At 33.6% G+C, this 57671-nt stretch carries 44 protein-coding genes and 1 pseudogene (1 of these 45 running past the window's edge); 9 read left to right on the top strand and 36 right to left on the bottom strand.

The genetic code is table 11. From position 1 onward, the window contains the following. From F596_RS0105450 to F596_RS12295, 3 genes are all read right to left on the bottom strand, one after another. Positions 1-134: the 5' end (the start) of a PepSY-associated TM helix domain-containing protein gene (locus F596_RS0105450; protein WP_019036157.1), read on the bottom strand. It extends 1336 nt beyond the left edge of the window; only the first 134 of its 1470 coding nucleotides appear in the window; the start codon lies at positions 132-134; its stop codon lies beyond the left edge, outside the window. A gap of 430 nt (positions 135-564) precedes the next feature. Next, positions 565-1167 (bottom strand): OmpH/Skp family outer membrane protein, encoded by a 603-nt coding sequence (locus F596_RS0105445; protein WP_019036156.1) that lies wholly within the window; start codon positions 1165-1167, stop codon positions 565-567. A gap of 43 nt (positions 1168-1210) precedes the next feature. After that, a complete protein-coding gene (locus F596_RS12295) occupies positions 1211-1405 on the bottom strand; it encodes a hypothetical protein (RefSeq protein WP_008450970.1) in 195 nt (64 codons plus the stop codon). A gap of 76 nt (positions 1406-1481) precedes the next feature. On the opposite strand from F596_RS12295, the gene F596_RS0105435 reads away from it, so the two are divergent. Together F596_RS0105435 and htpG are read left to right on the top strand one after the other, a co-directional pair. Then, positions 1482-2933 carry an aminoacyl-histidine dipeptidase gene (locus tag F596_RS0105435; RefSeq protein ID WP_019036154.1) on the top strand — a complete coding sequence of 484 codons (1452 nt, stop codon included), beginning with the start codon at positions 1482-1484 and terminating at the stop codon, positions 2931-2933. Between the two features lie 184 nt (positions 2934-3117). Next, positions 3118-5172 carry a molecular chaperone HtpG gene (gene htpG / locus F596_RS0105430; protein WP_019036153.1) on the top strand — a complete coding sequence of 685 codons (2055 nt, stop codon included), beginning with the start codon at positions 3118-3120 and terminating at the stop codon, positions 5170-5172. Positions 5173-5283: 111 nt separating this feature from the next. Here htpG and F596_RS0105425 read toward each other — a convergent pair whose 3' ends face one another. The 9 genes from F596_RS0105425 to F596_RS0105385 form a co-directional block, all read right to left on the bottom strand. After that, entirely contained in the window at positions 5284-8094 is a 2811-nt protein-coding gene (locus F596_RS0105425) for a M16 family metallopeptidase (protein WP_019036152.1), read from the bottom strand. Between the two features lie 63 nt (positions 8095-8157). After that, on the bottom strand, positions 8158-9390 hold the full coding sequence (locus F596_RS0105420; protein WP_019036151.1) for a DUF4876 domain-containing protein: 1233 nt from the start codon (positions 9388-9390) through the stop codon (positions 8158-8160). Between the two features lie 29 nt (positions 9391-9419). Beyond that, positions 9420-10889: a DUF6850 family outer membrane beta-barrel protein gene (locus F596_RS0105415; protein WP_238292689.1), complete on the bottom strand. Its 1470-nt coding sequence runs from the start codon at positions 10887-10889 to the stop codon at positions 9420-9422. A gap of 39 nt (positions 10890-10928) precedes the next feature. Next, on the bottom strand, positions 10929-11312 hold the full coding sequence (locus F596_RS0105410; protein ID WP_019036149.1) for a hypothetical protein: 384 nt from the start codon (positions 11310-11312) through the stop codon (positions 10929-10931). Continuing rightward, entirely contained in the window at positions 11309-14038 is a 2730-nt protein-coding gene (locus F596_RS0105405) for a carboxypeptidase-like regulatory domain-containing protein (protein ID WP_019036148.1), read from the bottom strand. The genes F596_RS0105410 and F596_RS0105405 overlap by 4 nt, the downstream gene beginning before the upstream one ends. A gap of 206 nt (positions 14039-14244) precedes the next feature. After that, positions 14245-15267 (bottom strand): methionyl-tRNA formyltransferase, encoded by a 1023-nt coding sequence (gene fmt / locus F596_RS0105400; protein ID WP_019036147.1) that lies wholly within the window; start codon positions 15265-15267, stop codon positions 14245-14247. Positions 15268-15312: 45 nt separating this feature from the next. Then, positions 15313-17127 (bottom strand): chloride channel protein, encoded by a 1815-nt coding sequence (locus F596_RS0105395; protein ID WP_008450952.1) that lies wholly within the window; start codon positions 17125-17127, stop codon positions 15313-15315. Positions 17128-17148: 21 nt separating this feature from the next. Beyond that, positions 17149-17718 carry an L-threonylcarbamoyladenylate synthase gene (locus F596_RS0105390; protein WP_019036146.1) on the bottom strand — a complete coding sequence of 190 codons (570 nt, stop codon included), beginning with the start codon at positions 17716-17718 and terminating at the stop codon, positions 17149-17151. 172 nt (positions 17719-17890) lie between these two features. Further along, entirely contained in the window at positions 17891-18868 is a 978-nt protein-coding gene (locus tag F596_RS0105385) for an ROK family protein (protein WP_019036145.1), read from the bottom strand. A 135-nt stretch (positions 18869-19003) separates the two neighbouring features. On the opposite strand from F596_RS0105385, the gene F596_RS0105380 reads away from it, so the two are divergent. The 4 genes from F596_RS0105380 (at position 19004) to F596_RS0105365 (ending at position 22872) form a co-directional block, all read left to right on the top strand. Then, positions 19004-19678, top strand: a complete 675-nt coding sequence (locus F596_RS0105380) for a LysE family translocator (protein WP_019036144.1) — start codon at positions 19004-19006, stop codon at positions 19676-19678. A 28-nt stretch (positions 19679-19706) separates the two neighbouring features. Then, a complete protein-coding gene (locus tag F596_RS0105375) occupies positions 19707-20318 on the top strand; it encodes a DUF4924 family protein (protein ID WP_008450975.1) in 612 nt (203 codons plus the stop codon). Positions 20319-20331: 13 nt separating this feature from the next. Beyond that, entirely contained in the window at positions 20332-21201 is an 870-nt protein-coding gene (rfbD, locus tag F596_RS0105370) for a dTDP-4-dehydrorhamnose reductase (protein WP_019036143.1), read from the top strand. 102 nt (positions 21202-21303) lie between these two features. Continuing rightward, positions 21304-22872: a peptide chain release factor 3 gene (locus F596_RS0105365; RefSeq protein ID WP_008450924.1), complete on the top strand. Its 1569-nt coding sequence runs from the start codon at positions 21304-21306 to the stop codon at positions 22870-22872. 489 nt (positions 22873-23361) lie between these two features. On the opposite strand, the gene F596_RS0105360 is transcribed toward F596_RS0105365, so the two are convergent. The 9 genes from F596_RS0105360 to F596_RS10875 all read right to left on the bottom strand — a co-directional run bounded on the left by F596_RS0105360 (position 23362) and on the right by F596_RS10875 (position 39432). Beyond that, complete coding sequence (locus tag F596_RS0105360) at positions 23362-25395, bottom strand: M13 family metallopeptidase (protein WP_019036142.1); 2034 nt, start codon at positions 25393-25395, stop codon at positions 23362-23364. Between the two features lie 46 nt (positions 25396-25441). Further along, a complete protein-coding gene (locus F596_RS0105355) occupies positions 25442-27442 on the bottom strand; it encodes an ABC-F family ATP-binding cassette domain-containing protein (protein ID WP_019036141.1) in 2001 nt (666 codons plus the stop codon). Positions 27443-28162: 720 nt separating this feature from the next. Further along, positions 28163-29827, bottom strand: coding sequence for an alpha-amylase family protein (locus tag F596_RS0105350; RefSeq protein ID WP_019036140.1), 1665 nt, complete (start codon positions 29825-29827; stop codon positions 28163-28165). A 151-nt stretch (positions 29828-29978) separates the two neighbouring features. Then, a complete protein-coding gene (gene fabD, locus F596_RS0105345) occupies positions 29979-30863 on the bottom strand; it encodes an ACP S-malonyltransferase (protein ID WP_008449859.1) in 885 nt (294 codons plus the stop codon). A gap of 207 nt (positions 30864-31070) precedes the next feature. Next, on the bottom strand, positions 31071-32240 hold the full coding sequence (locus tag F596_RS0105340) for a replication initiation protein (protein ID WP_019036139.1): 1170 nt from the start codon (positions 32238-32240) through the stop codon (positions 31071-31073). Between the two features lie 90 nt (positions 32241-32330). Then, a complete protein-coding gene (locus F596_RS0105335) occupies positions 32331-33002 on the bottom strand; it encodes a YggS family pyridoxal phosphate-dependent enzyme (RefSeq protein ID WP_019036138.1) in 672 nt (223 codons plus the stop codon). A gap of 34 nt (positions 33003-33036) precedes the next feature. Next, positions 33037-33504, bottom strand: a complete 468-nt coding sequence (locus tag F596_RS0105330; RefSeq protein ID WP_019036137.1) for a DUF4494 domain-containing protein — start codon at positions 33502-33504, stop codon at positions 33037-33039. Between the two features lie 490 nt (positions 33505-33994). Then, the gene (locus F596_RS0105325) at positions 33995-37933 is read right to left on the bottom strand and encodes a DEAD/DEAH box helicase family protein (RefSeq protein ID WP_019036136.1); all 3939 of its coding nucleotides are present in this window, start codon (positions 37931-37933) and stop codon (positions 33995-33997) included. Then, the gene (locus tag F596_RS10875; RefSeq protein WP_019036135.1) at positions 37933-39432 is read right to left on the bottom strand and encodes a DNA cytosine methyltransferase; all 1500 of its coding nucleotides are present in this window, start codon (positions 39430-39432) and stop codon (positions 37933-37935) included. Before F596_RS10875 ends, F596_RS0105325 begins: the two co-directional genes overlap by 1 nt. A 450-nt stretch (positions 39433-39882) precedes the next feature. On the opposite strand from F596_RS10875, the gene F596_RS0105315 reads away from it, so the two are divergent. Next, positions 39883-41544 (top strand): AMP-binding protein, encoded by a 1662-nt coding sequence (locus F596_RS0105315; RefSeq protein ID WP_019036134.1) that lies wholly within the window; start codon positions 39883-39885, stop codon positions 41542-41544. Between the two features lie 387 nt (positions 41545-41931). Here the strand turns inward: F596_RS0105315 and F596_RS0105310 are convergent, their stop codons facing one another. After that, positions 41932-42114 carry a PG1828 family lipoprotein gene (locus F596_RS0105310; RefSeq protein ID WP_008448907.1) on the bottom strand — a complete coding sequence of 61 codons (183 nt, stop codon included), beginning with the start codon at positions 42112-42114 and terminating at the stop codon, positions 41932-41934. Positions 42115-42437: 323 nt separating this feature from the next. Between F596_RS0105310 and mtaB the strand changes: the two genes are divergently transcribed. Both mtaB and F596_RS0105300 read left to right on the top strand, forming a co-directional pair. Then, on the top strand, positions 42438-43796 hold the full coding sequence (gene mtaB, locus F596_RS0105305; protein ID WP_019036133.1) for a tRNA (N(6)-L-threonylcarbamoyladenosine(37)-C(2))-methylthiotransferase MtaB: 1359 nt from the start codon (positions 42438-42440) through the stop codon (positions 43794-43796). Beyond that, on the top strand, positions 43793-44851 hold the full coding sequence (locus F596_RS0105300; protein WP_008448906.1) for a glycosyltransferase family 2 protein: 1059 nt from the start codon (positions 43793-43795) through the stop codon (positions 44849-44851). The genes mtaB and F596_RS0105300 overlap by 4 nt, the downstream gene beginning before the upstream one ends. 91 nt (positions 44852-44942) lie before the next feature. Here F596_RS0105300 and F596_RS0105295 read toward each other — a convergent pair whose 3' ends face one another. The 14 genes and pseudogenes from F596_RS0105295 to F596_RS10860 all read right to left on the bottom strand — a co-directional run. After that, entirely contained in the window at positions 44943-45812 is an 870-nt protein-coding gene (locus F596_RS0105295; protein WP_008450199.1) for an urea transporter, read from the bottom strand. Positions 45813-45927: 115 nt separating this feature from the next. Further along, positions 45928-46425: a gliding motility lipoprotein GldH gene (locus F596_RS0105290; RefSeq protein WP_008450113.1), complete on the bottom strand. Its 498-nt coding sequence runs from the start codon at positions 46423-46425 to the stop codon at positions 45928-45930. After that, complete coding sequence (locus F596_RS0105285) at positions 46415-47698, bottom strand: PSP1 domain-containing protein (protein WP_019036132.1); 1284 nt, start codon at positions 47696-47698, stop codon at positions 46415-46417. Before F596_RS0105285 ends, F596_RS0105290 begins: the two co-directional genes overlap by 11 nt. A gap of 49 nt (positions 47699-47747) precedes the next feature. After that, the gene (locus F596_RS0105280; protein WP_019036131.1) at positions 47748-48893 is read right to left on the bottom strand and encodes a DNA polymerase III subunit; all 1146 of its coding nucleotides are present in this window, start codon (positions 48891-48893) and stop codon (positions 47748-47750) included. A 124-nt stretch (positions 48894-49017) separates the two neighbouring features. Beyond that, on the bottom strand, positions 49018-50274 hold the full coding sequence (locus F596_RS0105275; RefSeq protein WP_019036130.1) for a nucleotide sugar dehydrogenase: 1257 nt from the start codon (positions 50272-50274) through the stop codon (positions 49018-49020). 299 nt (positions 50275-50573) lie between these two features. Beyond that, positions 50574-51185: a serine acetyltransferase gene (locus F596_RS0105270; protein ID WP_019036129.1), complete on the bottom strand. Its 612-nt coding sequence runs from the start codon at positions 51183-51185 to the stop codon at positions 50574-50576. Then, complete coding sequence (locus F596_RS0105265) at positions 51185-52144, bottom strand: ATP-grasp fold amidoligase family protein (RefSeq protein WP_019036128.1); 960 nt, start codon at positions 52142-52144, stop codon at positions 51185-51187. The genes F596_RS0105270 and F596_RS0105265 overlap by 1 nt, the downstream gene beginning before the upstream one ends. A gap of 17 nt (positions 52145-52161) precedes the next feature. Next, positions 52162-53319: a TDP-N-acetylfucosamine:lipid II N-acetylfucosaminyltransferase family protein gene (locus tag F596_RS0105260; RefSeq protein WP_019036127.1), complete on the bottom strand. Its 1158-nt coding sequence runs from the start codon at positions 53317-53319 to the stop codon at positions 52162-52164. Beyond that, positions 53319-54752, bottom strand: a complete 1434-nt coding sequence (locus tag F596_RS0105255) for a lipopolysaccharide biosynthesis protein (RefSeq protein WP_019036126.1) — start codon at positions 54750-54752, stop codon at positions 53319-53321. Before F596_RS0105255 ends, F596_RS0105260 begins: the two co-directional genes overlap by 1 nt. A gap of 191 nt (positions 54753-54943) precedes the next feature. Continuing rightward, positions 54944-55351: a hypothetical protein gene (locus tag F596_RS11315; RefSeq protein ID WP_019036125.1), complete on the bottom strand. Its 408-nt coding sequence runs from the start codon at positions 55349-55351 to the stop codon at positions 54944-54946. A 132-nt stretch (positions 55352-55483) separates the two neighbouring features. Beyond that, entirely contained in the window at positions 55484-56137 is a 654-nt protein-coding gene (locus tag F596_RS11310; RefSeq protein ID WP_026302364.1) for an ATP-grasp domain-containing protein, read from the bottom strand. 37 nt (positions 56138-56174) lie between these two features. After that, positions 56175-56324 carry a hypothetical protein gene (locus F596_RS11825; protein ID WP_154648177.1) on the bottom strand — a complete coding sequence of 50 codons (150 nt, stop codon included), beginning with the start codon at positions 56322-56324 and terminating at the stop codon, positions 56175-56177. A gap of 15 nt (positions 56325-56339) precedes the next feature. Then, positions 56340-57338 carry an ATP-grasp domain-containing protein gene (locus tag F596_RS10865; protein ID WP_019036124.1) on the bottom strand — a complete coding sequence of 333 codons (999 nt, stop codon included), beginning with the start codon at positions 57336-57338 and terminating at the stop codon, positions 56340-56342. 60 nt (positions 57339-57398) lie between these two features. Beyond that, positions 57399-57671, bottom strand: a pseudogene (locus tag F596_RS10860) (IS982 family transposase); the annotation flags it as partial.

The following is a 57671-nucleotide window of genomic DNA, read 5'->3' as shown; positions in this document are numbered from 1 at the left end:
GCTCTACTTATACTATAATTTTTTATTAACGAAGAATGGTTAAGAAATATACCCGAAAGACAAAACATAATAAGGAAAAAGCCTAATATTAGACCTAACCATTTATGCCATTTTCGCCAAGTTGATTTCTTCATACTATTTATTTAATAAGTATAAGGATAATAGTAAACATTTATTAAGTAACACAAAAGACATTATAACATCGGAAACTTAATCTTTAGAATATTATAAACATAATACATATTCATAGGAAAGGCATAATAAGTTTCTATAATAAAAAAAACTTCATCATCAGCTATAGTACCCCTTCTTTATTAATATAATAAAAAGAAACACTAAATCTTATATCTTAAAAGAAAGAATAATTCAATTGCAGCACTCTCACAAATAACCTTTAAATGATTTTATAGCCACAACAAAAATAAAATTATAGCCTTTAACAAAGTATTTATTCTATCTATTTAATAACAGCCTTTACAATAAACCTAAATATTTTTATTATTATATCCTCGAAACTTAATCTTTAAATATTTTTAGATAAAAGCATAATGCCTTATTTCCACCTTATTTACTCAATCCTTTATATTCTTGATTTAATCCTTTTATTATATCATTAGTTATATTATAAGCAGGATCAACATAAAGAAGATTATCTCCACTCTTTGCAAAAACAATAGAATATTTTCTGTTTTTATTGAATACTCTTAAATAGTTATGTACACTATCAGATAAAGCTTTATTATATTTAGCAACTTCGCTTTGATACTCAGCCCCCAAACGTTGCTGTAAGGCTTCAGCATCTTGAGCTTGCTTCTGAATAGAAGCTTGTATCTGTTGTGCTTGCGCTTGAGTATACTTATTAGCCTGCAGATTTTGTTGAAAATTGGCAGCTGCTGCTTGCAATGCTTTTTGCTTATTAGCTAATGTTCTCTGTATATTAGCTTCTTTGGCCTTAATCATCTTTTTTACATCTTTCCAATAATTATACTGACTCATAATAGAATCTATTTCTACATAAGCAAATTTTTGTGTAGATGATGTTACTGATGTTGTTTTTGTAGAAGTATTATCAGATGCAGTATCATTCAACTTTGGTTGGTTATTACAAGCTGTAAATGCTAATGCTGTAAATGAGCAAAAAGCAATATTTCTAAAACCTTTTTTCATTGTTATTTCTTATTTGATTTTCAATAATAATATTCTATAAATTTTAAAATGCTCTATTAGTATGACGTGCCTCTTTATCTTGATCTAACACACAATGTATTCCTTTTTTTTGAAGGTATTCGTTATCATGAATATGTTGCGATTTAAAAGAATCTCTCTTTTTAATCAACACCCGAATACTCAATAATACCATTGATATAGCAATAATTAACAGAGTATATAATAATGTTATTAACATTTTGGCTATCTTTGCAATATATTTAGCGACAAAGTTAATACAAATCAGTAACATTACAAAATAAAGACTAATAAAAATGACAAATCAAGAATTAAAGCCAGCAAACGTATTCGAACAGTTTGCTAAGATTAATCAAATTCCTCGACCATCTAAACATGAGGAAAAAATAAGAACTTATCTTAAGAATTTTGCGAAAGAACATAATCTACCTTTTAAAGAAGATGAAACAGGTAATGTTCTAATATGTAAGCCAGCTACTGCTGGTATGGAAACAGCTCCTACTGTAATACTTCAAAGCCATATGGATATGGTTTGTGATAAGCTTGTTGATGTTGATTTCAATTTTGAAACAGATCCTATCCAAACTTATATAGATGGAGATTGGCTAAAAGCAAAGGGCACTACTCTCGGGGCAGACGACGGTATAGGTTGTGCCATGGAATTAGCTTTACTCGATTCTGACGATATTAAACATGGCCCTATAGAGTGTTTATTTACCGTAGATGAAGAGACAGGACTAACTGGTGCCTTTGGGTTACAAGCAGGTTTTATGTCTGGCGATTACTTAATTAATCTTGATTCTGAAGATGAAGGGGAAATGTTTGTAAGTTGTGCTGGTGGAATTAACACACAAGCAATTTTTAAATTTACTCGTGAAAAAGCTCCTTCTGGATACTTCTTTTTTGAAGCTACTTTAAAGGGTTTAACAGGTGGACATTCTGGAGATGATATTAATAAAAAGCGTGCTAATGCTATAAAAATATTCTCTCGTTTCTTATATCTTTTACAAGACAAGATGGATCTACGCTTAGCACAATGGAACTCTGGCAAGATGCATAATGCTATTCCACGAGATGGTAAGATAATTTTTGCTATTCCTGCAGATAAAAAAGATGAAGTGAAAGCAGAATGGAATATTTTCACAGCAGCTGTAGAAGATGAATTCCACGTAACAGATACTACCATGAAATGGTCTTTAACAAGTACCACTGAACAAAAAGTTATGCCAAAAGACATTTCTCGTGGTATAATCCTTTCTTTACAAGCTGTTGATAATGGTCCTTTAACAACATGCCAAGATGAAGATTTAAAAGATTTGGTAGAAACGTCTAGTAATATAGCTTCTATCCAATCTGAAGAAGGACAAGTTGTCATTGTTTCCTCACAACGTTCTAGCGTTATGAGTAATCTTACAAATATGGCTAACAGTATAAAAGCTTGTTTTGAGCTGGCAGGTGCTGATATAATTCAGAACGATGGTTACCCTGCTTGGAAAATGAATCCTAATTCTAAACTTACAAAGGTTGCTGTTGAACAATATGAGAAGCTATTTGGAAAAAAACCTGTAGTAAAAGGTATTCATGCTGGTTTAGAATGTGGACTATTCTCTGAAAAATATCCTGATTTAGATATGGTTAGTTTCGGTCCTACATTACGATATGTTCATACACCAGAAGAGCGTTTACTTATTCCTACGGTTCAAATGGTTTGGGATCACTTGCTCGCTGTGTTACAAAACATTAAATAATTATTTTTCTATCTGTTATTCATAGCATTATAATTATATTTAATAAAAAATCTAACTAACTAAGCTCATTTAGCATTACACCTTATTATAGGCTATATACTAAATGAGCTTTTTCTTTTAATATTTTGGCACAATATTTGTATTTAGAATTACATAATATAAAAATAACATAAAACATAAAAATATGCAGAAAGGAAATATCGGGGTTACCACAGAGAACATTTTCCCTGTTATTAAAAAGTTCTTATATTCAGATCATGAAATATTTCTTCGCGAAATAGTTTCAAATGCTGTTGATGCTACACAAAAATTAAAGACTTTAGCAGCAACTGGCGACTTTAAAGGAGAACAAGGCGATCTTACTGTACATGTAAAACTTGATGAAACAGCAGGCACTTTAACTATAAGCGACCATGGTATAGGCATGACAGCTGAAGAAATAGATAAGTATATTAATCAGATAGCTTTCTCTGGTGTAAATGATTTCTTAGAACAATATAAAGATAAAGCAGAAGCTATAATTGGACACTTTGGATTAGGTTTCTACTCTACATTTATGGTTTCTAAAAAGGTTGAAATAGTTACAAAAAGCTATAAAGAAGGTTCTAAAGCAGTAAAATGGAGTTGTGATGGCAGCCCTGAATTTAGTATAGAAGAAATAGAAAAAACTGACCGCGGTAGTGACGTTATTCTTTATATAGATGATGATTGTAAGGAATTCTTGCAAAAAGCTAAAATAGAAGAATTACTTAATAAATACTGCAAGTTCATGGCAATACCAATAGCTTTCGGTAAAAAGACAGAATGGAAAGATGGTAAAACAATTGAAACTAATGAGGATAATATCATAAACAAAGTAGAACCTCTTTGGACAAAAGCACCTTCTACCTTGAAAGATGAAGATTATCAAAAGTTCTATCGAACTCTACATCCTATGAATGACGATCCCTTGTTTTGGATCCATTTAAATGTAGATTACCCTTTCAACCTAACAGGCATTCTTTATTTCCCTAAGATAAAGAATAATATAGAATTGCAGCGTAATAAGATCCAGCTTTATTGTAATCAAGTATTTGTTACAGACCAAGTGGAAGGTATTGTACCAGAATTCCTCACATTACTACACGGCGTAATAGATTCTCCAGACATTCCTCTAAATGTTAGCCGTTCTTATCTACAAAGTGATGCTAATGTAAAGAAAATTTCTACTTATATTACGAAAAAAGTTGCCGATCGTTTAAATAGTATTTTTAAAGATAACCGTAAAGAGTACGAACAAAAGTGGGACGACCTTAAATTATTTATAAATTATGGTATGTTATCACAATCAGATTTCTATGAACGTGCAAAAGACTTTACCCTTATAAAAGATACAGAAGGTAAGTATTTTTCTCTTAACGAATACAAAACTCTTATTAAAGATAACCAAACTGATAAAGATGGGCAAGTAGTATATCTTTACACTAATAATAAAGAAGAGCAATTTTCTTATATAGAAGCTGCTAAGCAAAAAGGCTATAGTGTTATCTTAGCAGATGGACAAATAGATGTTCCTACTCTATCTATGTTAGAGCAAAAAATGGAGAAGAGTCGTTTTGTGCGCGTAGACTCTGATATAATAGATAGAATTATTCCTAAAGGAGATGATAAAAAAGAAAACCTTTCAAAAGAGGATAATAACAAGTTGTCAAATGCATTCAGCTCACAGATACCTGTAAATGAAAAACGTAGTTTTTCTGTAGAAGTACAAGCTATGGGTAATAGCTGTATGCCTATTTTAATTACTCAAAATGAGTATATGAGGCGTATGAAAGAAATGAGCCAATTCCAACAAGGAATGGCTTTCTATGGACAAATGCCAGACTCTTACAATATTGTGTTAAATATCGATCATACTCTTATAAAACAGATTTTATCTGATATCTCTGCTAAAACAGATAATGAGCTAAAACCTATCAATAGTGAAATAAAGGGACAAAAAGCTCGCGAAGCAGCTTTACAACAAGCTCAAAAAGATAAAAAAGCAGAAGATATTCCAGAAAAAGAAAAAGAAGATTTGCAAAATACAAGAAAGAATATCACAGAATTAACCGAAAAGCAAAAACAGATTATAGCTAATGCTGCAAAAGATAATTCTGCCATTCATCAGCTTATAGATCTTGCTCTATTACAAAATGGTATGCTTCAGGGCAAAGATCTAGACAACTTTATAAAACGATCGGTAAGTATGATTAAATAAACATTACATTTACTTTTATATTTTAACTCCCTATTCTCTTAATTATAAAGGAAATAGGGAGTTAATTTTTATACCTATCTTTATGTATAAAAGTTTGCTTTTATTTCTTTTCTATTCAGATATCATTGTAATTTCTATTCTACGATCAGACTTCAATATATCTTTTGCTATTAATTGTATATCCTGCAAGGTAATATTATTTACTATCTTCTTATAATCAGTAAAGAAATCTATATTATGACGCAAACGGTTATAAATTACATAATCCCAATAATCATTGGTCTGTATAGATTGGTTATATGCTTTAATTAAATATGCTTTTACTTTAGACAAACTTTCTTTTAAAGGTCCTTTTTTAGCTATATTTTCTATTTGTTTATATATTATGGGTATCAACATTTCGTATTTTTTTGGATCTGTACGAAAACTTATCTTAAGAAGTCCACGTGGCTTCGAAGTATTATCTAATCTACTTTGCACTCTCACTCCATAAGTTCCACCTTTCTCTTCACGTACAGAATCAGTATAAGCTATTGTAAGTACACGCTTTAACACATCAAGAGCAACATCTGTTCTAACATTAAAAGGCTCATTAAAAGTGTAAAAAACATTTACTAAAGCAGAAGGAGTATTCATTTTCTTCATAAATATATGCGTTTCATTTACATTACGCACTTGAGGATAACTATCTTTAGCCACACTGTGTTCCCTTTTGCTTGGTAACGTAGCAATGTATTTACAAAGCAACGGACGCAACTTTTCCATGCTTACATTTCCCACCAAAACCATCTTAAAAGCAGAAGCATCACTAAAACGTTCAGTGTAAATTTTCCATATTCTATTATATGAAATACGGTCAAGATCTTTCCTTTTCATAGGTTGTACTCGTGGATTATTTCCATAAAGAATAGCCGAAACTGAATCATTATAAGCTACTTGTGGATTAGCCTCACGATTCTTTAAAAAAGATCGCATAGTCTCTATACTGCTTCTAAATTGCTTTAAATCTTTACGAGGGGATGTAAAATAAAGATAAGTTAGTTGCATCATAGTTTCAAAATCGTTTACCGACGATCTTCCATTAATAGCCTGCGTCTCAACGCCAACATTAGGAGATACTCTAACATTTTTCCCATTAAGTATTCTATCCAATTTTACCTTATCAAAGTTAGCTACTCCTGCATTAACGATAGCACTTGAAAGCATCGGAAAATTAATAGCATCTGAGTCGGGATATAAAGATGTACCACCTTCACCATAAAAACGCATACTTATGTCATCATTTGCGAAAGAAGTTTTCTTTATATAAACTTCCACCCCATTACTTAATATAAGTTTCTTTACTCCAAATTTATCCCAATCTATTTCTTTTATTATCTTTCCTTTCTTAGGTAAAAAACTTATAAGCTTTTCATGCAATGGCTTTTCTTTATAAGGCTTATATCTCCTCGATTGAGCATCAAGTACATATTTTTCAAATGTTTCTTTATCTGCAATAGGAAAATCTTTTTTTAATGGGGCATAAATAGTAAGTACCTGATTTTTATTTGATATAAGTTCGGCTACTTCCTTATTAACCTCTGATAAAGTTATCTGTGCATTAAAAGTTTGTATAAGCTTATAATAATACTCTATGGACATGATAGGATCGTTATCTAAAAAATTTTGCAAAGCCTTTTTTACAAAAGTACGATTACGCTGTTCCTTCCGCTCTGCATACCTATGTTCTACAGATTTAAGCAAAGTAGTTTTTGCACGTTGCAGCTCGCTCATTGTAAATCCGTTTTGCCGTGCACGCTCCACTTCTCCTATAACAGCATCGAATGATCCTTTTACGTTTTCTTGTAAACACCCGAAAGACACTGAAAACGCATCTTTTGTTTTTGATATAAAAAAGCTCCCATCATTTACAGAAGCACTATGGAAAGGAGGCTTATATTGTTTTCTTATATCACTTAATCTGTTATTAAGCATTTTTATAATCAAAGAACTTAAATATTTTTTACGTTGCGTTAATATAAGATCCTTTTCACTGTCAGGAGTTGCTTCTTGTTTCATATAAAGAGTAACAAGCATTATAGGCTGTTCGCTATCTTTATCAATGGCAACTATCATTTTTTTATTATCTGGTACTGGATAATATATCCTTTTTGCAGGATTTTCTGGCTTTTGAATATCAGAAAAGACACTATGTATCTTTTGCTCCATCTTATCCACATCAATATCTCCTACAATAATAATAGCCTGTAAATCTGGTCTATACCATTTTAGATAATAATCTCGTAAGTCTTTGTAAGGAAAATTATCTATAATATCCATTGAGCCTATAGGGAGGCAATCTTCATATTTTGTTCCTTTATATATAGTAGGCATAACACGTTCCATCATACGTTGAATAGCCATTCCTGCTCGGCGCGTACGCCATTCTTCATGAATAACACCACGCTCTTTATCTATTTCATTATCTTCAAGCAATAAAAAATGGCTCCAATCATGCAGAATTAACAAAGTAGAGTCTATAATTCCTTCACGCATAATAGGTACAGCTGAAATATTGTAAACTGTTTGGTCTACGCTTGTATAAGCATTAAGATTCGCACCAAATTTCACGCCAATGGTTTCACACCATGGCACAATGCCAAGTGATTTTCCCTTTCCCTGAAAATTTTTCGTACCATTAAAAGCCATATGCTCTAAAAAATGTGCCAATCCTCGCTGTCGAGGCTCCTCAAGAATGGATCCTACACGCTGTGCTATGAAAAATTCGGCTAATCCTTTTTCCTTTGCATTATATTTTAAATAATAAGTAAGCCCATTGCTTAATTTCCCTATTCTATAAGACTTATCTGCCTCTACTTTTTGCGAAGACACGGATAATGGCAATAATGTAGAGAAAAATAAGGTTAAAAAAAACTTTATCATAATATGTTTTATTTATAAACTACCCTCCTCTAACTATATTTTTTAGAGGAGGAGTTACATTTTCTATTTTACAGTTGGTGTAGCTTTAGGAATAAAATCTTCAGTTGAGTTATTAGTATCTACATACTTACCATTCTTCTTTTTACGTACTACAGCAGTACCTATTCCGCTCTTATCTTTTTTATTATCATTACAATAAGTATAGCCGCTATCCATAGAAACAGGTATAATATTCCAATCATGAGGATTATCCTTCATATCTACATTAACAGCATCAATAACCCAAAGAGAAGGAACGAAATAAGCCTGTTGCGTCATCAGCTTACCATTGAATTCATTATGATATTGAGCTGCATACTTATAATTTTTTAAAAAGTCGTCCTTTGAGCCTTGTATTTTAGCTATTGCATACGCTTTAACACCGCTCATATTTAACATTAAAATAGATGCTGAATAGGTAAACAAGCGCTCAAGATCCTTTACATTATCATTCTGCTCATCTTTATAAGTATTGGTAGAAACATCATAAAACTCAAAGTTTGCATTACTTAAATCGAAAGAATTTGGATTTACAGCTTTATGATTTTTAGCATTTAAAGCCAATAATAATGTTTCACCCGGTTTTACAGGAACATCTTTACCATTACCCGGTATCATATATATAGCTTGAGCTGCGAAACCTTCATTTCTATAATCTTTAATATATTCATGTTTGTTTCCATTTGTATAAATAGATTCCATTATAACTAAGCTATCAGCATACATTACTTTATCTGTATTGTTAGCTATTTTAATATATTGATCGGCAAAATAAGGTTTACCTGCTTTAGTTTGTGTGCCACGGAAAAATATTTCAGATATAACAAAACCTTCTTTCCCTGTGTACCCATTTAATAAAAGGCTTATCTCATTAGCACTATTTCCTGCTATTTCTACGTTTTCGTTTACACTGTTTACCTCCATAAACGCCTCTTTTCCATTTGCCTCATAGGTTAATTTTCCTGAAGCTTTAACAGAATAAGAACCTACTGGTATTTCTTTAAGCTCTGCTGTATAACCTTTTTCAGTCTTACTAAAATCTTTTATACTATAAACTTCTTTTGTCTGCTTGTTTGTAAGCAAAACAACTGTGTTTGTTAGTTCTTTCACCTGAATGTTAATAGGTGTTTCAAGATTAATTTTTACAGATGTTTTAGATACTGTTTCAGGTTCGTGGTCTGTAGAACAAGATACTAAAAAGAAACATAAATTAAGCAGCAACGTAATACTAAATAAAACTTTCTTTGTCATTTTCATTTTCTTTGAATTATTATTAATTTATTATTTTAAAACAGCAAACCTAATGTTAGACTTGTTGTTACACCTTTCACATGTTCAGAATTAGATATTATACCGCCATAAATATCAGCAAACACACCATAGCGAGATTTTTTTAACTTGTAATCGATACGCATATTGGCTTTTAACTCTGCCGTGTTACTCTTCAATTGAGCATAGTTATAGTTTATATACTTAACAAAAGACTTTTCTATATCTGTATATGGCATATCTATTTTGTTGTTACTTTTTCTAAAATAAATAGTCGTAACTCCACAATCTAACAACCATTGCTTTGCAAAAGAATATATATAATTTATTGAAAGCTCGCTAAAGAAATGGGAAACACCTATTTCCCTATACGGATATATATATTTGGAGTTATTATCAACAAAACCCACTTTACCTCCAAAAGTCCACTCACTTTGCGTTCTCACAATATATTTAGCCCCAAGATAAACTGTTCGTATATAATGCTTATACATTGTAAGATTAGCTATTATGGGATAGTCGCCCAATTTTGCATCGCCAGCTATATGCTCTATACCATGCTTTTGTAAATCTTTATAATATCCATATATAGAAAACATATTTCTTGCTTTTTTAAAATTATATCCTATTATTATTACTGCTTTGTTATTGTTAAGTGTTGTCAATGGTAATGAGTTATACTCATCAGATATTTCATTGTAACTTTGCTTTGAATAGCTTATTTTACTAAAAAATCCTTTTCCTGAAACTGGTGTTACTGAAAATAAGAAAGCAACACCTTTCCCCTTGTAACTAATATTTGTATTAGTCCCTGAAAAGCGTTTATAATATGTTCCTAATCCTGTCATGATATATTCTGGCACCCCTCCCAATTCATTATAAAAGTCTACGCCAGTAGTTTGTTTGTAGATATTTACTAAAGTTACTACTCCTATACTATAATTATTTAATAAATAAGAAGCTCCCAGCTTAATACTTAAATCTGAAACAATCCCCCTCATACGTGGATCTTGCCTTCTCCATTCTTGTTCTGCACGAAATTGTAATTCTGTTCCAATTCTCCAGTTCCCTGATCTTCTGGCATACCCTCCTAAGAAATTATATCTTTCACGTTCTGTATCCCCTCCTACAGAATCGGCAAGTATATATGGTGCAAGCAAATTATAGTCGGCAGTAGAATTCCAGCTTACATTTAACCTATGCCCGGCAACATACGAAGCATTACCCCATACGGTTATATGCTTATTAAGATGAAGATATGATATTACTTTTGCCTCAATATCTTTATTTCCTTTTCCATTTTCAAGAATAAAAGGAGATGTACTACTTTTAAAATTGCCTGTAAGCGTAAGTTCAGAAAGATTGTATTTATATGTATCTCCATAACTTGCAGGATTTTCCCAATCCTTTTGCCAACTTATTTCTTTTAAAGTAGCCCGCTCTATACGCGCAGAATCTTGTGCAACACTATAGCTTGTTGCATACATTATATAAAAGATTATATGTAAAAAACGAAGATGTCTCATTTAGTCGGTAAATATAGTTTGCATTAAAAGATGAGTGTCATTACTCCCTGTTATACTAACAAAATTGGTTGTACTACGAAACGTTCGTACTCTAACTTTATTATTTTTATCAATATAACGTATTACCCCATCAAGTGTTATCTTGTATGCACCACGTAAAACCACTTCTGTAAGAGTGTTTTTTATAAACTTTACTGACCTAAATACCTGCTTACTATTCAAGTTGGTAATTGTAGCTGTAGCCTGAATTCTATCTATATCTTTAGCGTCATCACAATTTACAATAATTGTAACGTTAGCCATATATTCTTCTGTTCTGTTATCACACGATATTAATATGCAAGCAATAAAAGCAAAACATATAATAAAAAAATATCTTTTCATAACTTTAAGTTCACTTCTAATCCAAAATAAGGTCGCACACTGCGTCGAATAGTTATTTTATCCTGCTTATAGTCTGGTGTATAATCTAACATTCTATTACAGAACATAGCTATGTTTAAACGATCATTCAATAACTTCTTTGTTACCTTCAAATTTAAATTCATAGAAAAAGGTACTGTATATTTAATATATTCTTTTTCATTATGATTACGAATAAGATAATATAAAAAAACATTATCTTTATCTTCTGTTTTCCATTCGTGTAAGGTTCCATCAGAGTCTATATATCGTTCTGGCTCATTACTTAATGGTAAACGCTGTGAAGATGTAAACCAAAGACATTGAGCAGACAACGAAAAACCCAATCTGAGCTTAGGAATATTGGTATCGAACGTAAAATTGGTATTTGCCATTTCTGTTTTCAAACCATCATTATCTCTATATAAGCCCACATACTGTATTTGTTTTCCGTTTATAACTTCAGATGGACGATAAGCTACTAACTGCGAATTGGTATAAATAGTTTTAAACCACGCTCCATTTATAGTTAATCGAGTATATAGAGAAGGAATGCGCCGAGTAGAAAAAGTATATTCCAAACCCTTCTTTAACGTTCTGCTACCATTTGAATATTCTGTCGATCCTAACAGTTCTTGTTCCATTGTGTAAGGAAGATTATTTACATCTGGAGGTGCTGTTATATTTTTACCATCTATCATAGATGTGTTAAACTGCTTAAACCTATAAGGTCTATATATAATATTAGGACGAAAACCATCTTTCATGTCTTCATGAAAAAATATCACAGACAGCTTATTACCTGCAAAACTTATATCTGTACCCATTTCCCATTTAAGATTACAAGCAGGATGTATATTTTTATTCGTCACATCAAGTACAAATGTACGCACATTAATTGTCCTTAAATACTCCTTAGGGTGATAATAACTTAACTGAATAATATCTAAATAGTTTTTATCTGGATATATGTAATCCATAGTAGGAAACTTTGTGTGCTGCCCTACCCCTCCATGTAAGCGTATATTAACAGTACGTTTTCCTATGTTTATTTGTGGGAATAACCACCCTATATTTATACGAGGGTCGGCATACCATTGCCCATGCATAGCATATACCCTTGACAAATTAAGCATCTGACTAATCCTAACACCTCCTTCTAAAAAGAATATATTACGAGCAATTGGAATCTGTAATTTCTCTTCACCATAAAAAGCTATCATGCTCATTGCAGGTATTAACGATAGCTTATGTGGTCTTACAGATGTTCCAGTATAAAGTGGAGCTAAAGGATTAAACTCCTGACCTCTACCATAATTTTTATCTAAGGAAAAATCAGAACCTAATAAAAGATTATTGCTTATTCTATAAAGTGGAATTTGTAAATGAGCATTCACTTTACCAAACACATTAAGCGGTTTCCCGTCTACGTCATGTTGCCCATAATAGGTATAAGGTAAAATAGAAACAGTATGTTCTCCTTCTGTTGTAGTAGAAAGAGCAGGCATCATACGTGATAGTTGCACTAAGCGCAAACGTGAAGTAAAATTGTGTTGATAACTTGTTGAAACAACAGCGTTCACACTTTTTAGCCAGAACTTCTTTTGTAAAATAAGGTTCAAAGAAGAATTGAAAGCAAAACGATTATAACTTGATTTATATATATCACGTTTACCTTTGTTAAGATCAGGATCTAACTTCTCTCCATCAAACGAACCGCTATAATCTAAATTGTTTGCCCACCTTATATTATAGCTTTCTTTTCTCCACTTTACATCACTCCGAAGAGAAAAAGTTACACGAGAGTAGCCCTCAAGGGTGTTACGAGGATCGTTATTAGCTTTTAAATAGTCTGCACTAAGATTAAGTGTCCATAGCTTTCCTAGCTCAAAACCTTTGGCTAAATAAAACAATTTACTACTCATATCTGATTTCAGGCGAGCATTAGTGTCATGTCCCCCATGCCTACGTTCTATTTTTATCAATCCTGATGTAAGATCTCCATATTCTACAGAAGGTATTCCACGTACCACTTCCACCTTTTCTATATCATCTGTTGATATAGCTCGCATATCAACTCCTTTATTTATAAATGTCCTATTAGTTACTTGTGGCTCCCATGCTCCTGATATATATTGCTTATCAGCATTATTTGATATAGGAGCACCATCTAACACAAAACTTGTCCCTAACGAAGATGTACTGTAATTTACACTTCCATAAGGCATTGCTTCGCGTAAACGAATGCAATTAGGAACACTCAAATTAGGATCTAAAGAACGACCACCTGGCAACAATTCTAACAAGTCTGTAAAACTTGATGGCTGCAAATGCTCCATAGCTTGTTTGCCTATTGTAGAAGCCGTTACTAATCCTTGAGATTCTTGTGCTGTTACTACTACCTCTGCTAATGCACTTGTATCGCCTACTAAATAATAGGTAGCATTCCTTTTTGCTTTTACTTTCAAAGGCTTATAGCCTATATAACTTATACGAATAGTTTTACCCTGAATATTTTCAGCATAAAACTGTCCATTCTCATCGGTTACTGCCAGTACACGTTTGCTATCTTCTAACATTACCGTAGCTCCTATAACAGGCTGATTAGTTGACTCCTCAAGAACAAGACTTTTTATTCTATTCTGCGCATAAATAGTTAGTATGTTAAAAATACAACATATAAAAAATAATATTCTTGTTCGTTTCATTTACCAATCCTTTTTAAAGGTGTAAAGGTAAGCATACAAAAACCTTTAGGAAATACCTAAAAATAAGTAAATACCTCTTTAAAAACAACCTTTACACTAATGTATAAAGGTATCATTACACAAAGAAAAATATCTAACTCTATTTATACTAACTATTGTTATTGCTTATATAAATAAAAAGAGAAATAAAAAGATAACTTAAGCCATTACTCTAACTTGTAGTGATCTATCATCTTAAAACCATTTAAAAACGATTTTACATCCATGCGCTTTTTGCCTGGTAGCTGCATATCAAGCAGTTCTAAAAGATAATCGGTAGTATTTACATACAAATGGCCCTTCTCTACTAACAAGGTACCTGGCTCGGACTCTGCTATACGCATTGTCTTTGACGTTTTAAACACCTTTAAAACAATATTATTCTTAGATGTTTTAAGAGTATCATCAAGTAATAGCATCGTAGTCCATGTACCCGGATATGGACTTAAACCACGCACAAAATCATAAATCTTCTTTGCTTCTGCATTCCAACAAATACGACATGTTTCCTTAAATATTTTTGGAGCTTTATGAAGAGATTCTTCATTAACCTGAGGAGTACTTATCTTATCAAGTACTTTAGAAAAGTTTATACCTTCCAAACAGTTATCTGGAAGTTGTTTTAAAATATAACTAACCGTGTCTATTGCTATTTCTGCCCCCAAACGCATTAACCCATTATAAACATATTCTACATCAGCCTCATCAGGTATAGGAAACTCACGCTGAAGTATCATTCTACCTGTATCTATATTCTTATCTAAAAAAAACGTAGTAACACCTGTCTTTTTCTCTCCATTTATAATTGCCCAATTTATCGGTGCTGCTCCACGATATTGTGGTAAAAGAGCAGCATGAACATTAAACGTACCCAAACGAGGCATAGCCCATACTACCTCTGGTAACATTCTGAATGCTACTACTATTTGTATATCGGCTTTATAAGCTCTTAACGTAGAAAGAAACTGCTCTTCTTTTAGCTTTTCTGCCTGCAATACTGGCAAATTATGAGCTAAGGCATATTGTTTTACAGGTGAAGACTGTAAATGTTCCTGATGCCTACCTACAGGTTTGTCTGGCTGTGTTACCACTGCTACAACATTAAAATTGTTTTCTACCAATGATTTCAACGACTCTACAGCAAACTCTGGAGTACCCATAAAAACAATACGAAGATCTTCTTTTCTCATCAATGTCTATATTAATAAAATTGTTAAATAACAGTTTCTTTCTTACTATTCTGTACTATAATCAGCCACAAGCTTACGATAATTATCAAAGAGTTTTACTCGCGATATATAGCCTACCAAGCAATTATTTACATCTACCACCGGCAGGGCGATGGCACCTGTTTTTTCAAACACTTTCATTACATCTTTCATAGGATCGTTTACGCCAAGCGTAGCTAAAGGCGGTGTCATCAGTTGGCTTACTATAAAACGATGGTATAGCTCTGTACGAAACAATACATGACGTATCTTTACTATATCTATTTCCCCTACTAACACCCCACTATCATTTAATACTGGGACATAATCGGTATAGCTACCACTTATAACTTGTATTAGCTTACCCATATCCATGTCTGGGTGAACAGGGGTATAGCTACGGTCTAACATCTTATCCATTGTCATAAGTGTCAGCACTGAACGATCGGTATGATGGGTAAGCAGCTTACCTTGCCTTGCTAAACGCATAGCATAAATACTATGATGCTCAAATAGGTTTATAGTTAGGTAAGAACTAATGCTTACTATTAGTAATGGTATAAAAAGCTGGTAGCCACCAGTTAGCTCAGCTATCAAAAAAATACCAGTTAGCGGAGCATGCATCACCCCCGACATTAAGGCTGCCATGCCATAGAGAGCAAAATTCTTTTCAGGGACATACAAACCTATCAATTGCATATTCCATATACGAGAAAAGAAAAATCCTGCAAAACCACCTATGAAAAGTGTAGGAGCAAACGTTCCTCCACAGCCTCCCGAACCATTAGTAGCACTTGTGGCAAACACTTTTGTCATCATAACTAACCCTACATACAATACTAATAGCTGCGAATGGCCTGAAAACAAAGACCCTCGCATAACAGTTTGCCACTCTTCTATAGTCTTACCTTCTATAAACACACGCAAACAGTTATATCCCTCACCATAAAGAGATGGAAATAAGAATATTAAAGACGACAACATCAAAGCACCAACAAGGAGCTTGGTATAAGGATATTTAGAAAGCTTGCCAAAACAGTTTTCACACCATGTCATCACGCGTATAAAATAAAGCGATAAAAAGCCACAAAAAACACCAAATAGTATTGTTGCAGGAATGCGGTTAAGCTGCCATTCATAATCTACATGAAAGGCATACATAGGAGAAGTTCCTGTAAAAAGATAAGAAAAGCATGTAGCCGTTACAGTAGCTATCAATATTGGTAATAGCGAAGCCATTGTAAGATCTACCATAAGTATTTCAAGCGTAAAAACAAGACCTGCTATAGGAGCTTTAAATATGCCTGAAACGGCAGCTGCACCACCACAGCCAACAAGCAGCATTAAGGTTCTATCTTCTAACTTAAATAACTTTCCCAAGTTACTACCTATAGCTGAACCTGTAAGAACAATAGGAGCTTCTGTTCCTACAGACCCTCCAAACCCTATTGTTATTGCAGATGCTACTATAGAAGACCATGTATTATGACCTTTTATCTTCGATTTATTAGTAGCTAAAGCATAAAGCACTCTCGTAATACCATGAGAAATGCTATCTCTAACCACATATTTTATAAACAAAGAAGTAAGCCATATACCTATAACCGGATAAAGTAAATAAAGCCAGTTAACATTGGTAATCTTAAAACCTGAAGTAAGAAGAGCTTCTATTTCACGTATCATCGTGTGCAGAACGTATGCTGCCACAGAAGCTAAAAAGCCTACACAAAACGCAAGAATATATACAAACTGCTTATCAGAGATAAAGTCTGACCGCCATTTATCAAAACGTTCTATTATGCCTAAATGCTTTGAAGTACTACTATTTTCCAAAATATCCATTTGGATGTGGAAGTTTATGTTTTACTTACGAATGATATTTACAGTACCATCTTTACTCAATTTTATAATACTTGAAGGTGTGTGGGGCTCATGTTCCTGACGACGTGCAAAACAAACGTAATCTACTCCATTTAATACCTCTTGTGAAATATCACGATAATTTTGCGCTGCTGGCTCACCACTAATATTTGCAGAAGTACTTACTATGGCTTTCTGAAAACGGTAACAAAGCTCTTTTGAGAAAGGCTCGTTAGTAATACGCATACCTATAGATCCATCTTCAGCTATAAGGTTAGATGCTAAATTGACTGCATTATCAAGTATAAGTGTTGTAGGCTTTGTAACAGCTTCTAAAAGTTGCCATGCCACCTGAGGAACATTTCTTACATATCTTTGCAAACGATCTTCCGAATCGACAAGACAAATCAGAGCTTTCGAATCGTCTCTACGTTTTAATTTATAAACCTTTGCCACTGCATCAGCATTAGTAGCATCACAACCGATACCCCAAACAGTGTCAGTAGGATAAAGGATTATGCCACCTTTTCGCATTACTTCTATTGCTTTCTTTATATCATCTTCTCTTTTCATACTCTTAAAAATATAAATACACGCAAAGATAAAATAAAAAAGCGAAAGAGCAAAACGAAAGAGCAAAATAAAAAAAGCGAAAAGAAAATACTTTTATAAGTATATACTTTTCGCTTTTAAAAATATACCTCTCATCAAAGAGGCTTACTATGAATGAAAATAAACAAATTTCTTAAAGCTCCCAACCTATAGCAGAAGCACCTAATACAGCTGCTGCAGCGTCATCAAGTGAGCTTACTAAAAACTTTGGCTTATCTCTAAAGATAAGCAAAGCACTCTTTCTATAAGTATCTACTATAGGCTTCATAATAAGATCGCCAGCTTTTGTTAACCCACCAAAGAAGATGAATGCTTCTGGAGAAGAGAAGTTAGCAAAGTCAGCACAAGCCTCACCAAGCATCTTACCCGTAAAAGAATATACCTCAAGAGCTATCTTATCGCCCTTACCTGCTGCAATAGAAACATCAAGAGAAGTAATGTCTTCAGGATTCATCTCACGTAAGAGAGAATATTCTTCCGACTTCTTTAAAAACTCACGAGCTGTACGTGCCACACCTGTAGCCGAACAATAAGCCTCTAAACAGCCCAAACGACCACAACCACAGCTACGGCCTTCCTTCCCGCGCACCATGATAACATGACCTAATTCGCCCGCAAAACCATCAGAACCATATACTATCTTGCCATCAACAACAATACCAGAGCCTACCCCTGTTCCAAGAGTAATCATAATAAAATTCTTCATACCACGAGCCACTCCGTACTGCATCTCACCAATAGCCGCAGCGTTAGCATCGTTAGTTAAGCCTACCTTAATATTCAGCCGTTTAGCAAACATATCTGCTAAAGGAACTATTCCTGTATGACCCCATGACAAATTAGGTGCAAACTCTATTGTACCACGATAAAAATTACCATTAGGAGCACCTATTCCCATAGCTTTGATGCTGTCTATACCTCCCACCTTTGCTATAATAGGCTTTAGAGCTTCTATACCAGCGTCAACAAAATCGTTTACTGTCTTATATGCCTGAGTCTTGATAGAATTGGTAGCTAACACATGACCACGCTGATCAACAATACCAAAAACGGCATTAGTACCGCCTAAATCTAACCCTATTACAAAAGGTTTTTGTTCTTGCATTTCCATATTGCTGTAGTTTTTAGTTCAAAAAAATCTTTTCGCAAAGGTAGAAAAAAAGCCTAAGTCTACAAACTTTTAATGCTTATTTTTGCCTATCTCACATATTTTTCGCAATTTTGCAGTTCAATTATAATAACAATAATGGATTTTCCTATTCAGTTAGATATATTAGATTTTATTTTTAAAGGTCTTCTTATAGGCATTATAGCCTCAGCTCCTATGGGGCCGGTAGGTATACTTTGTATACAGCGTACACTTAACAAAGGGCGTTGGTATGGCTTTATTACAGGCTTAGGAGCTACCCTAAGCGATGTTATATACGCGCTCATAGTAGGTTTTGGCATGAGCTTTATAATGAAACCTTTATCTAATCCCTCGTACCAATTCATATTACAGATGGTAGGCAGCATACTGCTGCTCTTATTTGGCATTTATTGCTTCATTTCAGACCCTACTAAGAACATGCACAAGTCTGGCAAAAGTAAAGGAAGTATTATTCATAACGGCTTAACAGCCTTTGCTGTAACCTTTTCTAATCCACTTATTATATTTCTTTTCATGGCCACCTTTGCACAATTTGCCTTTATACAGCCTGCACACACTTTTGAGATGATAGCAGGTTTTATAGCCATACCCATAGGGGCTATGATGTGGTGGTATGGTCTTACATGGATTATTAGTAAAATTAAAGGAAAGTTTAACAAAAAAGGAATTATCATAATAAACAAGATTATTGGAGCTATAGTTATATTATTCTCTTTAATTATATTGTTTGGAATAATATTCAATCTATATCATCTTCCTTCCTTTTATTAAAAACTACACTTTCAAAGCAAAATAAATTATGTTTGTTGCTAAACAATTACGTAAAAAAAGCATTGCAGAGTATTTGCTATATATGTGGCAAATAGAAGATGTTATACGAGCATACGACTGCTCTCTCACACGCATCCGTAAAGAATATATAGAAAGCTTTAACTATACAGAAGAGCAAAAAGAAGATGAGGAAGACTGGTTTGGCAATTTAGTGCGCATGATGAAGCAAGAAGGCTGCACAAAGTCTGGACACTTACAAATAAACAAAGTTGTTATGCAGGCACTCACAGAACTTCACTCTGAGCTATTACACTCTTCTAAATTTCCTTTCTATTCAGCAGAATATTATCGCGTATTGCCCTTTATTGTAGAGCTCAGAGGAAAAACAAAGAGAGTAGCCGACACTATGGCACGCAAAGGTGATGAAAACCTAAAACCAATTGCTGCTACTTTATCTCATAGCGAAATAGAAACATGCTTTGACCTATTATATGGCGTGATGATGCTTCGTTTGCAAAAAAAGGAAATTACCTCAGAAACTAATATTGCACTTAAAGAGATAACTACTTTCATAGGAATGTTATCCGACTATTATATAAAAGACAAAACAGAAGGAATAGACTTTGGTCAGCAAAACTAAAAACACACACAACATGAATATTCTTGTAACAGGAGCTAATGGACAGCTTGGTAACGAAATACAATTAATATCTAAAAAAAGTAAAGACAGCTATATCTTTACTGATATATGTGAAGGTTACACCCATCTGGATATTACAAATATTGATGCTATCCGTAAAATAGTAAAAGAAAAAGACATAAGGTGCATAATAAATTGTGCTGCATGGACTAATGTAGATTCTGCCGAAACTGCAGGACCCATAGTAGAAGCACTCAACGCCACTGCCCCTGAAAACCTTGCTAAAGCTATGAAAGAGGTAGAGGGGCTACTCATACATATAAGTACCGACTATGTTTTTGGTGCCGACCCTTACAACACTCCATGCCTCGAGAACCAAGAAGGTACGCCAACAGGAGTATATGGGCTCACTAAGCTGCATGGGGAAGAAAAAATAAAACTCACTAAGGTAAAACATATCATCATACGTACAGCATGGCTTTACAGCAAGTTTGGACATAACTTTGTAAAGACTATGATTAATCTTACAGCTAATAAACCACAAATAAAAGTAGTGTTCGACCAATGTGGCACACCTACCTATGCAGGCGATTTGGCTGAAGCTATTTTTAATATCATAGAACATAGACTCTATGAAAACCATACAGGAATATACAACTATTCTAATGAAGGTGTTTGCAGCTGGTACGACTTTGCCATAAAAATAGCCGAGCTCTCGGGTAATACTGCTTGTGAAATACTTCCATGCCATAGCAATGAGTTTCCCTCTAATGTAAAACGCCCTGCTTATTCTGTACTGGATAAAACAAAAATAAAAGATACATTTGGCTTAAAGATACCATACTGGGTTAGCTCACTTAAAAAATGTATCTCAGAATTATAACATTTATTCTTGCTATAAGGCATATAAACTTGCCACAAAGAATACAAGATATATAATATAAAACATATATATAAAAACTATAAGAACATATTAGATAACAATATGAACGAAATACAACGTAGGCGCACTTTTGCTATTATTTCTCACCCTGATGCTGGAAAGACCACACTTACTGAAAAGTTTTTACTCTTTGGAGGACAAATACAAGTAGCAGGAGCTGTTAAAAGTAATAAAATAAGGAAGAGTGCTACATCGGACTGGATGGATATAGAAAAACAACGTGGCATCTCTGTGTCGACATCTGTAATGGAGTTCGATTATAACAACTATAAAGTAAACATACTTGATACCCCCGGTCACCAAGATTTTGCTGAAGACACTTATCGTACTCTCACCGCTGTCGACTCTGCCATTATCGTTGTCGATGCTGCAAAAGGTGTAGAAACACAAACACGAAAGCTCATGGAAGTATGCCGTATGCGCAACACTCCCGTTATAATATTCATTAACAAAATGGATCGTGAGGGGCGCGATCCTTTCGATATCCTTGACGAGTTAGAACAAGAACTAAACATTAAAGTGCGCCCACTGTCATGGCCCATAGGACAAGGACAACGATTTAAAGGAGTATATAACATCTACGAAAAGCAGCTTAATCTCTTCACCCCTAACAAACAACGTGTTACACAAAAAGTGGAAGTGGACATCAATTCTGAAGAGCTCGACTCGCAGGTGGGAGCCGATTTTGCAGAAAAGCTACGTGAAGAGTTAGTACTTGTAGAAGGAGTATACCCTCTGTTTGAAAAAGAAAGCTATCGTAAAGCAGAAGTAGCACCTGTGTTTTTTGGCTCTGCACTAAACAATTTTGGTGTACAAGAGTTGCTTAACTGCTTTGTAGAGATAGCTCCAAGCCCACGACCTGTTAAAGCCGAAGAAAGAATGGTAGACCCTAAAGAAGAGCGGTTTACTGGTTTCATATTTAAGATAACTGCCAATATTGACCCTAACCACCGTTCTTGCATAGCTTTTTGTAAAGTATGCTCTGGTAAGTTTCAACGAAATCAGCCTTACCTACATGTCCGCAATAATAAGACTATGCGCTTCTCTTCACCAACACAGTTTATGGCACAACGTAAAAACACAGTAGAAGAGGCTTATCCCGGAGATATTGTAGGCTTGCCCGATAATGGTGGAGTGTTTAAAATTGGCGATACGCTCACAGAAGGCGAACACATACATTTTAAAGGCTTACCAAGCTTCTCTCCTGAGCTTTTCAAATACATAGAAAACGACGACCCTATGAAGTCTAAACAGTTCTTAAAAGGCATTGAGCAGCTTATGAATGAGGGTGTGGCACAGCTGTTTGTTAACCAGTTTAACAACCGTCGCATCATAGGCACAGTGGGTCAGCTACAGTTTGAAGTCATACAATACCGCTTAGAACACGAATATAACGCAAAATGTCGTTGGGAGCCTGTCCACCTATATAAAGCATGTTGGGTAGAAGCTGACGATGAAAAAGAACTTGAAAACTTCAAAAAGCGCAAATATCAATACATGGCAAAAGATACAGAGGGACGAGATGTCTTCTTAGCAGACTCCGGCTATGTTCTTAGCATGGCACAGCAAGACTTTGAACATATCAAGTTCCATTTTACCAGTGAGTTTTAATTTTAAATATATTTATCTTGCTTAATCCTGTGCAAAAGGCATTTAAGATTTTAATAACACATCTATTAAATTAACATATATAGAATTGTTACTCTTAGGAAATCTCTTGAGTAATATGAAAGATATATACACTATTAAAAAGAAACAATAAGTTTTAGGGTTAAGATACATCATATATAAAAAGGGAAAATAACACCTACTTAAAATAAAAATAATTTATTTTTAATACAAAAATAAATTAAAAACGGACTAAAAATAATTTATTTTTAGTCCTTATACATTCTTTATCCTTCTATCAACGACTATTTTTATTTATCAAAAAAGCCTTTGTTTACCGTTATACTATAAACTAATACTTTCCTGTATATATGTTTTTATATGTACTGCTATGAAATTCTATCTATAAACAAGTTCACATAAAAAAAATGAGGCACATTGTTTTTTATACTAATGTGCCTCATTTATTATTTTCAAATAATATGTTTTAGCTTACCAAAGCTTCAAACGCTCATTTTCAGGAAGATACATCTTATCGGTAGACTTTACATTAAAAGCTTTATACCATTCATCTATGTGTGGAAGAGCCCCATTTACACGCCACTTACCCAATGAGTGAGGATCGCTCTTTACACGATTGCGTATCTCTGCTTCTGTGATATTATTAGCCCATACTCCTGCGTATGCTAAAAAGAAACGCTGCTCAGGAGTGAAGCCAAGAAGATTTTTTAATCTCTTTGTTTTGCTTACCTTTTGAAGTCCAGCATAAGCTACCTGCAAACCTCCATGATCGGCAAGATTTTCTCCAAGTGTAAACTTACCATTTGCATTAAGGTCTGGAAGTACCTTTATAGCACTAAAGAAATCAGCATACTTACCTGTACGCTCATCAAACTTCTTGCTATCAGCATCTGTCCACCAATCGCTCATATTACCATTCTTATCGTACTTACGCCCTTGGTCATCAAATCCGTGTGTCATCTCATGACCTATTACTACGCCAATAGCACCATAATTGAAAGCATCATCAGCCTTAGCATCAAAGAAAGGATATTGCAAAATACCTGCAGGGAAACATATCTCATTAGTAGTTGGATTATAATAAGCATTAACTGTCTGTGGCGTCATGCCCCATTCATCTCTATCTACTGGCTTTCCTGCCTTTTCCTTTATCTCTTGCTTAGCCCAGAAAGCACGTGCAGCAAGCACATTGTCATAATAAGACTTTGTAGGGTCTATAACTAATGCAGAGATGTCCTTCCATTTATCAGGGTAGCCCACTTTAACGTAAAAAGTTGCAAGTTTTTCTTGTGCTGCTTTCTTTGTCTGTTCCGACATCCAATCTTGTGCGTTAATACGATCAGAGAGTGCAGACTTTAGGTTGTTAATAAGGTTTATCATACGTTGCTTGCTCGAAGCAGTAAAATAACGCTTACAATATATACGACCAAGCGCCTCACCCATTAGGTTTTCTATCTGTAATGTGGCGCGCTTCCAACGTGGAAAATCCTCCTTAGCCCCACGCATTGTCTTACTAAAGAAGTTAAAATATTCTGCACGAATATCATCACTCAGATAGTTAGCCGAAGACATTATAACGTCCCATTCCATTCGAGCACGCAGCTCTTCTACCCCTTGTGTAGCTATTATCTTATCCAAGCCTTCTAAAAACTTTGGCTGACCTACCACCATTGTTTGTATATATTCGCTCTTTATACCGCTGGCATTTGCCATAGCCTCTATATCGAGGTTAGGATATTTTTGCTCAAACTCCTTTAAAGTCATCTTATTGTAATTAGCCTCAGGGTCACGAAGTTCTGTTCTATTCTTAGAAACTAAAGCTAACATAGTCTCAAAACGAATAATAGCATCACGTTTCTGCTCTGCTTGCTGTGTGGTAAAGCCAAAAAGCTTAAACATATTTACAATATGCCTCTTGTATGCATTACGAATGTCAGTTGTAGCTTTATCATTATCGAGGTAATATTCCTTCTGTCCCAGTGTTAACCCACCTTGATAAACATTAAAGATATTCTGTGTAGCATTCTTTTCATCTGCTCCAAAAAATGTACCTGCCACTTCGCCATAACCAAAAATAGCATATTTCTTACGAAGAGCATTAAGGTCGGCTATACTCTTAGCTTGCTCCATCTCATCTAACAAAGGCTTTACAGGAGCTATCCCTTCTTTGTTGCGACGAACAGAGTCAGTTGCAAGTCTATAGAAGTCGCCTAATTTCTGCTCTACACTACCTTTCTTGTTCTTAGATTTAAGCAGACTTGTAAGAATACTGTTTATACGCTTATTATTGTTTTCTTGAAGTAAATCAAAAGAACCATAACGTGAATAGGCTGCAGGAAGCGGATGTAGCTTTTGCCAACCACCTGTAGCAAACTGATAAAAGTCGGTAGCTGGATTAACCGACCTATCTAAATTCTCTGCCTTGATACCTGCTGCTCCTTGAGCAAAAGATACCACAGGAGCTGATAATAACATCATCGTAGGTAAAATTTGTTTAATTTGCATGTTTTCTTTTCGTTTTTAATATTTAATATTGTAATATATATTTTTTTTATAACAGCTTAAGCCCCTCCTTTTTAAGCTCTTCCAATATTTCGCTGTTCTTAAGCCAATTATCGTTCTCCGCATCTATATTTTGCTGTAAAATAGTATATTCGTTTACAAGATCCATATTAGACGCATTTTCTTCCTGCATAAGCATAGCATCAAGCTCCTTCTTACGAGCCTCTAAACTATCTATCTTCTTTTCCAAAAGTTCTACTACTCGCTCTGCTTTCTTTATCCTTTTCTGCAACTCTTTACGCTTAGCATATAATGCCTTGCTGTCTTCCAGAGTGTCTTTAGATAAGCTATCATCTGGCTTAACGAGCTTTTCCTTAACAGAAACATCAGGCTTCTTTTCATCTTTCACTATCTTACCATTACTCACAGCCTGCTCTATGCTCACAGCATTATGATGGCGAAGATAGTCGTAAATACCACCAATATGTTCACGTACCTTACCTGCTCCAAACTCATAGACCTTGCTCACTAAGCCATCTAAAAACTCACGGTCGTGAGATACTATAATAGCTGTACCGTCAAAAGCCTTAATTGCTTCTTTTAATACCTCTTTAGATGCTATATCAAGATGATTAGTAGGCTCGTCTAATATAAGCAAGTTTACAGGCTCTAATAAAAGCTTTATCATTGCTAAACGTGAACGCTCGCCGCCAGAGAGCACTTTTACATATTTATCAGATGTCTCACCACCAAACATAAAAGCACCTAAAAGATCGTTTACCCGTAAACGCATCTCACCTTTGGCAACACTATCTATTGTGTCAAAGATAGTAATATTCTCATCTAATAGCTGCGCCTGATTCTGTGCAAAATAACCTATATGAACGTTATGCCCCACTTTTAGATTACCCTCAAAAGGTATCTCGCCCATGATACACTTAACCAACGTAGACTTTCCCTCACCATTTTTACCCACAAAAGCCACTTTCTCACCGCGCTTTACTGTAAGATCAACACCACGAAGCACTACCTTTTCACCATAGCTCTTAGATAGCTCTGAAGCTATTACAGGATAATCGCCCGAGCGAAGACAAGGAGGAAACTTTAAATGCATGGCAGAATTGTCTACCTCGTCTATCTCTATTGGAACTATCTTTTCTAACTGTCGCAAACGCTGCTGCACCTGCACTGCTTTAGTAGCTTGATAACGGAAGCGATCTACAAAAGCCTTTATATCGGCTATCTCCTTTTGCTGGTTTTCATAAGCTCTCATTTGCTGCTCACGACGCTCTTTACGAAGTACTAAATACTCATCGTATTTTACCTTATAGTCCTCCACATGACCACAGGTTATCTCTATCGTCCGATTGGTTACATTATCAATAAAGGCTCTGTCATGAGATACTAACACAACAGCCTTACCACTCTGCACTAAAAACTCTTCTAACCAACCTATAGACTCTATATCTAAATGGTTAGTAGGCTCATCGAGCAATAACACATCAGGGGCACTTAACAATATCTTTGCTAACTCTATACGCATACGCCAACCACCAGAAAACTCTTTTGTAGGACGGTCGAAATCGCTACGCACAAAGCCTAAACCAATAAGTGTACGCTCCATCTCTGCTTCATAACTTTCGCCTCCCATCATGTTATAACGCTCATGCTCTAAGGTAAACCTATTTAGCAAGTCGGTATAACTATCGCTCTGATAATCGGTACGTGTCTCAAGCTCATTTTGTAACTTCTCTATCTTATGAGCTAACCTCGTATTGTCAGCAAAAGCCTTACGAGTCTCCTCACGCAATGTAGTATCGTCAGATAAGTTCATTACCTGAGGTAAATATCCCACCTTAATATCATTAGGAATAGAAACCTTCCCCGAAGTGGGTACTTGTAGCCCACTTAATATCTTAAGCATAGTAGATTTGCCTGCACCGTTTTTACCTACCAACGCTATACGATCATTAGCATTGATAACAAACGATACATCTTCAAACAATGGCTTAACGCCAAACTCTACCTTCAACTTCTCTATAGATATCATATATCTTCCCGCTTCTTATAAATAATATAAGTTACAAAGATAAAAAAATATTTCTTTATACATACAAAATATTTTCTAAAACTCGTACTAATGTAAAATATTTTCTTTTGATTTTGATATTTAAAACTAATATAAAAAAAGCTTTAAATAAAAATGTCTTTCTTTTTAGATTAGCTAAACTTTAATACTATATAATTTCCTCTATCACACAAATATACATAAGAAGAATTATAACTTATATAAAAAGAAAAAACGGCTGAGCAACTGCCCCACCGTTATCTCCGATAAACTACCGTCTCACGACGCTAATTCTCTACAATCTTTACCTAAAATATAACTAAAAACCTAAATCTATTACTAACCTAAACAATTTTCTATAATCCTGAGCAATCTTGATTACCTAGAATAAATATCTATTTGAATATTATCTATAACTAGCAAGCTAGTGTGTATCTCTTAATTGCAATGCAAAGGTACGACCTTCAACAATACCTAACAAATATTTCTATAATATTTTACATCGAAGCCGCTATTTATTGATATAAATCAACCTATCTTGCAAATAATAAAACATTTAGCTTCTTATCTTAGCATTTTTACTTCTTGTCCCACTAAAAATAGCATTTTATAAGATACTAAAATGTATGAAAAATATTATTTTTCCATATTAAGGAAACAACTATTGTATAAATATATCATTTCATATATATATCCAAGACTTTATACCTCAAACTTCCATACTCTTCCACTATTACCCTCTATCTGCATTCTTACTTCTCCATTAGGCGATATAATAGCATCAAGCTGTTCACCTGTTAAAAGATCTGTCAAAAGATAATAATCTCGTTTTATCTTTAAAAATTTCATAGCATGCTCAGGAATTGTTACAAATATAGTAGATGCTTTATCATCAAAATTAGCAACTATCAATAAACGTTCTTTATCTTGTCCACGCATAAATGCAAATTGCTTGCTGGTATCAAATGTAGATTTATTAAAATTAGCATACATCAAATCGTAAGTTAGCCCCCTTGATATAGATGCCTCTTCTCTCAAACAAAGTATTTTATAATATATATCTCGAAGATATCTTTGTTTTGTAGATAATTTACCTACATTATAAAAGGCTTTACGTATAGTAGACGTACTCCAATAATCAAATATAGTAGATCTTCCATCAACTCCTGAAAATCCTTCTTTTTCCATTCCTTTTTCACCAAATTCTTGTCCGGAATATATCATAATAGGATTCGACTGAAAAAGGGCAAAAACTATCAATGCAGGAATACCTTTACGTCCTTCTCCTGCAAAAAAATCAGAAGCAATACGCTGCTCATCATGATTTTCTAAAAAATACAACATATTAGAACGGATATCATCTACAGCCTGCCATGCCTTAGTAATATCTGAAGCTGGCTTATATCCACATATTACCCCACGAAGAGTATCATACATTCCAACCTTATCATATAAATAATTAAAACCTGCCTTAATATACTCTCTGTATAACCCAGGGTTATAGACTTCACCTATAAATTTGATATGTGGGAAATATTTTTTTACATTCAATATTGCATATTTCCAAAAAGCTGTAGGTACCATCTCTGCCATATCACAGCGAAAACAATCTATTCCTTTTGCAGCCCAAAACAAAAGAATTTTAGTCATTTTCTTCCATGTAGATGGTATAGGATTAAAATGTTCGCTACGACCTCCTAAGTCACAATAATCAACACCATAATTTAATTTTACCGTTTCATACCAATCATTCTGTCCCGGATTAGGCTTAAAGCAGTCATTTCCAGTACACTTTGCTGGATATTCATAATAAGTTTCTCCAGTATCTAAAACATTAATAGCAGATAAATCTAAAGCAACCTCTGGACAATAATAAAAATTATTTTGGGCATCAAAATGCTTACAAATGTTATCATCAGCCCCCAAATCGCACACATTTTTAGGCTTAGCAATACTTTTATATTCACGTGCTACATGATTAGGTACAAAATCTATGATTACCTTTAGACCTTGATCGTGAGTTCGCTTAATTAAAGACTCAAACTCCTCCATTCTATGTGGTACATCTGTAGCTATATCTGGATCAATATCATAATAATCGGTTATAGCATAAGGTGAACCTGCCTTTCCCTTTACTACTTGTGCATGCTGTTTAGGAATACCGTACATCGAATAATCTGTTGTTGTTGCATGACGAATAATACCAGTAAACCATACATGCGTAAAACCACTTTGCTGTATCTTATGAAGTATTCTTGTGGAAAGATCTTTCATCTTTCCTACACCATTTTCTTGTATAGAACCATTCTCTCTGCAAGCTATATGCTTATTACCAAAGGTACGAGTAAAGATTTGATATATTACCATTATTTAAAAACTTAAAATGCCTTAATGACATTATAAAACAACAAGGAGTTATCGTAAGTATTTAGGATTAAAACCATTAGCATAAACAATAAATAATATGGTTTTAATACTAAAAAAGATAACCCCTCTAACAAAAATCTTTTTAAAAAACTTACAAACTACGTGCTGTTACACTTTTATTAATACGACCTATCATGCCTTGCAAAGCTGTTCCTGGACCACACTCTATAAACTCCGTTGCACCTGCGGCTATCATATTCTGTACACTTTCTGTCCAACGGACACTTGATGTGAGCTGTGCTATCAAATTAAGTTTTATATCTGCAGCGTCTGTATGTGCACAAGCATCTACATTCTGATAAACAGGACATTTAGGCGTATTAAAATTAGTTGCTTCTATGGCTACTTGAAGCTCATGCTTAGCAATATCCATTAATGGAGAATGGAAAGCACCCCCAACCTTTAAAGGCAATGCACGCTTAGCACCAGCAGACTTTAATAATTCACAAGCTTCTTTTATACCATCGGTACTACCTGAAATAACCAACTGACCAGGACAATTAAAATTAGCAGCTACTACCACCTTACCTTCACTACTTACCTTCTTGCATATCTCTACAACCTTATCATCAGATAAACCTATAATTGCTGCCATAGTACCTGGATTTTGCTCGCAAGCCTTCTGCATCGCATTTGCACGAGCAGCTACAAGCTTTAATCCATCTTCAAAACTTAAAGCACCAGAAAACACAAGAGCTGAAAATTCACCTAAAGAATGACCTGCTACCATATCTGGCTTAAGCTCTTTGCCCTGACATAATGCTGAAATAACACTATGTAAAAACACAGCTGGCTGCGTAACCTTTGTTTCCTTTAACTGTTCATCAGTACCTGTGAACATTACATCTGTTATTTTGAAACCTAAAATACTATCAGCTTTATCAAATAACTCTTTTGCTAACTCATTACTATCATAAAGATTTTTACCCATACCCACAAATTGTGAGCCTTGACCAGGAAATACAAATGCTTTCATTTCTACTTATCTATTATTTATATTTATTTATAATTAAACACTATTAATGTGTACAAAGTTAGAAAAATAAAATGGTAAAATATCCATCTTATATAAAATAACTTATATATTTAAGTGTTTAATATATGCTAAAATAAACAACAAATAGCAATCTGCTAAATATAATAATATATTATAGATATATTATATCCCTGTAAAATACTATTTTTATTCTACTACAACAGCTTCAGAGGCTACACTTTCTTTTTGCTTTAACAATTCATCTAAACTTTTATAAGTATAAGCTGCTTTATCTTTTATATATGTATTACGAAAACGCTCACGAAGATCAATTAGCTTACTAATAACCTCTTGATATGATTCTGCATTTATACGAAGAGCAAGCTGTTGCGCACGCTCAGCATCAAATTCAAAATATTTCAATAGCATTGATTTAAACTGGCTACGCTGAGCTTCCGACATAGCTTCCAATTGCTCTGATACATTATTATTTGCCTTAAATATAGTAAAAATAAGCTCATCAGGCTCTCCTCCACGCTGACCATGATCATATTTCTTTTCATATTCAAAGTAACAATCACAATATCCCTTAGCTGCCATATCTTTAAGCTCTGCCATAGCAGGCTCAAGAACGCGACGACAAAAATCAGAAAACTTCTTATAATTATCTTCTAAACGAAGCATCTTACGAAAGTCTATTGTTTTTATAACTGTACGCCCTTTATTAACCCATGACTCTATAAACATATAAATACGCTGAGTGTATTTATTCTTACAAGCAAAAACTATCTGCTTTCCTAAACGATGATAACCTAAATCTAAAGATACCAACCGCTCTGCAACTGCACGATTAAGCTTTAAAATAGCATACTTATTATATGAACGATCTTGAGGAATATAAACATCACAAAGGTTAGTATATTTGGTATATTTCCTACCTTCTGAAGTCTTATAAGGAATTTCTACAGGTAAAGACGCTAACATTTTTAAAGATGTGCGAAGCTCTGGATAATGATTCGGATCAACACCTAATTCTTTAAAAGGCAATTTAATAGGCATACGTCCATCTTCATCTAATTCTTTTGTCTGAAACAGATCAAGCTGTGCACTCTGCTTATTATTTAAAATACCAAGTAAAATAGCTTGTAAATTTTCAACTATAGAAACAAGTATTCGCACCTGAATAAGCGAATAATCATAACGCATCATCGTTACTGCAATGGGCTGTATAAGCCATGTCTCATCCTTTATAGGAATAAGAGCATCTGATATAGTACGTTTTATAGGTGCTTTCTTAGCTTTAGCACCTCTCTTTTTTGTTACTGGCTTCTTTGTAGATGTCTTGCCACTACTACTTGCGTCCTTTGTCTTTACCATGCTTTAAAAATAGCTTCAAGAGTACAAAGATAATATATTTTTATAATATTTACTATGGACACTTAAAAATAAAATTTACCTATATTACATTTAATATAAACGAGGACCAAAAATCTTTGTTCCTATACGCACCATCGTTGAATTACAGCTCACAGCAACATCATAATCTTGACTCATTCCCCATGAACGTTCCTTAAAAGATGCCTTATCCGAAAAATATTTCTTTTTTATTTCATCAAAAAATATAGATGCAGATAACATTTCTTTTCGTACTTGTTCCTTATCTGATACATTAGAAGCCATCATCATTAAGCCTGAAATACATACATGAGACATGTTTCTCCATTCGCCACTATCAATAAAAGCTCTACAATCCTCAAAAGAAAAACCATATTTACTTTCTTCTTTTGCTATATGAAGCTCTAACAAAACATTTATTACACGATTATACTTAGATGCTTGCTTTTCTATTTCACGAAGAAGTTTGACCGAATCGACAGCTTCTATCATTGATATATAAGGTACTATATATTTTACCTTATTAGTTTGCAAATGACCTATAAAATGCCACTCTATATCTTTAGGCAAAGACGTTACTTTTTTAGATAGCTCCTGCACTAAGCTTTCTCCAAAAGCGCGTTGTCCTTCAGCGTATGCTGCCTCTATATATTCTATAGGGTGATACTTACTTACAGCTATTAGTTTAACACCATTAGGCAGTTCCCTTAGTACGCTATGTAAATTGTCTACTACATCATACATACTCCTCTTTCTAAAAATAGTGCTATTCGTTAAATTACGATTCTGATATATTACTTATATTCTGATGCTCAAAAACATCCATAATCTTAGTTTCTGTAATTGATACTATAGAATAGTCTGATAGCCCTCCGTTCATAACATCTTCTACATTCTTCACTGCACCATTAACACTTCCTGCTTGAACAAGACGTGTAGAAATAATACGTTTCTCTTTTTCTGTTTTTTCATCAAGCGTTATAAATGCTATCTTTGCTTTAAACCATTTATCAGCATTATCACTATCACAAAAAAACACTTCACTGTAAATAGCTGGGGTAATAGCTTTTATCTCAAACTCACCACTGATATAATGAGACATTTCCTTTGTTATTTCAGCTTCTGCTTCTGAAAATGTATAAGCATCTACCACATACTGCTCTATTACTTTCTTATTTTGACCATCTTCCATAGTCTTATCATATCTCACTCTTATCTCAAACCATTTCGCTGTTCTTATCCTCATTATTTTATTTCTTTTGTTCAGTTATTCAGAAAAATTATCTCCTTTACCTTAAGTCCGCAACACTATTATAAATTAAACTTTTTAAATACTTGAACAACAAAAAGTTGTCCAAGATTTTGCCATGTCAGATTTTTCACTTATCTTAGTGTTGCAAAAAAAAACAAGAGAATCTGACGATAGACATGGCGAAGATACAAATTAAATCTGAGAGACTCACTCCTTTTGGGGGATTATTTTCGGGTCATGGAGCAATTTGACTCCACATTATCATCTGTAATCGACTCAACACCCTCGGTCTAAGGTGTAGAGAGTGAAGGAGTGTAGCGAACTACACGACTGAACGAACTTATATTTTGAACCAAAAACGGAGCAAGCCGAATGCAATCAAACTTGTTTGAATTGTTGAGGCGCAGCCTGTTTTATATAAAAAGAAGCCAAAAGATAACAAAACATATTTCATAAACATTTAATGACTATGTGCGGTGGTAATTTATAGAACCAGCCTTATATCTTTGATAACACTCTTGATAAAGTCTTGTTCTGACTTAGTGATGCCATATCGTTTGAACAACTTTGCATCAGTCCATTTCTGAGATAGGTCTACTACTGGGACATACCTATACACATTGTTGGTCAAGTTATGCCCATTCTTTGCCAATAGCATCATAAACCTAAAGAAACTTGTATGCATATAATCAATAAGGTTTTGAGCCTCCTTTTTTGTTTTTAGGGTTCTAACCACAAACAATCCATTTGTACATACAGATTTAGGTTCTGATATAATTGGGGCGCTGATGATAGAATGTGGCAATGTGTCCTCACCAGGACTGGCTTTTGCCACCAAAACCTTCCACTTGTTGCTTAGTGGCAGATATGCCTTATCTAACTGGCTAGGTCTTATATATCCTATCTCTTTTCTTACACAATATAAGCGCACACTATGTGTATCCGAAGGATTTGATTTATATGCTTTAAAGCTATCACCTAAGCCAAAGGGATCTCTGTTTGAAACATATTCGCTATACATTTTTTCATTAAAAGACTTTACCTTCTCTAGAATGCTCAATCCTTGGGTGTATCTTATAAGTATATTCTCACCAGATGCCCTTAACAGCCTCTTATCTTTGTATACTTTCCCATTGATATGGCTTATAAAGTTACAAGAACCATGATATTGTGCATCCCAAAGAAAAGCACAAACACCGCCTCTTAAATTAATCCCCTGAATGTGACACTCTTTTGGATCTGGATAATCAGAGAAAACAGAGATTCTTGTATCATCCAACATCTCTTGACGAAACTCATTCAAGCCCTGTCCTTTGCCTCCAGAATACCACACAGCCTTCATATACATAGAAATGTACTGTGGATTATAGCCCTTTGCAACTTGCACATATTGATGATACAGAGCACTGGCAGAGTCTCCTCTTCCTCCTCCATCATTTGTGTTGAATGGAGGTCCACCAATAATAACATCAGCCTGCAACTGATTTATGAAACACACCATCTCCTCTTTACCATTAATGAAATCAGCGGAAAAATATCCCTTTAGAACATTCTCTACAGGCATACCCAAGATTTCATATATTTTACGAGTCAACTCATAGGTAAGGTGGGATGTTGGTAGTGAGTATACGTTGTTTTTGATTTCTGGTATATTGTTGTATGTTTCATATAATGATATTGCCAGTTCACCCTGCTTGGATGCTATATCCAAGAATTTTGTTTTACCATTAATTTCAGTTGTGGGTAAGAATGATACCAATTCATCAGCAACATACTTGGGGGTTACTACCTCTGAGTCTGATATTCTTGTAAATTTCTTTATAGCAATTTTTGCTCTCTCTAGTGGTTGTAGAGAGGTGTCTTGCATCAGCGAGTTGATGTTTTGTATCTTAAAATCAAGTTTACTTAGTACAAATGGATTGCACTTTGCTTGTATGAGTCTGAGTATGCCTACTCTTAATCCTAGATTACGAGATATTCTCTTATTGTCATCTTCCTCATTTATACTATTTATCACTTGTTCAAGAGACATAATTCGGGAATTAGTCAAGAAAGCAAAAAAGAGTATTTTTGAGTAATAAGCCGATAGTTTCTTTTCCAAAGACTTAAGAATTTCTTGTTCTGTTGACTCTTTTTTGTTGTCTTTGCCGTTGTCTTCATTATCCGTCTCTAGTTCATCTTTTGAATTAGAGTCAGATGTTTCGCTTGATGTTGGTAGGTCTATATCATCTTCTCCATCTTCAAGGGGCTTAAACTCAAGTCCTTTGCTAGCATCAATCTCTTTCATCTTCTCAATTTCCTCTTTTAATATCGGGTCATTAAGAAGGGAAGTGTCAAAAGGAATATCTATAGCCTCCTCCAACACACTCTTTGATTTTGAGTACTCGCGAACTGCATCAAGGATATTAGCAGGTGTAACCTCCTTGATTTTATTGTTGTTTAAGACTATAATCGGAGAAATTTGCAGCTCTTCCTTGATGCGCTGCTCTAGTTTTAGATTGCCATTCTTCTCTACATTAACATTGTAAAACTGAGATTTCAACTCTTGTAGCCTAAACATTCTGTTTGGGTCAAAGTCCACAAGTAGAGTTTGAGGCTTCATATTATATTTTACCTCATTACCCTCTTCATCCTTATAGATCTTGATGTATTGGTTTTGTATTCTAAATATGGCTTGGTCGTACTCTTGAGGAGAAGCGGTGTCCTTTAGATAGAGCATAGTGTCCCATTGCTCTACTGTACTGCCAGTGAGCATTTTGTTTACAGTCAAGGTCAGAGTCTTTTTACCTGTCTCCTCGCATTCTTTAATCTTGGCTATTACTGCACCTGCACTGTCATATTCATCTTCAACTCCTGCAATATTGATTATCTCATATTTACTGAGATTTTGGAATTGTCTTTTGTTGGACTTGATTAGTGCTGCCATTGCATCACAAGATGCTCTAAAGGGCAACACACAAACTATATGTCTGCACATTTGTCCATCCTTAATTTTATCATAGTCCAAGAAACCTAGTAAATTCTCCTCTTGTTTAGAGCCATCAATGATTTGCAATAAGTCAAGTATCTCTTTTCTATAGACAAACTCCTTATATTTTTCTGCCCTGTCTTTTGTTGTGGATTGGGGTTTAAACAACTCTGAGAAAGCATATGTTACCCCATTTTTCCTTAATTTCTCCAATAGTCTTCTTGAGGATTCGTTAGGGTTAAATGCAAAGCGTATCATTTGAGGAAAACCATAATAAGGATTATCCCACTCCTTTACATTATCATCTGATAGATGTTCATAGTCCCACCTCCTTTGCTCGTTAACTATATCGGTAAATTGACAGAATGCTATTATGTCATCCTTGGCAAACTCCTCATCATTCATTAAAATACGATATGGAGTACCCGAGAGATGTAACTGCACTTTATAGTTCAGCCCTTTGATATTTTCATTGTTGTCAAAATCATCTGAGGTCTCACTTCCTTCCATCTCTTTTAAAATCTGAGCTTTCGTGAGTTTACTATTTCTTAGTATCTTTCCATACTCTTCTCCTCTGGCTCCGTAATGAGTTTCGTCAACAATGAGCAGGTCTATGTTATTGGCGAATACATCCTTGTGTTTTTCCTTCACCTCAGTTCCTTGAAGGTCTTGAAGGGTTAAAAACAACACTATGTTTTCTCCCTTAGCTAATGCCTGTGTTATAACCTCTGGATTTACAAGCAATGCAGAAGAGTCAATAAAAGAGTAACCCTTAAAGTTTGCAGGTATCTCTACTGTCTTTTGCCATTCTAACTTAACATCAGCCTTAGCAGAAACAACCACCACAAATTTTGCTTTCATTTCCACAGCACAACTCATAGCAGTAAAGGATTTACCAAATCTCATTACTGCATACATAAGTAAATTAGTCCTGTGTTTGTTATCAACGGCTTCCTTAAAATTGTATACTGCTTCTTGTTGATTAGGTCTTAAACACCAAGGCTTTTCCTCACGTTCAAACTTATATACTATGGGGAGAAAATCAGGAGAGTACAATTTGTATTTCCCATCATTTTCTCTAGCACTACGACATATATCAGCAATGGCTTCATCTACATCACTAGTTGTTGCATCCTTAAAGAACTCCTTTGAAAAATACTCAAGTACAAAAGTGCCTTGCTCTAATCTTTTGAACTTTTTATCGTGTTCTAGAAAGTAATGTACAGAGTAATCCCTAAAGATATTACCATTGTCTACTTTGGCTATATGCTCATACAAAGGAACTAAATCCTTAAAATGAACTCTCCACTCATTCAGACGTACATTGACAGGTCTATAAGTGTCCCCTACTTTGAGATAGTTTGGGACAGTTCCAGTGGAGAAAGCATAGATGTGAGGGTCTACTCTACCCACAATCAATCCATCTAGTATGGTTGTATCTATGTTCGTATTCATTAGTCGAAGAATGAAAGTTGCTGAATTGCGTTATAAGTAGAAAGTTTACCATCAGCTAGTAACAACTGATAATTATTTTGAGATTGCTGTTTTGAACTAGCATCAACTATCTTTACATAATCTGCCAAGTCCCACATTATAGCTTTTTCCTTTATTGATTCTATCTCTGTAGTTAAGAAATCAATACAATGTATCTCCAACTTAGTTTTGTCAGATAGCAAGCCAACAATTTGGGGTAAGTAATCCAATAGGGTGTTAGCATCTTTGGCTTTTATTCGTACAGATTCACCTTTTACCTCAAGTTCTTTTACATTAATAAAGAAATCTTCTTGATTCTTATCACCCATTTCTAAAGCAAGCTTAATTTTTGAGGCTACATTTCTCATTATCTGAGTAGGTACAGCCTCTCCAATGCATCTACGAATATTCAACTCATTAGCTTTGAGGTATTCATCTGCATTCTCCATTGTGACAGAATCATCATAATCTGTCCAATGAAACGAACTGGGTATAGTCATTACTCTCATCAGTTCTCTAATGCTCAACACTCTGTTATCTACAGGGTGTATTGTATCTTGACTTGACAACACATCATTCCTTGTATGTATACAAGAGCATACTTTGTCCCATACAAGTCTACGATATTTATTACCCATATATGCACCCTTGTTGACCACCTTATTCCCGTGTTCGTCAATATGACCAGGCTGTAACTCTACAGGTTGGTCAAAGGCACTTTGCCCTTCCTTAATATTTATTATCCAACTTAGTTGTTCTTTAGGGAAAGGTCTGGCAAAATGCAGATAGTCAGAAACGTCTTTTTGACAATAGCCTAAGGAGGCTAAATCACCGATAGCCTCTCTCAGTTTTATCTCCCTGTGTCTTGACGGAAACAAAGATAGAGGGGATAAATTCGGACACTCCTTACTAGTGCCTATTACAATTGTCCTAGGTCTGCTTGATGGCACACCATAATCTTTGAAATTGATAACCCTATAGAAGATGTTGTACCTGTCAGCCAAATTACAAAATATGCTTTCGCTTATGGGCTTGTCTGTACCATCTGTATCCGTGCATATTGTCTTCATAAAAGCACGAACATTTTCAAAGATGAATATCTTAGGTTGTATTTGAGAAATAAGTTTGATAGCCTGGACAACAAGCGAATTTCTCACTTGTTCATCTTCTGTCTTCTTGTAGTTCGCCGTTGACATTCCTTGACAAGGAGGAGTTGCAAAGACTACATCAACTTGTTCTAACCCCTCTTTTCCTTTCCACATTTCAATCTCATCAAAGAGCTTTGCGTGTGTTTCTTTAGAAGTGATGTCACCGCCAATATAGCCAGATCCATATTTGCACTTGTGATTTGCTTTTTGGACATTAAGCCTAACATCTAGCAATTCGTTAGTTGCTATACAATCAAAATCATTCATTTTAAAGCCATAGCAACCAACACCAGCACTGCTAAAAAGGGAAATATATGTTTTTTTTTTGCTCATCCTTAATTCTGCTACACTATTACAAATTAAACTTTTTAAATACCTGAGCAACAAAAAGTTGCTCAGAAGCTTGCCATGTCAGAATTTTCACTTATCTTAGTGGTGCAAAAAAAAAAGAGAATCTGACGATAGACATGGCGAAGATACAAATTAAATCTGAGAGACTCACTCCTTTTGGGGGATTATTTTCGGGTCATGGAGCAATTTGACTCCACATTATCATCTGTAATCGACTCAATCATCGGTCTAAGGTGTATGCAAGTTCCATTTATTGCACATCTTTTTTTGCTTTGTGCAAAAAATACACTACCTTTGCACGAAAACAATAATTTTGCATAATAATTTTATTAAATATTTTATCAAAAGAGTAAATCCCTCTCAGAATATTAATTAGCTTTGTTCTGACATAAGGTAAAACTCTGCATAATTAACCCTAATGCATATATTATAATGGAGAATATTCCAAGTTTTAACGAGCTAATAGAAAAGGCTATAATTGATCATTGGGATCTTGATGCTCTTACAGATTATAAAGGAAAAACCTTACGCTATCACGATGTAGCAAGAAAAATAGAAAAGCTTCATATTATGTTTGAAGCAAGTGGCATACAAAAAGGTGATAAGATTGCTCTATGTGGGCGTAATTCTGCAGCTTGGGCTTCAGCTTTTCTTGCCATACTTACTTATGGTGCAGTAGCTGTTCCTATTCTCCATGAGTTTACTCCAGAGCAAATACATCATATAGTAAACCATTCCGAAGCAAAACTTCTCTTTGTTGGCGACGTTGTTGCAACTCAAATCGATGCTGTACAAATGCCAAGTTTAGAAGGTGTCATCTATATTCCTGACTACTCTATTGTTATAAGCAGAACTGATAAGCTCACTTACGCACGTGAGCACCTTAATGAAATGTTTGGTAATAAGTATCCTAAATATTTTCGTTCAGAACACATACATTATTATAAGGAACAAAGTCCTGAAGAGTTAGCTTTGATTAATTATACTAGCGGAACAACAGGGCACTCTAAAGGAGTAATGCTACCTTATCGTGCTTTATGGAGTAATACTGATTTTGCTAAACATGTAATGAACAATCATGTTACAACTGGTGATAACATTATTAGTATATTACCTTTAGCTCATATGTATGGTATGTCTTTTGAGTTTCTTTTTGAATTTCTATCAGGTGTACATGTCTTTTTCCTTACTCGCATGCCTTCACCTGCAATTATCTCTCAAGCCCTACATGATATAAAGCCCATAATAATGATTGCAGTACCTCTTGTCATAGAGAAGATCATACGCAAAAAGGTCTTCCCTAAAATACAAAACACTAAAATGCAATTTTTATTAAAACTACCTTTGCTTAGTAAGAAAGTAAAGGAAAAAATACGTGAAGAAGTATATAATGCCTTTGGTGGTAATCTTTATGAAATCATAATAGGTGGTGCTGCTATAAGTAAAGAAGTAGAAGACTTTCTACACCAAATTAATTTTCCTTATACCGTAGGTTATGGCGCTACAGAATGTGCACCTATTATATGTTATCGTGATTGGAAAACTTTTGTAAAAGGTTCTTGTGGACAAGCTGCTTACCATCAGCAAGTAAGAATAGATAGTTCTGATCCTGAAAATATAGCTGGTGAAATACTTACAAAGGGTCCTAACGTTATGTTAGGTTATTATAAAAACGAAGAAGCTACTGCACAAACTTTGGATAAAAATGGTTGGTATCATTCTGGTGATTTAGGAACAATGGATGCCGATGGGAATGTATTTATTCGTGGACGTTCTAAAAATATGCTTTTAGGTAGTAATGGTCAGAATATATATCCTGAAGAAATAGAAGATACTCTTAGTTCCCTCTACCTCGTTTCAGAATGCTTAATAGTACAACGTGATCAAAAATTAATCGGATTAATATATCCCGACTATGAAGAGGCTGCTAACTTAGGCTTAACAAAAGAAGATATCAACAAACAAATGGAAGAAAACAAAGTACAACTTAACTCGCTAATGCCAGCTTACTGTAAAGTTGCTGAATTCGAAATACGCGAAGAAGAATTTCAAAAAACGCCAAAGAAATCTATTAAACGCTACTTGTATAAATAAATATACTCTTAGAAGTACAAATATAATTAATTTTACTAATGGTCTTTACAAATAAGACTATTAGTAGGGTTTCTTATTTTAAATTACTTTTTTTACATCAATCTGCTATATCCACAAGCTACTCTACTAATAACCTTTCTTTCCTATATTTAAAATATCACTAATTATATCTATAACCATCAACAATATTTTAATAGACAAATATTTATAGAAAAGAACTTCCAAACGTAATATGATAAATTTAAACAGGTTATAACCTTTTTATACATGACTATAATATTATAATTATAGTATATATATTTATATGTTTAAAGACACACTAACCATAACAAAAACCCACCAAACCTATCGGTCTGGTGGGTTATCCTTTTCGTTCGTCTACTAAAATTACTTAGCAGTATCAGCAGCTGTTGTATCTGCAGCAGCAGCAGTAGAATCAGCCTGAGTAGAATCAACCTGAGTAGTATCTGTCTTTGTAGAATCAGCATTAGCTGCTGGTTTAGCATTACCACCACAAGATGCGAAAGAGATAGCTGCGATAGCTACGAACATTAATACTAATTTCTTCATTTTTCTTTGCTTTTTAAATTCTGTAAAACAATCATTTATTTATTAAAACTGATGCAAAGTTATATATTATTTTGATACTCCAAAAATATTTTAATGGTTTTTTTACATCTATTCTGTAACTTTTTCATAATGCGTTGATACATAGAGATATACAATTAGCAAATAAATGTTAAACATTTCTTCTTCTCATTATTGTTCTGAAAATATCTTTCCAAACTATTTGTTTTTGCTCCATCTATACGATATATTAAGATTAAAAGTATAACTTTAAAATTATCTATTATTGTTATCTCCACTTTTTTCTACTACCTTTGCAGACAATTATGATTGATACAGCAGCTTTTCAAGGCAAAACAGCCAAATTTTATACATTAGGGTGCAAACTCAACTTCTCTGAAACAAGTACCTTTGCACGCACATTATACAACATGGGCGTGCGTGAGGCTAAAAAAAACGATATTGCAGATATTGTTTTAATAAACACCTGTTCTGTTACAGACGTTGCAGACCATAAGTGTAGGCAAATTATTAACCGAATGGTTCGTCAAAATCCTGGAGCTTTTGTTATAGTCACTGGCTGTTATGCACAATTAGAGAGCCAAACTATAGCTAATATAATAGGTGTAGATCTTGTTTTAGGAAGCAATGAAAAAGCCAACTTAATACAATATCTCAGTAATGCATGGAATAATATAGAAGAAAAAACTCCTATAGATAATACACAGAAAAAAACATACCATGCTGTTAAAACAAAAGATATTACGAGCTTCCAAGATAGTTGCTCACGTGGCAATCGCACTCGCTATTTTCTAAAGGTACAAGACGGATGCAACTATTTCTGTACTTATTGTACCATACCTTATGCACGTGGCTTTTCGCGTAACCCTCCTATAAAATCACTTGTAAAACAAGCCGAAGAAGCTGTGGCAGAAGGAGGACGAGAAATTGTACTAACAGGAGTAAATATAGGAGACTTCGGAAGAACTACAAACGAGTCTTTTTTAGATCTTGTAAAAGCATTAGACAACGTAAAAGGCATAGAGCGTTATCGTATAAGCTCTTTAGAACCAGACTTAATAGATGATGACTTAATAGAATATTGTGCTACATCTGAACACTTTATGCCCCATTTCCACATACCCCTACAAAGTGGTTCTGATGAAGTTTTAAAACTTATGCACCGCCATTATGACCGTGCATTATTTGCAGATAAGATACTTTTAATTAAGGAACGTATGCCTAATGCTTTTATTGGTGTAGATGTCATGGTTGGGTGCCGTGGTGAAAAACCTGAATTTTTCGAAGATAGCTACAATTTTATAGACTCACTTCCTATTACACAACTACATGTCTTCCCATATTCAGAACGTCCTGGTACCAGTGCTTTATCTATACCATATATTGTAGATCCAAGGGAAAAGAAGCATAGGGCTAATCGCCTTTTAAAACTATCTGATCTTAAAACACAAACTTTCTATGCTAAATACATTGGAAAAGAAGCTAATGTTCTCTTTGAAAAAGCTGCAAGAGGTAAATCTATGCACGGATTTACAGATAACTATATCCGGGTAGAACTATCTCCTACAGAAGCTAAAGAAGAATATGATAATAACATAATAAAAACTCAATTAGGGAATTTCAATTTTGATAAAACGGCACTTAAAGCAAAAATTATACTATGAAACGAATAGCAGTAATAATCCTTAACTGGAATGGAGAAGAAATGCTTAAAAAGTATTTTCCATCTGTGATAAAATATTCATGCGAAGAAGCCGAAGTGATAATAGCAGATAATGCTTCTACTGACAATTCTTTAAAGTGGCTTAATCAGCACTATCCACATATTAGAATCATCAGACTTGAACAAAACTACGGCTTTGCTGAAGGATATAATAAGGCCTTAGAACAAATAAAAGATGTTGATTATTATGTATTACTCAATAGTGATGTAGAAGTTACACACCATTGGTTGACACCATTATTTGAAGCAATGGACGCTTACAAAGATATAGCAGCTTGCCAGCCTAAACTGCTGTCGTACCTTAATAAAGATTCTTTCGAATATGCTGGAGCCTGTGGAGGATTCTTAGATAAATATGGATACCCCTATTGTAGAGGGAGAATATTTAACACTATAGAAGATGATAATGGGCAATACGATAATGCACAACAAATACTTTGGACTACAGGAGCATGCATGATGATACGAAGAGAAGATTATTGGCAGGCTGGAGGATTAGATGGGAGATTCTTTGCCCATAATGAAGAGATAGATCTCTGCTGGCGGTTACACAATATGGGCAAAAAACTATATTGTTTCCCAGAAAGTATAGTATATCATTTAGGGGGTGGAACTTTACCAAAATCAAATCCTAAAAAAACTTTTCTCAATTTTCGTAATAATCTTACAATGTTATGGAAAAACCTTCCAGAAAAAGATCTCAAAAACGTTATGCGTATGCGGTTAATTTTAGATTATATTGCTGCTTTTCAATCCCTTATACTAAAACGTAATTGGAAAGAATTTAAAGCTATTATAGATGGACGTAAAGCCTTTAAAAAATGGCGTAACGAATTTACACGAACAAAAACTAAACAAACAAGAACATTAAAAGAAAACAGATTAGAAGGACAAGATAACAAGTCTTTATCTAACTTACTTCCTGATGGGAGAACTAACATTTTCCTACTTAAAGCATACTATCTTGATAAATGTAAAAAATTTTGCGACCTTTAAAAAGTATTACAACAATTTACATGAAGGAGAAATGAAAAAACTTTTAAATAAATAAAACTATATTATATTTTTAAATAGCAAAAAATAAATTTTATTTTTTGCTATCAAAGAATGTGTTATATAAAGCAACTATCCATACTGAAATTACAAAAGGTGCTGTAAGAGTAATAAAACCTAATTTTAAACCTACAAATTGAATTACAAGAGATAATATAAATCCTACTAAAACCTTAATATATATATGAGTCTTTGTATTAAGAATATTAGCAATAGCTAAAACAGTTAGAACAACGTTATAACCATACATACCATTATTTATAGAATGAGTTTCCACAAAAGGAAGCCAACAAACTATTAAAGATAATAAACCTGCTAAGAAAAATTCTATTGCCATTTTACGTGAATTTACTAATATTGCAAGAAAAAATAGTAAGCCTGTAAAAAGACTTTTACCTTGAAGCATTATCTGACCAAAATTTAAAGACAAAGCTTGAAGTAATAAAAACGGTTCTTTTGATATATTTTGTTCTATTGTAAATTGCTGTAAAATAGGGAAAGCATAACTTATAAGCAACATTAACCATGTAATTATTACAAAAGGTGCTGTAAGAGTGGGTAGCTTTTTTTGCTTTTCAAAAACATATACAATGAAAGTTGTAACAATAGAAGCAATTATCATTAGCAAAACAGACCAAATATTAATAGACATAAAACATGGAACAGCTATACCAATAAGAGTTCCATTAAAACCATAAAGACCATTTTTTATATTATTAGAATTATAATTAAGAAATATTGCTGTTAATGTACTTATAATAGTACCCAATAATGCAAATAAACACATTAATATAGAGTTAAAACCTATACCTACTAACATTAATATTCCTGAAAGTATATTATTCTGGAACATTACTTGCCCTACTCCACGAAATATGGCACTTATAACGTCATTTAATCTCATTTCTTTTTCTTAAACTAAAAAATCCAACCCCTATTTCCCTTATATTTTGTTTATATATCTATACTTTGGAAGAATTTCATATTATCTAAATCTTTTTATCTTTTATAAAATATTCTTATTGCTTTATAAGTGTTATTCCTATATTGGAAACACTCTGTAGTACATCTTCATTCATATTGTGATTAATAGTAATATGTATAGAATCATTACGTTTCAGATAAAAAGACTTTATATATGAACGGATAGTATTGTTACTAATATTCTCATGACCAATTATTTGCCCCTTTTTATTAACAATCTTACACCTTATAATATTACAATTACTATAACGAATAGTTCTTTTTCTTCCTTTAACAGAAATTATTTGCTCATTAACTATGACGCTAAGATTACGATAGGGAAAGTTTTTTGCCGTTCTTATTCCTAGAAAAAGCAAATATCTACCTTCCCATTGACGTGGAATATCAAAAGTCAAAGTATCTCTACGATTCCAACCTTGTAAGGAAACATTTTGATATTTATCGTATATGCGTGGGTCATTACATGAAATAGCGTTTATAATAAAAGCTATAAACGCTATAAAACATAATAAGTTACAACCCTTAAATTTCATTTTTAGTTTCTTGTTTTGAAGAATTGGTATTATACTTTCGTTGTCCTTGACGCTGACGATTATTATATGACTGTTTTTTATTTTGTCTTTCTGTACTTTGTTGCTGCTTACTATTTTCTTGCTTTTTAGTAATACTATTTAATTGTTCCTCTTTACTATAGCTTTGCTGAGAATTGTTTATTCGTCTTTTTTTCTTAGCTCTGTCGAATCGGCTTATATCAGCATTCGCTAATAAATCGGCAGAAAGTTTTTTAGGCTTTGCCTTACTATTCTCTTGTAAAGAAAGAGGTTTTTCTCCACGGCGATTTAGCTCTATAATTTCTTTAGCACGCTCTGCACTTATTGATTCTATATTAGCTGGGAAATTTTTATCTGTAGAATAGGAACATTGACCACTTAGAATATCTGTCTTAAAAAGATAGAAGTCAGCATCCATTGTCTGTAACACAACCTCTTTGCTTGGTAGTTTACGTGCAGCTTCCATATAAGTATCTACTTCATAGTTAAGACAACATTTTAGTTTAGCACACATACCTGCTAACTTGGTGGGGTTTGGAGATATATCTTGAAAGCGTGCGGCAGTGGTAGAAACGCTTGAAAAGTTTTTCATCCATGTAGCACAACAAAGTTCTCTTCCACAAGGTCCAGTGCCACCAATACGTCCTGCTTCCTGACGAGCACCTATTTGCTTCATTTCTATTCTCACATGAAAAGTCGCTGCTAAGTCTTTTATTAACTGTCTGAAATCTACTCGTTCATCAGCAATATAATAAAAAATAGCTTTATTTCCATCGCCTTGGTATTCTACATCACCTATTTTCATTTTTAGACCTAAGCTTTTTGCTATTTGTCTACTTTTTATCATTGTATTATGCTCACGACTTTTTGCTTCGTGATATTTTTCCATATCTACATCTTTTGCTATACGATATATGCGTTTGATGTCTTCGGGCGATTTGATGTTAGAATTTTTCTTTATTTGTAACGTTACAAGTCTACCTGTTAGAGTAACCACTCCTATATCATGACCAGGATTAGCCTCTACAGCAACAATATCTCCTTTCTTCAGATCTAATCGATTAATATTGTGATAATATCCTTTTCTTGTATTTTTAAATTGTATTTCTACAAGGTCAGTGCTAAAGCTATTGCCAGGGACATCAGCTAACCAGTCATATGTGTTCAGCTGTTTGTTTTGGCGCCCACATCCAGCATTACTAAGCCCTCTTGCGCAGCCATGCCAAACCTTAAATTTCATATTATTATAGTCCATTGAAAACTTTCTTATTTAATATATATATATGCTTATAAACATGTATTTGTTATTTCTTTAATATGAGTAATATCATCTTTAATGCTAAATCGTAAAAAACTATTTTTGCATTTGCATTCTGACGAATATCCCTATATGCTAATTCTAACAATTCATTTATTTCTATTATATTTGCTTCATTAATAAAGCGAGAAAAATTCTTTGCAAAATTCTCCTCTTCCATAGTCAGATATATTAGCTCTGGTTGAGAAAAATTATACATAAAATTTTCTCTTATTTGCTGCATGAAATAGTATAACATACGGCGTTGTTTCTCTCTACCGTACATACTTATATTGTCTGACCAAGTCTTTAGCTCTTTTAAGTTACGTAGATATGCAAGGCGCATTAATACTTGAAACTGTTTAAGAAACTCTTTATTTTCATTATCTGTATTTATAGTTTCTAAAGCTTTAAGCCAGCTACCATTAGCAAGATGTGCTATACGGCGTGCCATATCTTTATCTATACCACGTTGTTCTATAAGAGAATGCTCTATAGTAACATCATCAATACGTTTAATATCAATACGTTGCGTTCGGCTGCGTATAGTTTCAAGGATTTGGTCTGGCTCTTCACTTACTAAAAGAAAGATAGTACCCGAAGGAGGCTCTTCTAAAAGTTTTAGCATTTTATTAGCCGATGTTTGGTTCATGCGTTCAGGTAACCATATAATAGATACTTTAAATCCTCCTTGACTCGATTTAAGTGATAATTTACGTGTCAGTTCATCTGCCTCAGCACCTGTTATAATTGCCTGTTGGTTAGTGGCTTTAATATGATCCATCCATTGCTGTATAGTAAAATAAGAACCTTGTAGAATCATTTTTCGCCATTCTTTTATGTAATCATAACTTATTGGTTGATGTTCAGCTCCCATAGAAGCATCTTTTATTGTAGGATAAGTAAAGTGAAGATCAGGGTGCTCCCATTTACTAAGCATAGCTTCTATATGTGTGTCAGCATTTAATATTGTATTGCTTTTTTGCATTCCTTCAGATAGAAGGTAGCAAGCAAAATCCATAGCAAGCGCCATTTTGCCTACCCCTTTTTCTCCACAAAATAGTATTGCATGCGGCACACGATTTTCCTTTACAAGTGCTTTTAATCGTTGTATAGCATCTATTTGCCCTATAACCCTTTTAAAATTTGCCATAATAACCGCTTTTCTTATCTACAATATTAAAGAGTACAAAGATAAGAAATAAATGCGAGATATAAGAGTAGGTAAGGTTATAGTTTATCCTATTATATGTTTTATTATAATGTAAATAATATTATTAATCTCGTTTAAAGATGTCCCTTGTATATACTTTTTCTTTAATATCATCAAGACAGCTATCATAACGATTAGCTATAATAGCATGTGAAAGCTGTTTAAATTTGTCAAGATTATTAACTATCTTACTACCAAAAAAGGTTGTATTATCTTTTAGAGTTGGTTCATATATAATAACTTGAGCTCCTTTAGCTTTTATGCGTTTCATAACACCTTGTATTGAACTTTGCCTAAAATTATCGCTATTTGATTTCATTGTAAGTCGATAAACCCCTATAACACATTCTTTTTCACTTTTAGGATTATAATCACCACAATCATTGTAGTCATAATATCCTGCAGTATGTAGTATCTGATTGGCAATAAAATCTTTACGAGTACGATTACTTTCTACTATTGCTTGTATTAAGTTTTCTGGAACATTTTCATAGTTTGCTAACAGCTGCTTTGTATCTTTAGGTAAGCAATAACCACCGTAACCGAATGAAGGGTTGTTATAAAATGCTCCTATACGAGGATCTAAGCATACCCCTTGTATTATATTAGCTGTATCTAATCCTTTTACTTCTGCATAAGTATCTAATTCGTTAAAATAACTTATACGTAAGGCTAAATAAGTATTAGCAAAAAGTTTTACAGCCTCTGCCTCTGTAAGATTCATAAAAAGGGTAGGAATATTTTCTTTTATAGCACCTTGTTGTAAAAGATGAGCAAAAAGATGAGCATTTTTATCTAATTCCTCATTATTTTCTGGACGCCCAATAATAATCCTACTGGGATAAAGATTGTCATATAGAGCCTTACTTTCGCGTAGAAATTCTGGTGCAAAAATAATATTATCACTTTTATATTTTTGTCGAACACTCTCTGTATACCCCACAGGAATAGTAGATTTTATTATCATAATAGCCTGTGGATTAACCTCAGTAACAAGTCTTATTACTTCTTCCACATGTTGCGTGTCGAAATAGTTGCGTACAGGATCATAATTAGTAGGTGTTGCTATAATTACAAAATGAGCGTCTTTATAAGCTTCTTTCCCATTAGTGGTAGCTTTAAGATTGAGCGATTTGTTTTTTAAATAATCTTCAATATAATCATCTTGAATAGGTGAAATACCATTGTTTATCATTCTTACTTTCTCTTCCATGATATCAACAGTAACCACTTCGTTGTGTTGGCTAAGCAGCGTAGCAATACTTAGTCCTACATAACCTGACCCGGCAACGGCTATTTTATAATTGTTATTTATGCTCATTACAATCTGTTAGTTGTTTTATAGATATGAGCAAAGGTAAGTATTTTTTTTTTCATAGTAGCTTATTGCCTTTTTTTATCTTTTATATTAAATAAGTATCCTATCTTTTTACTTTCTTTATCTATATAAAAATATCCCTTATATGCAACAATGCATCTAAGGGATATTTTATATAAAACTCTAAGAAGAATCAAAAATGAAGCATTAATATAAAAGGCTCATCTTCATAAAACAAAATTAATTATTTTTACTAATATCAACTAATATTTTTTATTATATACCCATTTCACTTTCATCTTTTATTGACATGAAACAAACTTCTCTTTATTAAAATCATAATAGCCCCACTTATTATTTCTCTTAGAATAAAATTTATTATCCAATATGTTTTTCTTTATAATTAGCCTTGTCTCAGGGACAGCCACTGTATTAGGCTCAATATCTGTAACAACAACAGCATTAGCCCCTATTCTGCAATTATCTCCTATCTTAATATTACCTATTATCTTTGCTCCTGCCCCTATATAAACATTATTACCTATAGTAGGAGAACCAAATTTAGGATGCCCTTTTATAGTATTACTACCAATAGTAACTTGCTGAAATATTATACAATTCTTACCTATTTTAGCTCCATTTGAAATAAAAACACCTGTAAAACCATGAGGAAAGAAAGGTATACTGTCCATAACACATTCATGTCCTATCCAGCTACCATATTTAGAAAAAGTAGTATCATAAATGGCAAGTAGCCTTTTACCCCCTATTTTAGGATAGTTTAACCTAAGATACTCTTTAAGTTGCCAAATATTATTAAACTTTATCTTAACATATATCTTAAACACAATATTAATAATAGTGTTATAACCGTAGCTAATTATCTTAATTAATATGTTATATATGCTCATCATTACTTTAGTTTTACGTTTGTTAGATCTATAGCTTTAGCAAACTCTCTCTGTGCTTCTTCCGTAAAATAATAATGTGACGCTGCAGCAGATGTAAAGGTTAATTCTCCAAAATATGGTTTATTGTTTATTATATAAAAGTCTACTCTCACTTGTGGAAAACCATCAGACAAATCTTTTGCTATATCAAGCATCTTCTCTAAGCATTTGGGACGAGGAATATCCTTATATTTTGCACTTTTATCAGTAAGCAAATCACGCCTATGCTGCCATGTGTCTTTGGTATATAAATCGACGGTTACTGAAGAATGTCCATTTTCTTTTTTCTTCCTATCATAACACAATAATACTATATAAGGCTTACCATTAAAGCACCACACCTTATAATCTACCAACGAAGACGATAAACCTTGTGTTGCTTGGTCCTCTAACAGCTCCTCTACTATAATTCGAGGCTTTATCTTTTTATAATGTGGCTCTACTACCATACCCCAACCTATTGGTATTAGCTTGGTTTTTAAGCAGTTAGCTATATTTTCCCAATTTTCCGCAGCCTTATCCTTTATTATTATGGCAGAGCCACAATCGTGTGTACATTTTATAACAAACTTCTTTGGTAAAATATTAAAGTCAATATCTTCCACTCTATCCCACACGCCATAACACTTAGGTAATATCTCTTCATATCCTTTTTGGATAATATAATCTCTAACCTTATATTTATCTGCTAAGTCAGACCATACAGAGGTATCGCTCAAAGCTTCAAGCCACATTATTTTAGCATCGAGCGTTTGCGGATTTTCCCAGTTTAACGACTCCTTATGTGATGCTCTATACTTTAAAGAAAAAGCCTTTTTAAGATTCTTTTCCTGTAATTTTCTGAAATAATTAGAGCGAAACAGCTCTGCATAAAACTTATTTCTTATTATCTCTATAAAATATGAAAGATAACTTTTATTCATTTCTTCTTTACTTTTGGTTATACCTTGTCTTTTTCTACTGTTGTGTATATATTACAAATCTCATTTAGAGCATCTTTTACAGAAGAATGTTTTAATATCACTTCTCTATTATTCTTTTTCTCCTCCATAGATAAAGACCTATTAATGGATTTTAATGTCAAATCGCTTTGAATAGAGAAAACTATCATTCCTATCGATTTAAAATATTTAAAGTTCACTGATGTTTCTGATAGAAAAACCTTACTTCCCTGCCACAGCATTTTATATATATTACCTAACGCAGCCTGCTGCTCATGTCCAAATATAGCATATCCACATTTTTCTAATAGCTTAAAATACTCTGTTTTTGGCATAAAATCTCTAAGTGCAACTATATTATTATCTCCCCAATAGCTCTTAGCATCATTTATCACATAGTCTATATACTTTCCATCACCCCCATAATTTAGAGGCAACAATATTTTACGTTCCGCTGTAGTGTTACATTTTAGTTTTGCTAATATATCAAGGTGATTATTTGGTACTCCTGCCGCATTCCCAACAAGTATATAAGAATCTAATTGCGGATAATGGTCTATGTTCTCATCAGTAAATGGATCTTTTCTATCAAAATAAGCAAATGGTAAATGTTTAGCTTTAAAATATGGTACACTATCTTTTATAAGCTTATATTCTATAGGTAGGCAACCAGAAAAATAATCTATACGCTCTATTGACTGTTTTATCCTCTTATTATATATTAAATCATAAATAAAAACCTTCAGATTTATAATTCTTTGCTTCTTATAGTTTTTATTCCAATACTTTTTTGTTAAAGGTTTCAATCTCTTTAGTCGTATAAATGGTCTAATCTCATTAGGGTACCTATATAAATCAAACCCCCAAGCTTTCCATAATATTTTTACATTGTTTTTTATTTTATAGATATAGTCTATAGGTATAGAGTTAAGACTGTGTAATATAACTAAATCAAAATCACCTTTATTAATATATTCTACACTTTCTCCCATAGGTATAACACGTATAAGCTCCTTATTCTTAATATAAGTAAAGTGATTATTGTTATTTTCAGCTATAAAGATATACTCCATATAGTGTTTACCTTTAGTATCTTCAAATATATTTATTTCTTCATCTATAAATTTATCATCTACTATACAATGTAATATTCTCATTATTTTGCTATTATAAATTGTTTTATATATTCTATCTCATTATATCTAAATAGTATTGCGACACCTACATAACAGCCTATTCCAATAACTGTTCCTACTATTATTTGTAATATCACATTTTCTATAAAATAGACACAACCACTTGATACTATCAATAATAATATAGAGCTTAAAATGATAGGTAACAAATCTTTTACTTGCCTTATAAATCCTATAGAAATAAGTTTACCAGTATAAAAAGTGTTTATAGTTAGTGCTATTATTGAGTTGATTGCCAACCCTATGCACATAGCTTTTAGGCCCATAGAGAATGTTATTAAAATAATAATTACACCTAATATCTTTTTTATTATTTCTAACCGTAAAAACAGGTCAGACCTGCCTTTTACTTGCAGCAAATTAAGATTAATAGCATGTATAGGATGCCACATCAGCGCAATACATAATATTTGTAAATATATAACACAATTATCCCATTTATCTGTTAATAAAATATCTACTAATGGTCTGGCAATGGCAGCTAACAACATCATCAACGGGAAAATAATAAATGCTGACATCTTTAAAAGCTTTCTATAGTTAGTTTCAAGCCTTTCCATATCATCTTGTATTTCGCTCAACACTGGAAAAGTAACACGCTGCAACACACTTGTCAGATTAGAAGAAGGCAATGTTGCTAAGCCTTGAGCTCTTGAGAAATATCCCAAGTCTGCAGGAGTAAACAGCTTACCAATAATAATAGGATAAATATTATTATATGTAGTATCTAATAACCCTGAAGCTAATAGCTTTGAACCATAACCAAAAAGATAATGAAACGATTCTTTAGAAAACCCATATCGTGGTCGCCACGTAGAAAACTTCCATAACAAAATCATTCTAACTAAAGCATTACTTATACCCTGCCATACTAAAGCCCAAACGCCAAACCCATTGTATGCCAATATTACACCTATAATACCAGACATTATCGTTGATGCAAGAGATATTTTAGCCTGTGTCTTAAAGTTGATCTGGATAGTAAGCAATGCTTGCTGTACTATACATAATGAGTTTAAAAACATAGTAACAGATTCTAATCTTATAATCATAGTCAGTATAGGCTGATTATAAAAATTAGCTATCCATGGTGCTGCGATAAAAAACACTATATATGCAAAAAGTCCTACTACTATATTAAAATAAAAACAAGTAGAAAGATCTTTTTCTGTTCTATTGCTTTTTCGTATAAGTGCATTTGCAAAGCCACTATCTACAAATGCTTGAGCCACTGCAAAAAATATAGTAATCATAGCTACTATACCATAATCACTGGGGCAAAGCAAACGCGCAAGAATAATAGAAAACACAAAACCTACACTCTGATTAGAGAAACGTTCTACCGTACTCCATATTAATCCGTTTTTTGTCTTCTGACGTAAATTATCTGACATATCCTTTTTTATATTGTGATGCTTTTACACACCATTGATTTACTTTGCCCTCGACTTGCACCTACTATACTTATATATATATTCCTAAAGGGGAACCTAATTTCTTAGAATATTTTTGATGCTCAGTTATTATTATCTATATTCCTAAAATATAGATAACCACAAAACACTACTTCTTCTTAAAGAACATTTTATTTCTTCATAATTCTTTGCTTAGCACTTGAAATCTCTTCTATTATATTTTCTGGTGTTTTCTCTAATAAATATATTTTTGATTGTTGTTTTTTTATTGTAATACAACTTTTTATTTCATCATTTATTATATATGCAAGTATTATGCTACTATTCCATATTTCATCATATTCTTTTTTATTATAAAATATATTGTTTTGCAGGCACCATAACTTTATAAAATCAATGAATTTAGTTTTTCCACAATTAAAATCTTTCAATAGAAAAACATGTGAAGTTATAGGTTCTATCTTATGATTTGATTGATAAATTAAATAAGTCTTTTTATCATGATTCGTAACACTCTCTTCCAATCTAAAAGATTTTTCCATTTTCTTTTCTACTATCCACGGCTCATCTGAAGTCATAGTAAACAAAGGAAGATTAGTAGAACTCTGTTTACACAAAAAGTATATTCCCGAGCAAGCTGACGGAGTTTTTTAACACTCCTGACGCCTTTAAATTTATCAAGAGCTACTTTTACCATCGCATCTAAATAATCAACACCAGAACTCAAATAAGTTAGCATGCTGGAAATATTTCCCCCCCCCACGAGGGTTTACTTCTATGACGTAAATACCTGAAGCGTTATATTTCAACTCAATGTGTGAAGCACCGTCTGTAAAGTTGATTTTAGTTAAAATTTTAATCACTACATCACATATATCCCCCCACAACTGTTTTGAAATATTAGCTGGTTGATGATGCCCTGTTTCTGCAAAATGTGGAGGCTGACTTTTATCTTTTTGCGTTATTTGCACTACTTCATGCTTTCCATGGTATGAAATGGTTTCAACTGACAGCTCATCACCTTCGATATATTCTTCTACTAAAATCTCTTTATCATCTTCTTTAGATGCATAAGCTATAGCTTTTACAAACAGTTCTTTTGTATCTACATATGTAACACCTTTCTTTCCTCCACCCAAACATGGCTTTACAACACAAGGATACACCCCCTCATCTTTACCTTGATATTTATAATATTTAGGTTGACAAAGTTCTTTTATATCGTCAAGACATTGTCGTACATAATACTTATTCTGTAATAATTTAAAAACTTTATATGAAGTAGCATTTAATTTTAGGATTTCTGCAACATGCGACTGTACTAAAGCGGTTACTTCTGAGCCGTTAGAAGCAACTCCTTGCACCCCTTCCTCTTTACAAATACTAACAATTTTCTCTGTATCAAAAATCTATAGGATAGAAATGGTCTACTATATCTTTACATATAGCTCCTTTTTCCCATGCAAAACAAAAGGTTTCTACACCCAATTCCCTTGCTTTCAAGCATAAAGGATATTGTCCTATAGAAGCACCTATAACAGCTAATTTCATAATAATATTTTATATTTATTTTAATTTTATATGTATATAATTATTTATCATCCTTAACACCTCATCAAGCTCTGGTCTGCTTTCAGCATATAAGAAGACTGTTCCAAGAGATGTGTTTGCTCCTGTAAATGTAGAAATAGCATCTCCTTGTTTTACTGTTAAAAAAACGTCTTTAACATATTTATGCAAGAAATCTTTATCAAAATCTATTGAACCTAAAATACCTGGTTTAGAAGAATGTAAAATATAATTACACCATGCACCTTTATAAGAAGGAGATTCTATTTTTGGTAAAGGTAAAGATACTGCTTTACAAATTTCAGCAGATATTAAAGACTGTCCTGTAGCCATATCTTGCAACTCTGCTATACGGTTTCCCCCACCTCGTGGAGAAACTTCCATAAGATAAGCCTTACCATTTGTACTTACACGACATTCAACGTTAAATATACCAGTACGCACATTAAGCAATATAAATAATCTTTTTAATTCTTCATTTATCTCACATTGATACTTTAATGGCATAGAGGAAGGCCATATTTCTATTGCTGGAACATAAGGATTAGTTGCTTTTATATCAAAGAATTGATCTGAAAATGCTGGATATGCAAGATTACCATTATATGCAAAAACATCAGCACTTGACTGTGTACCTAAGGTATCTAAAAAATCCTCAATTATAAAATAGTCTTTTAATGAAAAAGATATAGCTTTCTTAATAGCTTCAGATAAATCTTCTTTCCTTTCAACCTTGCTTACTCCTTTGCTTCCTACAGAATCTACAGGTTTCACAATAACAGGCCAAGAGAAAAAGTCTACGTCTTCTAAGGCTTTGTTTATATTGTTATATCCTTTTGCTTTAGGACTATTAAAACCATTTTCTGTAAGAAACTGACGAAACAAATGCTTATTTTGCAAAATTGTAGCAGCCTTATATGAACACTGAAAAGGTAATTGCATTTTCTCTGCAACATATGCTGCAGGAACAACACCAAGATCTACTGCAAACGACATAATACCATCTATTTGCAAACTTTGAGCCTTCTTAAGTACTTCTTCTACCCGTTGGCGGAATTAAGCCAGTGCATACTTGACTCTTCCAATGGGTCTATTATTAATGTGATTTAAATATTGCATTGCGGTAAAGGCACTGATTTTACCGATAATTCTTGTAAACAATCCTACTGTTTCCTTTGCATAGTTGCGGCAAATCATAAATTGGTCGCACATCTGCGAGAAGTCTGTTTCAATCCTTTTTCTCGCCTTCGCAAAAGGAATAAAAGTAGGTTTCCAATTCTTTTGATTGTGCCGATAAGGAACTTCCAATCTGATATTTGCGGTTTCAAA

It is taken from the genome of Prevotella amnii DSM 23384 = JCM 14753 (genome assembly GCF_000378745.1).
GTDB classification, from domain to species: Bacteria; Bacteroidota; Bacteroidia; order Bacteroidales; family Bacteroidaceae; genus Prevotella; species Prevotella amnii.
Note: the sequence above shows the minus strand (reverse complement) of the source record. Positions and strands in the feature narration are given on the sequence as shown.

Coding starts and splice junctions, on each gene's coding strand:
- F596_RS0105405 (WP_019036148.1), bottom strand. CDS start 14,038: ATGAAACGAACAAGAATATTATTTTTTATATGTTGTATTTTTAACATA.
- F596_RS0105395 (WP_008450952.1), bottom strand. CDS start 17,127: ATGGATATTTTGGAAAATAGTAGTACTTCAAAGCATTTAGGCATAATA.
- F596_RS0105420 (WP_019036151.1), bottom strand. CDS start 9,390: ATGAAAATGACAAAGAAAGTTTTATTTAGTATTACGTTGCTGCTTAAT.
- F596_RS0105365 (WP_008450924.1), top strand. CDS start 21,304: ATGAACGAAATACAACGTAGGCGCACTTTTGCTATTATTTCTCACCCT.
- F596_RS10875 (WP_019036135.1), bottom strand. CDS start 39,432: ATGAGCAAAAAAAAAACATATATTTCCCTTTTTAGCAGTGCTGGTGTT.
- F596_RS0105330 (WP_019036137.1), bottom strand. CDS start 33,504: ATGAGGATAAGAACAGCGAAATGGTTTGAGATAAGAGTGAGATATGAT.
- F596_RS11825 (WP_154648177.1), bottom strand. CDS start 56,324: ATGAAATTAGCTGTTATAGGTGCTTCTATAGGACAATATCCTTTATGC.
- F596_RS0105445 (WP_019036156.1), bottom strand. CDS start 1,167: ATGAAAAAAGGTTTTAGAAATATTGCTTTTTGCTCATTTACAGCATTA.
- F596_RS0105260 (WP_019036127.1), bottom strand. CDS start 53,319: ATGAGAATATTACATTGTATAGTAGATGATAAATTTATAGATGAAGAA.
- F596_RS11315 (WP_019036125.1), bottom strand. CDS start 55,351: ATGACTTCAGATGAGCCGTGGATAGTAGAAAAGAAAATGGAAAAATCT.
- F596_RS0105415 (WP_238292689.1), bottom strand. CDS start 10,889: ATGTATGCAACAAGCTATAGTGTTGCACAAGATTCTGCGCGTATAGAG.
- F596_RS0105425 (WP_019036152.1), bottom strand. CDS start 8,094: ATGATAAAGTTTTTTTTAACCTTATTTTTCTCTACATTATTGCCATTA.
- F596_RS0105385 (WP_019036145.1), bottom strand. CDS start 18,868: ATGGAAATGCAAGAACAAAAACCTTTTGTAATAGGGTTAGATTTAGGC.
- F596_RS12295 (WP_008450970.1), bottom strand. CDS start 1,405: ATGTTAATAACATTATTATATACTCTGTTAATTATTGCTATATCAATG.
- F596_RS0105375 (WP_008450975.1), top strand. CDS start 19,707: ATGTTTGTTGCTAAACAATTACGTAAAAAAAGCATTGCAGAGTATTTG.
- fmt (WP_019036147.1), bottom strand. CDS start 15,267: ATGAGAAAAGAAGATCTTCGTATTGTTTTTATGGGTACTCCAGAGTTT.
- F596_RS0105350 (WP_019036140.1), bottom strand. CDS start 29,827: ATGGTAATATATCAAATCTTTACTCGTACCTTTGGTAATAAGCATATA.
- F596_RS0105310 (WP_008448907.1), bottom strand. CDS start 42,114: ATGAAGAAATTAGTATTAATGTTCGTAGCTATCGCAGCTATCTCTTTC.
- fabD (WP_008449859.1), bottom strand. CDS start 30,863: ATGAAAGCATTTGTATTTCCTGGTCAAGGCTCACAATTTGTGGGTATG.
- F596_RS0105410 (WP_019036149.1), bottom strand. CDS start 11,312: ATGAAAAGATATTTTTTTATTATATGTTTTGCTTTTATTGCTTGCATA.
- F596_RS0105380 (WP_019036144.1), top strand. CDS start 19,004: ATGGATTTTCCTATTCAGTTAGATATATTAGATTTTATTTTTAAAGGT.
- F596_RS0105295 (WP_008450199.1), bottom strand. CDS start 45,812: ATGAGATTAAATGACGTTATAAGTGCCATATTTCGTGGAGTAGGGCAA.
- F596_RS0105300 (WP_008448906.1), top strand. CDS start 43,793: ATGAAACGAATAGCAGTAATAATCCTTAACTGGAATGGAGAAGAAATG.
- F596_RS0105255 (WP_019036126.1), bottom strand. CDS start 54,752: ATGTCAGATAATTTACGTCAGAAGACAAAAAACGGATTAATATGGAGT.
- F596_RS0105280 (WP_019036131.1), bottom strand. CDS start 48,893: ATGGCAAATTTTAAAAGGGTTATAGGGCAAATAGATGCTATACAACGA.
- F596_RS0105270 (WP_019036129.1), bottom strand. CDS start 51,185: ATGATGAGCATATATAACATATTAATTAAGATAATTAGCTACGGTTAT.
- F596_RS0105315 (WP_019036134.1), top strand. CDS start 39,883: ATGGAGAATATTCCAAGTTTTAACGAGCTAATAGAAAAGGCTATAATT.
- F596_RS0105435 (WP_019036154.1), top strand. CDS start 1,482: ATGACAAATCAAGAATTAAAGCCAGCAAACGTATTCGAACAGTTTGCT.
- F596_RS0105290 (WP_008450113.1), bottom strand. CDS start 46,425: ATGAAATTTAAGGGTTGTAACTTATTATGTTTTATAGCGTTTATAGCT.
- htpG (WP_019036153.1), top strand. CDS start 3,118: ATGCAGAAAGGAAATATCGGGGTTACCACAGAGAACATTTTCCCTGTT.
- F596_RS0105340 (WP_019036139.1), bottom strand. CDS start 32,240: ATGGTAAAGACAAAGGACGCAAGTAGTAGTGGCAAGACATCTACAAAG.
- F596_RS0105360 (WP_019036142.1), bottom strand. CDS start 25,395: ATGCAAATTAAACAAATTTTACCTACGATGATGTTATTATCAGCTCCT.
- F596_RS0105355 (WP_019036141.1), bottom strand. CDS start 27,442: ATGATATCTATAGAGAAGTTGAAGGTAGAGTTTGGCGTTAAGCCATTG.
- mtaB (WP_019036133.1), top strand. CDS start 42,438: ATGATTGATACAGCAGCTTTTCAAGGCAAAACAGCCAAATTTTATACA.
- F596_RS0105325 (WP_019036136.1), bottom strand. CDS start 37,933: ATGAATACGAACATAGATACAACCATACTAGATGGATTGATTGTGGGT.
- F596_RS10865 (WP_019036124.1), bottom strand. CDS start 57,338: ATGTCGTTTGCAGTAGATCTTGGTGTTGTTCCTGCAGCATATGTTGCA.
- F596_RS0105275 (WP_019036130.1), bottom strand. CDS start 50,274: ATGAGCATAAATAACAATTATAAAATAGCCGTTGCCGGGTCAGGTTAT.
- F596_RS0105335 (WP_019036138.1), bottom strand. CDS start 33,002: ATGTATGATGTAGTAGACAATTTACATAGCGTACTAAGGGAACTGCCT.
- F596_RS0105285 (WP_019036132.1), bottom strand. CDS start 47,698: ATGGACTATAATAATATGAAATTTAAGGTTTGGCATGGCTGCGCAAGA.
- F596_RS0105390 (WP_019036146.1), bottom strand. CDS start 17,718: ATGAAAAGAGAAGATGATATAAAGAAAGCAATAGAAGTAATGCGAAAA.
- rfbD (WP_019036143.1), top strand. CDS start 20,332: ATGAATATTCTTGTAACAGGAGCTAATGGACAGCTTGGTAACGAAATA.
- F596_RS0105265 (WP_019036128.1), bottom strand. CDS start 52,144: ATGAATAAAAGTTATCTTTCATATTTTATAGAGATAATAAGAAATAAG.